The organism is Helcococcus kunzii ATCC 51366, from assembly GCF_000245755.1.
In the GTDB taxonomy this organism is placed as follows: Bacteria; Bacillota; Clostridia; order Tissierellales; family Peptoniphilaceae; genus Helcococcus; species Helcococcus kunzii.
On record NZ_JH601088.1, the window covers coordinates 610,198 to 651,198 of the forward strand.

The window sequence follows — 41,001 nt, forward strand, 5'->3', positions numbered from 1 at the left end:
TTATTAATTTAGCACTGTTTAAATTACAAAAAATCTATGGAGCAAAATAGCCTTTATTAATTTAGCACTGTTTAAATTACAAAAAATCTACGGAGCAAAATAGGATTAATTAAATCAGCACTGTTTAAATAGCAAAAAATCTACGGAGCAAAATAGATTTTATTAAATTAGCACCGTTTAAATTGTAAAAAATCTACGGAGCAAAATTTAATTATTGGAAAAAGCACTGTCTATAAAAAGTAATTTAAAAGTGACGCATAAATAAAGTATTAATACTCGAAAAATTGTCCGATTATTGAAAATAAAATTTCTTTATGCTAAAGAATAAGAGAAATTACTTTAATATTTTTTTAATCAATCGCCAAAAGTTAAAGTGATGTAGTGAATACTACTTTTGTTGTTTCCTTAGAATGTGATGTTTTAATTATGGGTGGATGTTTCTGTCAACTACTTGTATTGTTTCATTCGGGTGGGATGCGTCAGTTATGGTGTAAATGACAACCGAAAAATGGTCCACGATAATAATCGAAAAACGGTCCATTTAAATGTAAATAATAGTAATATAATCAATTCATTCTTTCTCCTCCTAGGGGGAGAAAATTTTTTATCCATTTTCTTTTGTTCATTTTATCGTATCTTCCATCCTATAACTTATTCTTGTAGATAATATTTTCTTTAATAAAAGTTTTGATACCCTAGCAAATCGAGATAAGGTAGAAACGCTAGGGTTGAAAATCGACAAATAACCCTTGCGGATCGGGAAAAGATATAAATGCTAGGGTCAAAAAGCAGCTCTTAACCCTAGTGATATGAAAAAAATAGAAAACGCTAGGGTCGAAAAGGATGGAAATGAATGAAAATGACCCTAGCGAAATAAGAAAAATAGAAAACGCTAGGGCAAAAAGAGAAAAAATGACCCTAGTAAAATCATAAAAAATAAAAACGCTAGGGTAAAAGCTGGTTTTTTAGCCCTAGTGAATTAAGAAAACACAAAAACACTAGGGTTAGAAATAGTTTCTTAAAATTATGTTAATAAAGTATGATATAAATAAATTATTGTACATTTTTGTTAAAATGTTATAAAATTATCATATAATATTATAGGGAGGTTACTAAATATTATCGTATTTAATAAAATAGTTATGTTTTCAAAATTCATTTAAATGATAACTCATAACTTAAGAGAAAATATAAAACAAATGACTGATGAAATAATTAAACTTTAGAGAGGTGATATTATTAATAAAATATTAGACTATGGTGTAAATGATTATATTGAATCAAAAAAATATACGGCAAATAATGAAGTATTTAGAATAGTAAAAAAAAACAGAAATGCTATTTTCGTTATCAACGGAGAAAGTGAAAATGTTTTAATTGAGGTAAATAATATTAATCAGGATCTTGTTGTTGGTGATTTTGTAGAAGTGATTTTATTTGAAAAACAATATTATGTTACAAAAATATTAGAGAGAACTACAGTTTTATCGAAAGCTTCTAATCGAACTAAAAAAAGTTATGCATATAATGTAAACGAACAGTTATTAGCGGCAAATTTGGACCAATTATTTGTTCTAATTGCTGCCGACCAGAGATTTACATTATCAAAATTGGAAAGATATTTGATGACTTTTGGTGGAATGGTTACAGATATAAATATTATTATTTCTAAAAGTGATTATATTGAATTAGCTAATAAGATAAAGGAAATCATTAAATCTACATATCCAGAGATCAATATTATTTTTAGCTCTATATATAATGATAAATCTATGGAAGAGTTGAAGTCATTCTTTATGCCTAAAAAACAGCTGTATTATTGGGTTCATCTGGTGCTGGTAAGTCAACTTTGTTGAATTATTTATTAGGAAATTATATAAATGACACGCAAAAAGTAAGGAGTGATGGTAAAGGTAAACATACGACTACTTCAAGTACTATGTTTTATATAGAATCGACAGATTCATACATTATAGATACTCCAGGTTTTAAAACTATAAATACAAATAGAGAACTTAATGAAGAAATTTTGTTTAGTAAGATATTAGAATTATCTAATAAATGTAAATTTACCGATTGTAAACATGAAAATGAACCGGGATGTGCTGTAAATAAAGCTATTGAAGATGGAGTTATATCTAAAGATTTGTATGAAAGATATTTATTAATTAAAGAAAAAAATGAAAGATATGAAAAATTCCTAAAGAAGAAAAATAAGAAAAAAAATTTAAAACATTAGAGGTGTAATAATGAAAAAATTAATAGTTTTATCATTAATAATAATATTTGAATTAAGCTTAATTGCGTGTTCAAAAAAACAAATAACTACTAAAGAAGATGTAATAAAATTTGTTGAAGAAAAAGGGAAAGATAATATAACTGTAGAAGATTTTAAGCATTTAGACAGACTAACTGAAGAAGAGAAGTTTTATAATTCTGAAAAATATATTTTTAAATTAGACAACAATTGTAAATTATACCTAAGTGTTATTGATGATTCCGGAAAGCCAACTTATATGGGGATAAATGATGGTAAAAATAAAACTATTTTAAAATGATGGAATGTAGCAAGTATAAAAAATGCATTGCTGGGATATTAAGTTATAGTTTAGAGGAGTATGGTTCGATTTCATGATAATAAAAAATTACCTTAAAAATAATAAAAATTTAATATTTCGAATTATTGCATTCACATTTTTGAGTACAATTTTTATTTCTTTAATTCCGATTTGTACAAAACTAGTGATAGACAATTATAGTAATTTAAATGTAAGTAATGCTATTTTTTATTCTTTATTTTATATATTATCAATACTACTCTTCCTTTTTTTTGAATATAAAAAGAAAGTAAGCATTGTCAAATTCGGATATAATTATTCGGTAAATATTAAATACGAGATTTTTAATTCTATAACAAGGATGAGTCAAAAAAATATTAATACTAAATCAAATTGAGATATAATAAATGCTATTACTAATGATGCTGAAATGGTTTATGAAAATTATATCTATAGTTATATCTCACTTATAATAAGTGGAATTTCACTTTTAGTTTATCTTACGTATATGTTTTATCTAAATTGGATTTTAAATATAGTAATAATTATTAGCGCAATAATATCTTTTTTCATACCAAAACTTGTTGGGAAAAATATGAGTGTTAAGAGAAAAGAATTTAGTGACAAAACGGCAACACTAATTCATAATCTTGAAAATCTACTAGAAGGTAGAGAACTATTCAATTATTGTACTTCTGATAGCTTTTCTAGAAAGTTTCAAAACTATAATGAGATTAATTATAGTATTTTTGAAAATATAAAGATATCAAATCCTACTAAAGTACCTGACAAAGAAATATTAGATATAGTTACAAATATTTATAACAAAGATGTAAACAGTCTAAGTATGGGAGAAAAGGCAAGAGTAAATATTGCTAGAGCATTAAATACTTATCACAATGTAATTATTTTAGATGAATTCTTTGCAAATATAGACACAAAAAGTGAATATGATTTAACTAAATTATTATTAAAAACTAACAAAACTATTATTTTAGTTACGCATAATACTGACGATGAGTATCTAAAATTGTTTGATGAGGTGATTGAAATTAATAATTATATGTGATTATTAAATAATGGTTGGTTATATAAAAAAAGACTTCTATAAAGTATTCTTTGTAAAGGAGGGTAATAAAAGATGTGTGATATGGAAATTGACTTAGTTGAAGTAAATAAAGATTTTAAAGAAAATGTATATACATTAATTAAAGATTTTTGGAAAGAACATAATAATATTCATATAACAGATGAAGAAGCGAAAAAGGATTTTGAAGAATGGACTAAGGAAGGGCATAAGTTATACATAATAAAACATGAAAATGAATATATTGGTTTTGCTCATTTAGGGAGTAGAGGGGCTGCAATAGATTGGCTGGAAGATCTATACATTTCTAAAGAGTTTCAAGGTAAAGGCTTTGGTATCGAGGTTATCAATCGATTAGAAAAAATAGTAAAGAGATATTCCGAATCTTTATATATTGAGGTTGCTGCAAGAAATTTAAATGCCATGATGCTATACAGAGATTTGGGGTATGATTGTCTTAACACTATTACTATTCGTAAAGATTTTAATGTGGAAGATTTTGAAGTAATTAAAAGAGAGCAAATTGCAGGATTAGATTTTGAAATAAAAAAATATAAAGATAATAAATAGTTTAATCTATAAGTATAAATATATACTTAATCCATTCATACAAAAACAATTTAACTTTTGCTGGAGGAAATAGTGAATAAGAAATCTATAATACTCATTTCTTTAATTCTAATAATTACAATAGCTTAATTGTTAATCCTAATAATTACAATAGCATTCATTTTTAAACCAAAAGAAGATGAAAAACCAATGCCAGAAGACTTTGAATTTGAATTCACTTATGGAGTTGAAGGATTCTTTTATTTTTCAAGTAAAGAGAATGTCATTTCGAATGGTTATTTTACAAGCGAAAATAAAAGACAGACTACTGAATTAGTCTTATCAGATGACCAAAAGAATGAAATTTGGTCAATAATTCAAAAATATAAACTTCTGAATTATAAATCGGTAAAATTTAATATTTGAATGAATTTATTTTTAAATATAATACTCATAATTACTTCCAAGGGTGCTTATAATCTAAGCATTTCCTTGGAATTTTAGTTTTTAAATATCTTAAACAAAGATATTGTCATCTTATATATCTAAAATTTGATTATATATATATTTATATATAAATTTTTATATCACTTCTAAAATAGTTATATTCGAAAGATTTTTTTATAAATGAAATCGAAATATAATTAAAATATTTCTAAAATTTTGTTGGATATTTTATTAATAGACAGTATAGAAGTATGTATATATCGCTATTATGCATGATTGTAAAAAGATACTATTTCATACATTAGATAAATTTAAAGTAAAGTATTGAAAACGAAAACAAATTATGTTAAAATTAAAACATGAAATATAGAGATGTATAGTTAAGCTTTATATACGAAGTTAGTGTAAATACAAAAAGTATATAAAAATTTTATTTTATAGAACCTAAAAATTCAATAATAGTGCAAAAGGAGGAAACATGAGTAATAAAATATTTAAAAAGGTTTTAGTAATTTTTCTTAGTTTATCAATAGTACTTTTTGGAGGAATATATAACGTAGAAGCTTCTGACTCTACTTCGATAGATGGGCAAGGATATGTGGTTAGAGGTAGTATCTCAGATAAATATTTGCAGGGTTCAGTTGGTGGTAAAGCAAGTAATACATGGCCATCGGTTACACTTATCGGTGAAGTATATATTATTGGAAAGGCTGGATCTCGTGTTAGAGTTAAAGATTCTTCATCAACAACCTATAATTCTTATGATATTGCTAATATTAAAACAGATATTAGAAATAATAAAATTATTCCAATAAAATGGTATAGAGGATATGTTAGAGCTGTTATTTCTAATGTTGGAGTTGTAGAAACAAGATGGATGCATAATTAATATATAAATTATTCTAAGCACTATTATTGTGTTTTTGGGGGAAATATGAATAAAAAAATATATTTTTCTATACTACTTTTTATTTCTATTTGCATGTTAGGTGCGTGTAACTATGGAAGAAAAATTAGTGGAAGAGAATTTTCTAATATTACTATAGATTATAATAATCAAGGTATACATAATCCTAAGAGTATTTTAAAAAGCAAAGACAAATTTTATATTGATAATGATGGGATTATTTTTAGTGTTAGTTTAAAAGACTTTAATTATAAATTAATTAGTACACTTACTTATATAGATGGAAAATATAAAAGTGATTTAGATATTTCTGAAATAGGAGAATTTAAGGAATTTGAAGAAAAAAGTTATCTTCCAGATGTACATTTGGTTGATGATAAAATTGTATATATATCTGAAGTTAAGAGAAATGGAGAAAATTATTATAAACTATCATCTATTGATTTAGATGGAAATAATAAAAAAGACTATATTACGTTTTATGAAGAGGTGACAGAGTTTAAAGTGTGTGATGGTTATTTTGTAATATCTACAATTAATAATGGACATAATCAAATTTATTTATATGATAAGAAACTTAATAGTAAGAAAATATTTATTAATGGTACATTAAGTGCAACTTATCAAAATTATCTAATCTCAGAAGTTGTTAATGGTGAAGTTGTAGATGTTTATCGATATGATGTTAATTCTGGAGAATCAAAATTAATCTTACATGATTATGGTTTTGTAAAATCAGTTAGCAATGGATTGATATCGACTACAAAGCTTAATAATTTTTATGATATCAACTCTAACTATAAAAGCTTTGTATTTGATTTTCTAAATATGAATAAAATAAAAGAATTTGATAATTTAATTCCTTTATTTTTTGATGAAAACTATATATACTTTTCGAAAGGATTTGGAAAACAAGTATTTATTAAGACTGATAGGGTAGGAAAAATGATATATAAATACGATTCAAATAAAATAAAAGAAGAAAATAATTATTCAAATATAATTGCAAATATTGATGATAATTTAATATGTATGGATAATAAAACTGAAAATAAATATTATATAATAAATTTAAAAGATAACTCAGTTAGGAAAATAGATTTTAATAAATATTATAATCAAATTAAGAGGTAAATTATCATGAAACAAAAAAAGACATTCTCATTATTATTTTTAAGCTTATTTCTAATTTTCACAGCTTGTAGTAGTTCCAAAATAAAAGGTGATATAGTATATGGAAAAACCTCTTTAATAGATCCTTTTCAAGCTATTTATACTAATGATGGAGCTTATATTCTTGGTAAAAATAGTGTGTTTTTTTATAAAGATGGAGAGAATCAACTGCTTTTTTCTAATTATATTGTAGATGATAAGTGGGTAAGGGTAGAAACATCACAAGGAGAGTCGATTTCTATTTCTCAAAATTTTAACAATTATATTTCAAAAAAGATATTAGATGATGCTTATATTATGGGAGATAGATTTTATTATATATCAGAGTATACTAATTCAAAAGGAGAACTTAAATACTATTTATCTTCCGTGAATCTTTTAGGTAAAGATAAGATTGATCATATTTTAATTAAGCAAGAGCCTAATGTATTTTTTATAGCAGATGATTATTTCATAATTGGATTTTATACAGATGATCAAAAAAACTATTTAGCTTATGATAAAAATTTAAAGGAACATGATTTACATCTTAACGGAAAACAAATAGAAACTATATATAAATCTCTTGTATTTCATAGCAAGATGAATGAAGACGATAATTATGATATATGGATTTATGATTTAAAGACGGGAAAAGATAAATTGTTTTTAAAAAATTCAAGAAATATTACTGCTTTGGGAGAAGGATATATTGCAATATATATAGAAGATTCTGCTAATTCTAATGAAAGTAGCTTTATTTCTAAGATATATAATATTGAAAGTGGAAAGGAAATTTTAACACTGAAAGATCGCGTGATTTTTGATTTTGACAATAATAAGTTTTATGCAAGGAGTGATGAAACACTAAATAAATATTACGAATATGATATTAACGGAAATGTTTTAAATGAAGTAGAAAATAAAAATTATCCTGATGCTTTTCAAATACTTGCAATTAATGATGGAAAGGCGCTAGTAAGTAGCAATAAAGCGTCAAATATTTTTTACCATATTGATTTTAAAAATCAAAAAATAGAACGCATAGAGGTAAAATAAAATGACTAATAGATTAGAATTGGTTGAGATATATAAGTCTTATGGTAAAAACGTTGCGCTCGATAGATTGAGTATGGATTTTGAAGATGGAATTTATGGGCTTTTAGGACATAATGGAGCCGGCAAGACTACTTTATTAAATATAATTTCGGGAATAATCGATTATGAAGGTAGAGTTTTATTTAATGGTGAGGATATTAAAACACTTAAAGAAGAATTTAAGGATGTGCTTGGTTACGTTCCTCAGCAACAAAATCTGGATCTACCTTTAAGCTTAGAGCATTTTCTTTACTATATATCAGGGCTCAAGGGAGTAGACGAAAAAGGTTTAGTGGAAAATATCTTAAAAGACTTAGATTTATATGAGCATAGAAAAAAGAGTTTATTTCAAATATCTGGAGGGATGAAACAAAGACTATTAATAGCGCAGGCTCTTTTAAATAATCCTAAAATTTTACTTTTGGATGAACCTACAGCAGGTCTTGATCCTGTTCAAAGAAGAAATTTAAGGGATATACTTGCTAAAATATCAAAAGACAAAATAGTCTTTATAGCGACACATGTGATAAGTGATATTGAGCTTATAGCGGATGAGATAATTTTTATGAAAAATGGGTTTGTTGTAAATAGGGATAAACAGGATAATCTTCTTTCCAAAATAAAAGTTTATGAAAGTTTTGAAGATATTGAAATGTTAAAAAAGGACGATGATAGTATTAAGCAGGTTAATATTATGAGAGTCGGTCCAGATTATAAAACCAGATTTATCTCAAAAAAAGATTATCCAAATAGAGTTAGTCCAAATATGGATGATGTATATTTAGAATGGTTGGGCTGATATGGTTTATAGAGAATTAAAAAAAATAATTAAATATAAATCTATCATCTTTTTTGTGATTTTCTTTCTACTTATTATATCTGTTATGAATTTATTTATAACGCTTGAACCTAATGTTGTTTCTAGTAAGAAAAGTTTTGATAACTTTAAATCTTTGCCGGTAGAAGATATTGGTAAAGATACAATACCGATGGATTTTCCATCTTTAGTTTTATGGGAAGCAGATTCTTTGATAGGAAGAGAAAAGTATATTAAAGATGAGATAAAAAATTTGGATAAAAAAATTAAACTACCTATGCTAGATTCAGATGAGAAGAAACTATTGACTCTTGAGAAAAATAGTTTGTCAAACATCATAGGAATGGATATTAAATTTTCTCATACTGCTTATTTTTATAGCTATATAAATAATTTAATCTATTCAGGATTTTTATTTCTATGTCTTTTAATATTCATCTTTTATTATGTATTTTATCAGGATATAGAAAATTCTTTGATTACGCTATACAAAACCTACAGGATAAACCTAAAGAAACTATATATTTATAAGTTTTTGGCGTTTTTGATTTTCTCGTTCGTAATTTTATTAATGTGGGCGACTATTGATTATATTTTTCTTATAATTAGTGGAACTGATAAGAGTCTTTTTATACAAAATATAAAAAACTTTTATTTCGCACCATTAAAGCTTAGATTATATCAATATATGTTTTTAAATATAGGATTGATTTATTTAACACTTATATTCCTAATATTTTTATTTAGCTTTCTTTTATTTATATTTAAGAGAGTAGGTTTGGCGATTTCTGGACTATTTGCTTTTATACTGCTTGAGTTTAGTATGTATAATAATATTGCATTGGGATCTTCTAAGGAATTTTTTAAATTGTTTAACATTTTTAGTATCTTTGATAGACCGTTTAAAAGGACACTACCGGTAAAAATGATTACTATAGGTCAGGTTGAATATATAGTAATAATAGGCATATCTATTTTACTAATAGGTTGTTTAATATTATCATGCATTTTGTATGGTAAAGGGATGTCTTTAAAGACAGAATTAAACGGCATTTTTAAGGGACTTAGAACTAAAAATATATTAATAAACGAAATATATAATATTTTTATTGGATCTAAAGGGATGGTAATATTGGTTTTGTTGGCTATTTTCTCATATATTTCGTATGAAGATTTCTATTATGTAAGAGCGGATAATTATGAAGCTTTAAGCAGAGATAAACGAGAATATTATGGTGAAATAGATGATAAGCTTCTTTCAAAACTTGAAGCTAAATATAATGAAGCAAAAAAATATAGTCAAAGGGGACATGAACTATTAGAAAAAATGATAAAAACTGATGAAGAAGAAGCAGAATTGAGAGCCTTAGCTCCATTTTTTGGAAAATATCAAAATCTTAGGATAATACGCGATGAGATTAATTTTGCGAAAGAAAATGGAGCGAGTTATTATGTGGATACTCAATCTACGGATTTCTTACATTCAGTTAACAGTAAATATAACTTTTATAAAGATACTTTTATTGGACTTGGTTTAATAAGTGTAATGACAGCCCTATATATTTCATCAAACTATAATTCCAAAATAGAAAGATTGTATGAAACAATGCTAAGGGTAAAGAGAAGAAATTTATTTAGGCTAATACTGCTTTATGTAGTTTCTTTATCTATATTTGCTATTCTTATCGGGACTCATATAGGTAAATTATATAAAGGATTCTTTTATAGGATTTTGGACATATCTATAAATAATATATTTCCCGTATCTTCTACTATGAATTATAGATTATTTTTAGCATTAACCTTATTTTCCTATATTTTGTTTATATTCACATTTGTGAATATTAGTTATTATATTTCTTGTAGAAATTCAGTCATTAATTCTTTTATAATAAGTTTATTTATCAGTATACTTCTCATGTTAGGATTTTTAATCTTACCAGGATATAGTCCTATTTCTATATTAAGATATGAGATTTTTGATAAGATTTATTTGTATATTATTTATATATTTATTTATATAGGATTGGATATTTGGATATTGAAAAAGATATTTAAGTAAAAAATTTAACTGAAAAGACTTAACTTTAGTCTTTTCAGTTAAATAGCCTATCTATAATCATCTTCATAACCATCTAAGTTTTTTTAAATCCATGGTATAGCATAACTTGCTTATATCTATCTAGTTTTTTTAAATCTTTAACTGCTTTTTATGAAATACAATTGTATTACATTATTTTCTATCTGTTAATTTATATTTCAAAATATTCCCAATTAGTGATAAAATATACTATGCGTTCAATTATTGAAACAATAAAGTACATAAGAGGTAATTATGATAAAAATAATAACAACGGTTGAGTCCATTGAACAAGCTGAGCAATTGCTTGAAGCAGGCGTTGATGAACTTTACTTTGGACAGGATGAGTTTGGTTTAAGGTTGCCAAATTCATTTAATAGAGAAGACCAAGAAAAACTTACAAAGATGGCACATGATGCCGGAAAAACAGTATCTATAGCTGTTAATGCAATATTACATAATGAAGATATAGAAAAGCTACCAGAGTATTTAGAATTTCTGAAGAGTATAAAAGTTGATTCTATAACTGTAGGAGACCCTGGTGCAATACATATAATGAGAAAAAATGACTTGTTTATACCATTTAGATATGATGCACAAGTGATGGTGACAAATAGTAGACAAATTAATTTTTGGAAGGAAAGAGGAGCAATCGAGGCGGTAATTGCAAGAGAGCTTCCTAAAGAAGAGTTAGAAAAATTAGCTAAGAATTCTAAATTGCCAGTTGAAATGCTAGTTTATGGGGCTACATGTATACAACAGTCGAGAAGACCATTACTACAAAATTATTTTAATTATATAAAAAAATATGACAGTTATGGAAAAGAAAGAGGATTTTTCATTTCCGATCCTAATGATAGCAGCACACATTATTCTGTGTATCAAGATATAAATGGTACACATACTTTTGCTAATAATGATATTAATATGTCCCTACATCTTTTAGATTTAGTTAAGATGGGAATTTTTACATGGAAATTTGATGGAATATTTACACCAGGTAAGAATTTCGTAGAAATAGTTAAGCTGTTTATAAAGGCAAAAAATGAAATATTAAATAGAGAATGGAACAGTGATAAAGCGAAAGTATTAAATGAAAGTGTAAAAATGCTACATCCTAAAAATAGAGGAATGGATACCGGATTTTATATGATAGATCCAAGTATGATAAGGTAGGTAAATATGACTACAAAGAGAACATTAAAAAAACCAGAGGTATTAGCACCCGCTGGTACATTAGAAAAATTAAAAGTTGCTATTAATTATGGTGCAGATGCTGTATTTATTGGTGGAGAGGCATATGGACTTAGATCAAGAGCTGGAAATTTCGGTTTTGATGAAATAAGAGAAGGTGTAAATTTTGCTCATGAAAGAGGGGCGAAAGTATATGTTGCTGCAAATATGGTAACTCACGAAGGCGATGAAAAAGGTTCAGGTGAATTTTTTAGGACTTTACGTGATTTAGGAGTAGATGCGGTAATTGTTTCAGATATTGCTCTAATTTCAATTTGTTTAGAAGAAGCTCCAGGTCTTCCTGTGCATTTATCTACACAAGCGTCAGCGGCAAACTATGAAACATTAAATTTCTGGGAATCAGAACGATTGGAAAGAGTAGTCCTTGCTAGAGAAGTTTCCATGGAAGAAATTGTAGAAATGAAAAAACATGTAAATGTTGAAATCGAAGCATTCATACATGGTGCGATGTGTATCGCATATTCTGGAAGATGTGTATTGTCAAATCACATGGCAAGAAGAGATGCCAATAGAGGTGGATGTACACAATCTTGTCGATGGAAATATGGATTGTTTGATATAGACAAAGAAGGAGAAAAAAATAGCATAACTACAGGTGCGGATGATCCTAAAACAGAAGCATATTCAATGAGTTCAGTGGATATGAGCATGATACATCACATACCTGATTTGTGTGAAGCTGGTGTTGAAAGCTTAAAAATAGAAGGAAGAATGAAATCCATTCACTATGTTTCAACTGTAGCAAGTGTATATCGTGCTGCGATTGACAGTTATTGCGAAGATCCAGATAATTATGAATTAAAGCAAGAATGGATAGATGAGCTTTGGAAAGTTGCGCAAAGAGAGTTATGTTCCGGATTTTATTATTTCGTGCCATCTGAAAATGAACAATTATTTGGAAAAAGAAGAAAAGAGTCAGAATGGGACTTTGTGGGAGAAGTGTTGTCTTATGATGAAGAAACTAAGATTGCAACAATTCAACAAAGAAACTATTTTAATGTTGGTGACGAATTAGAAATTTATGGACCTGGTATGAAACATTTCAGACAAAAATTGAAACAACTTTGGAATGAAGATGGTGAGGAAGTAGAGGAAGGTAATCAAGCTATGTTTATTTACAAAATGAAAGTTGAACAAGCTGTAAATTCTCATGATTTAATTAGAAGGTATATAGGTGAAAATGAAACAAAATAAAAATAATTCTAAAATAGTTTTTTCAGTTATAGCGTTATTGATTTATCTAATAGCATGGGGGAATCTACTCTTTAATTGGAATGTGTTTAGCATTCCCTCTGATGCTTTTTCAACTATATGCATTTTTGTTACTTCTATACTTTTATGGATATTTGTCGCAACAGATTGGCCAAGTTTATTAGCGATATTATCCATTGGAATATTGCCGAAAATAGGATTTAACAGTGCTTTACAGGGTTCTTTTGGAAACACAACATTTGTATTTTTGCTTTTTACTTTCATAGTGACTTACGCACTAAATCAAACTATGTTTCTTAAAAGGGTGAGTTATGTGCTTTTAAATTCAAAACTTGCAAAATCAAGTGGATATGGGTTTATTGCAAGTTTTCTTTTAGTTGTATTATTTATAAGTAGTATAATGTCACCAACAGTTATATTTATGTTTCTATTCCCATTATATGAAGAACTAGTTCATCAGTTTGGATGGAAAAAAGGCGATAAATCTGCAAGTAGATTACTTTTTGCGTTATTTACAACTATTGCAATTGGTACGGCGATGACACCGATAAATCACGTGTTTTCTGTAACAGCGATGTCAATTTTCAAGGCAAGCACAAATACTGAAATCACAAATCTACAGTATATGATTTTAGGAATACCATCAGGTTTAATCTTGTTCGGGTTTTTACTCTTATTCATAAGAAAAATCGACTTTTCTAATATTAAAAATGTAAGTTTAGAATCTTTAAAAAATATAGGGAAAATGGAGAAAAGAGAAAAAATCATAGTAAGTATTTTCTTTACTATGATTGGTTTATGGATAGTGCCAGAAATGTTTATGTCAGTTTTTCCAAATTTTGCAAAAACAATTAAAGGAATGGGATTAGCATTTCCGCCTTTATTGGTTACTATAATCCTATTGATTATAAAAATAGATGACAAACCTTTATTAAATATTTCTGAAGCTATTACAAAAGGAGTTCATTGGCCAAGTTTATTATTGGTCGCAGCAACACTTTTATTAGGCTCAACTATCTCAAACAAAGAAATTGGAGTTGTTCAAATAATACAAGATAATGTAACACCACTTATAAAGAACTTATCACCAATGATAATTGTATTTATTTTTGCAACAATAGCTGGACTATCAACCAACTTTACATCAAATTTAGTAACAGTTTCATTTGTTTCGACAATATTGATGACACTAAAACCATTTGGAGTTAATTTGGCTTCAGTCATTTCAATAATTGGATTTGCATCATCACTTGCAATGATGACAGCTCCATCAATGCCATACGTAGCTGTTTCAATAGGAAGCGAATGGACAAACTCTAAAGACTGTATAAAATTTGGCGGTATATTTTTAGTGATATCTACGTTAATTTTGACATTTATTACATATCAGATTGGGGTAGTAGTGTTTTAATTTAAATAATTTTTAAGAGACTGTTTTGGATAACGGAAAAGTTATTCTAAAATAGTCTCTTTTATTTGATTATTCAAAATTGTCTAAGGTTAAATTTAAATAAAATTTACATTGAAGTAGATTAAATTGTATTGACATAATATTGCTTTTACTATACAATAAAAATACAGGAGGTGTATAATGTCAACAACAAATATAAACATAAGAACAGACAAGCACATAAAAGATGAAGCTGAAAAAATCTTTTCTGAACTTGGATTAAATATGTCTACAGCAATAAATATGTTTCTTAGAAGTACCATAAGAGAGAATGGTATTCCATTTAACTTAAGTTTAAATACACCAAATAAAAAAACAGCTCAAGCAATAGAAGAAGGGAAAAAGATTTTAGATGACGATAGTATAGAAAGCTATTCAAACATTGAAGATCTGAAAAAAGCCTTGGGTGTATGAAATATAAAATAAAATTAACATGAGGTAAATATGCTTGAAAAACAGAGAGAAAAAATAGATGAAATTGATAAAGAAATAGTCAGATTATTTGAAGAGAGAATGAAAGTTGTAGTAGAAGTTGCACAGATAAAAAAAGAAAACAACTTGGAAATTTTTGATTCAAGTAGAGAAAATCTGGTTATTGAAAAAGTACAAAAATATTTAGAAAATGAAAAACTTAAAAAATATTTGGAAGAGTTTTATAAAGATTTAATGAATCTTTCTAAAAAATATCAGAAAGATATTATTAATAAATAAATTAATAAAGGGCAACTGTAATTATAAGTTTTAATGCAGTTGCCCTTTTCTGTCTTTATTTATTTAGTTATTTAACACATTTTCTTCTAAAAATACTGCTACGCCATCTTCTACATTTTTTAATGTAATATAGTCAGCAACTTCTTTTACCACTGTTTGTCCATTTCCCATGGCTACGCCCGTACCAGCATCTCTAATCATTTCAAAGTCATTTTGAGAATCACCAAATGCCACTATTTCACTTAGCTTTATACCGTAATGATCAGCTAATTTTTTCATGCTTGTACCTTTAGTAACACCTACAGGCATTGCTTCAACTGAATTGTCACTTGTAAAAGTTAGATGGATTCTATCGCTAAATTTTTTATGAATCTCAGGAAAGACTTTTAAAAGTTCGTCTGTTTCACCACCAAATTGTATACTATATGGCTCAAAGTCAATTTTATCGCTTAATGTATCTTCAATATGATATTTAATTTTTGGAAATACAAAAAGTTCTTTATTTTCGTTATTTAAAATTTTTTCATAAGCAGGTCTTTCAGAAAAGAACATTTTAAGTTCGTTTTGTCTATCAACAGTAGAATATATGTATTCATCCTTCATGATAGAAATACTAAAATGATATTCTTCCATAAATTTTAAAAATTCTCTTGTAGTATCTATATCAATAGTATTTTCTGAAATTATTTCACCAGTATCACAAAGAGTTACTTTGGTACCATTAAAATTTGAAATAGCTCCACCGTACTTATTAAGTTTTAATGTTCTTAAATGATCAAATACCATAAAGTCAGGTCTACCAGTTGCTATTACAACTTTTATCCCCTTTTCTTGACATGCGATGAAGGCATTTCTTGTTCTTTCACTAATTCTATTTTCGTTATCAATTAGTGTACCATCTACATCAGTAAATATTAATTTATACATAATTCTCCTCTAATTTTCTACAATTTGAAATAAATATATCTTTAGTATATATGATATTTTTTAATGAATAAAGTATTTAACATAAATTTAACCTAAGAGTTAGATTTTTAATGGTTAATAAATTATAAATAGGGAATAATAATTATAGTTGTTAAATGTTATTAACCAAAAAAGAGTAAAATATGGTAACTGTTAAAACTTTAGAAGAATTAATTAAAGAAATAAGTAAAGAAAACAATACAATTGAAGTGGCTGGATCTATATTAATCCCACAATCTCTGAAACTAGCAAAAGGAGTGAAAATTTCTGGTAGTGAAGATTTGGGATTTTTAAGTTTCTCAGAAGGTGGTTTAGTATTAAATGCAGATAATGATGTAAAAAACTTAATGATTTCTGCAACACCTTCAGGAAGAGCAATATATTTGGAATCATCTAAAAAAGATTTAGGTACAATAAAACTTGAAAATTTAACTGTTACAGGACAAGTACAAATTTTAACTCGTAGATCAAATAATAAAGAAAATTAGAAATTGATAATATTGATATTGTAAGTGCCGATACTAGAAATCGTTCAGAAAAACCGTTGAAATATGGTGTGGTTGTACACCAAGGTGCGCTTACAGTATATAACTATTCTTCAGATCCTGAATCCATCATAAATGCAAATATTAAGAACATTACTCTTGGTAGAGAAAAAGCACCAGTTATTGGTTCAGGAGTATTTGTAGGTGGATTTAATGAAAAGGGTGGAAAAGTAAATCTTGAATATTTAAGTACAAATAAAATTTACACAAATGGCTATATTCCATTTGGTCAACCAAATATCATCACCGGTGCAATTTTCATTCTTAATGGAGCACGTGCGAAAACAATTGAAACAAAAGAACAAATTACTACTTATGGTGTAAATGATATGGCTCTTGATGTTTGGGGAGAAGTAGATAATTGGGAAGTGACTGCACCAGTTATAACTTATGGTACATCTGCTATTGGTTTTGTAAACTTTGGTACTGTTCATAAATTTGTTATGAACAAAAAAATATTAACAAAAGGTAGTGGTGCTAGAGGATTTAATCAATATGACGGTACAATTGACGATGCCACATTTGATAGTATTATCACAGAAGGCGATGGCTCAATTGGTATGCAATTCTCAATGCCAGTAGATAAAATTAAAGTTAAAGAAATCATCACGAATGGGTCTGAAGGGGAATCTTTAGTAAGTGGAGTAATCACAACTCTTAAAGCTATAGGCCTATCTATAAAAGATGGTGGTGAAATTAATGAATTAACTGTAGAAAAAAATATTGAAACACATGGTGAAGAAATAACAACATTTGTTGTAGAAGACGGTGGTAAATTAAACAAATTCACAATAGGTGGAAGCGTGAAAAACTTAGGTAGTGGAGAACAATACGAAATTGACAGTGAACTACCTGAAGATGTAGTAGAAGAAATTAGAAAATAAATTTTAATAATCACGTTGGATGTATTTATCTTAAGTTTTGAATTATTGTGCGGTTATAAATAAGAAAATCACGAGAGTAAATTAGAAAAGCGAGGATGTTTGAAGATTGCGAAGCAATCAAGTTCCGCAGCTTTTCGTCAATTTACCGAAGTGATTTTTTTATTTATGCACACAAATTCAAAACTTAAGTAAATTAACTTGCAATTATTTTTATCCTATGCTAATATATATCAGATAAAAAAATATCAGATAAAAAACAAATAGGAGAAAATAAAAATGCTAAAGAAGTCTATTTTAACAATGAACGATTTAACAATTGATGATGTAAACTTGATTTTAAATGATGCACTTTTATTTTCTAATTCTTTTAAAGATTGGCAATTATCTCGTAAGAGATTAATAGCCAATCTTTTTTTTGAGTCAAGCACAAGAACTCATTATTCATTTAATTCTGCTGAGCTTCAATTAGGCGCTAATATCGTTGATTTTAACGCTGAAAGAAGCTCTTTAAATAAGGGTGAAAGTTTATATGACACAGTCAAAACATTTAAATCACTTGGATATGATGCTGTAGTTATAAGACATGAACAAGATGAATACTTTAAGGAATTAGAAAATATTGATATACATATTATCAATGCAGGCGACGGTAAAGGAAACCATCCAAGCCAATCCTTATTAGATCTTTACACTGTTTACGATGAATTTAATAAATTTGAAGATATTAATTTACTTATTGTTGGAGATATTAGACATTCGAGAGTAGCACATTCTAATATGTACATTTTTGAGAAATTAGGAGCGAATGTTAAATTAAGTGGTCCAGAAGAGCTCATAGAAGATGAAAACAGATTTATAGATTTGGACGAAGGTGTTAAATGGGCTGATGTAGTAATGCTTTTAAGGATTCAATTTGAAAGACATAAAGATCAAATTGGAATTAATAGAGATGAATATCTTGAAAAATATGGACTAACAAAAGATAGATATAAAATGATGAAAGAAAATGCAATTATCATGCATCCAGCACCAGTAAATAGAGGTTTAGAAATAGATACGGATTTAGTTGAGGCGCCAAAGTCGAGAATATTTAAGCAAATGGAAAATGGTGTACTTGTAAGAAAAGCCATGCTTAAATATATCTTTGATGAAAAATTCTAGGAGAAAAGAATGTTAATTAAGAATGCAAAATTGATAGTAAAAAATAACGAGACAAAAATTTCAGACATTTTAATTGAAGATGGGAAAATTACAAAGATTGAAGAAAATATTTCTAATTATTATGGAAAAATTATTGATGCGAAAGAGAATTTGACCATTCCTGGTGGGGTAGAAGTTCATATACATTTGAGAGAACCTGGATTTGAAAAGAAAGAAACTATAAAAACGGGGACAATGGCTGCTGCAAAAGGTGGATATACCTCTGTTATGCCAATGCCTAATCTTAATCCTCATCCAGACAATGAAGAAGTTTTAAATAAATACTTTGAAATGATAGAAAAAGATGCGGCGATAAATGTATATCCATATGCTTGTATTACAAAAAAGTCTAAAGGTGAAGATTTAGTGGATATGGAGATGATTAATAAAAAATTTAATATTAATCATTTTTCTGATGATGGTGTAGGTGTTGCAAATGATGAAATGATGAAAACTGCAATGGAAAAAGCTAAATCTATCGATTCATTGATTGTTGCACATACAGAAGATATGTCATATATAAAACCCGGTGCTTCAGTACATGCTGGTAAAATGGCAGAACAAAATGATTGGGTAGGGATACCTTCTGAAGCGGAGTATAAGCAGATTGAGAGAGATCTTAATTTAGCTAAACAAACTGGTGCAAAATATCATATTTGTCATATTTCTGCAGAAGAATCTGTTGAAGCACTGAGAAAAGCTAAATATGAAGGGGTTGATGCTTCCGGAGAGGTTACCATTCATCATTTACTATTTACAGAAAATGATGTGAAAAATACAAATTTCAAGATGAATCCTCCTCTAAGAACTAAAAGGGATAGAGAAGTTTTGATAGATGCTTTAATCGATGGAACTATTGATTTCCTTGCAAATGATCATGCACCACATACAGAGGATGAAAAAAATCGTGAGATGGCAAAAGCACCATTTGGTATATCAAATATTGAATGTGCAATTCCTCTTTTCTATACAAATTTTGTAGAAACAGGAAAAATAAATTTAGAGCAATTTGTTGATTTGATTTCAAGAAAACCTGCAGAAAGATTTGGTTTGAAAAATAAAGGTAAAATCCAAGTTGGTTATGATGCAGATATCACAATATTAAGTGAGGATAAAAAAATAATAAATAAACAAGAATTTATTACAAAAGGTAAAAATACTCCATTCGATGGAATGGAAGTTGAAGGTTGTCCTATATATACAATATGTAAAGGAGAGTTAGTGTGGAAAAATTAAGATATTTAGTGCTTGAAGATGGTAAAGTTTTCGAAGGAAAAGCATTCGGAAGCGATAATTTTACAATAGGTGAGCTTGTTTCCAATTCATCAATGACAGGATATCAAGAAATTTTATCTGATAATAGTTATGTTGGGAAAATAATTAACTTGACATATCCAATGATCGGATCATATGGGATTACAAGAGAAGGATTTGAAAATACTAACCCTTATATATTCGGTTTAATTGTTGGAGAATATACACAAGTTCCAAGCAATTGGAAAAGTGAAATGACATTTGATGAATATTTGAAATTAAAAAACATTCCAGCTATAGAAGGTATAGATACAAGAATGCTTTCAAAGATAATAAATAAGAATCATTGTATTAAAGCGACTTTTACTGATTCTATAGAAAATGTAGAAGAAATAGTTAAGGAATTAAAAGAATATAAATCGGATGAAAACTATACTGATCTAGTTTCAATTAAAAAGCCATTTAGAATTCCAAATAATGGCGAAAAGATTGTTGTAATTGATTTAGGAGCATCAGATTTAGTTGTAAGAGAGCTTAACTTCAGAGGAAAAGATATCACCATAGTTCCATATAATTTTACATCAGAAGAGATTATGAGAATACATCCTAAAGGCATTGTGATATCAAATGGACCTGGTAATCTTAAACAGTTATATCAACTTATTGAAAGTGTTAAGCGTATGATTGGTAAATTACCTATATTTGGTATTGGGCTTGGACATCAAGTTATCGCACTTGCGAGTGGAGCTGATATTAAATTGCTTGATAAAGCACAGAGAGGATCAAATTATCCTGTAAAAAATATTGAAAATAATCATATTGAAAATGTGGTGAAAAATAATCACTTAACAGTTGATGAGAAAAGTTTAGAAAATACTGGACTTGAAATAACTCATATTGATGTAAATGTTGGGAATATTGAAGGACTTAAAGATGACAGTAAAATGATTAATTCTATTCAATATCAACCATATTATATTGCAAGCGAAAAAGTTGATTCAGCTTTTGAAAAATTTTATAACAATATTAATGAAGTGATGAAGGAAGAATGTTTAGAAAATAGCGAAGGAGAAATAAATGCCTAAGAGAACTGATATAAAGAAGATTTTAGTTATTGGATCTGGTCCAATTATTATAGGACAAGCAGCGGAATTTGACTATTCAGGTTCTCAGGCGTGTCAATCTCTTAAAGAAGAAGGTTATGAAGTAATTTTAATTAACTCAAATCCTGCTACAATTATGACGGATATAGAGATAGCAGATAAGACATATATCGAGCCTTTAACTGTTGAATTTGTTTCAAGAATAATAAATACTGAGAGACCTGATGCAATACTTGGTACTTTTGGTGGACAAACAGGACTTAATCTGGTTATTGATCTGCATAAAACAGGTATACTTGAAGCAAATAATGTTGAAATTCTTGGTACAAATCTTAATGCTATAGAAAAAGCTGAGGATAGAGAGTTATTTAAAAACTTAATGATTGAACTTGGAGAGCCTATCCCTGATTCAACAATAGTGCATACAGTGAAGGAAGCAGAAGTTTTTGCGGAAGAAATTGGTTATCCAGTAGTAGTTAGACCAGCATTTACTCTTGGAGGTACAGGTGGTGGTTTTGCAAGAGATATAGATGAGCTTAGAGATATTGTTGACAATGGTATAAAATTATCTCCCGCAAGCCAGTGTCTAATTGAAAAGAGTATTGCAGGATTTAAGGAAATTGAATATGAGATGATGAGGGATCAAAATGACAATGCTATAGTTGTTTGTAGTATGGAAAATGTGGATCCTGTAGGTATACATACTGGTGACTCAATTGTAGTAGCTCCAACCCAAACATTAACAAATGCTCAATATCTAATGTTAAAAGAAGCCTCATTAAAAATCATAAGAGCATTAGGTATTAGTGGAGGATGTAACGTGCAATTAGCTCTAGATCCTGATTCAGATAAATATTATGTTATTGAAGTTAATCCAAGAGTTTCAAGATCTTCTGCTTTAGCATCAAAGGCGACAGGGTATCCTATTGCGAAGATTGCAGCAAAAACAGCAGTTGGATTAACTCTTGATGAAATAGTAAATCCAGTTACAAAGATAAACTATGCTGCAACTGAACCTGCAATAGATTATATTGTAACAAAATTACCAAGATTTGCATTTGACAAATTTACAACTGCAGACATGAGAATGGGTACTCAAATGAAGGCTACAGGTGAAGTGGTGTCCATGGGTAGGACTTTTGAAGAGTCACTATTAAAATCAATTAGATCAAATGAAATAAAGGCAGATCATATTGAACTGGAAAATATGCCAAAAACTGAGGAAGAGCTTTATGCCAAGATAAAATTTAGAGATAGCGAAAGGCTATTTGCAATTATGCAATACATTCGTCAAGGTTATGATTTAGAAAAAATCTATAGATTAACAAAAATTGATAGATTCTTCTTAAATAAATTAGTTCATATTTTTGAACTTGAAAAAGAAGTTGAAAATAAAAATATGTCTATGCTTCATGAATTTAAGAAATATGGTTTTTCTGATAAATATCTTGCAAGAAAATGGGAAATTTCAGAAGAAGAAGTGTATAAGTTAAGACTTGAAAAAGATGTAGTACCTGTATTTAAGAGAATAGATACATGCGCTGCGGAATTTGATTCAAACACACCGTATTTCTACTCTACTTATGCAAAAGAAAATGAAAGCATAAAATCCGACAATAAAAAAGTTATAGTATTAGGATCAGGTCCTATAAGAATAGGACAAGGGGTAGAATTTGACTATGCTACAGTTAATAGTGTAAAGACGCTAAAGAAACTTGGCTATGAATCAATAGTTATCAATAATAATCCTGAAACGGTATCAACAGATTTTTCTATCTCCGACAAACTATATTTTGAGCCATTAACAGTAGAAGATGTTATGAATATCATAAACTTAGAGCAACCAGAAGGTGTAATAGTACAATTTGGTGGACAAACAGCAATTAATTTAGCAGAAGCTTTAGAAAAACATGGTGTTAAAATTTTAGGTTCTTCACTTGAAGCTATTGATAAAGCTGAGGATAGAAAAGAATTTGAAGAGATGTTAACAAAACTTCATATACCTCAACCAAAAGGGCAAACAGCATTTACGGTAGATGAAGCATTGGTAATTGCTAATAATATTGGATATCCAGTCCTTGTAAGACCATCCTATGTTTTAGGTGGTAGAGCGATGGAAATTGTTAAAAATGATAATGATTTAAGGCTATATATGAAAGAAGCGATTAGAGAAATTACACATGATTCACCAATTTTAGTAGATAAATATATTATAGGTAAGGAAATTGAAATAGATGCCATTACAGATGGTGAAACAGTCTTAATACCTGGAATTATGGAACATATCGAAAGAGCAGGGATACATTCCGGTGACTCAATTTCAGTTTATCCAACTCAAACAATATCTCAATCAGTTAAAGATAAAATTGAGGAATACACTATAAAAATTGGAAAAGAATTTGGCTTTATAGGATTATTTAATATTCAATTTATTGTAGATGAACAAAATGAAGTGTATGTACTTGAGGTAAATCCAAGAGCAAGTAGAACGGTACCATTCTTATCAAAGATTACAGGCATTCAAATGTCTGAAATTGCAACAAAATTGATAATGGGAGAAAAACTTTCAGATTTAGGATATGAAGAAGGTGTTCAAAAAGAAAAAAATAGAATCTTTGTAAAAGCACCAGTATTCTCATTTGCAAAATTAAGATCTGTAGATACTAATCTTGGACCTGAAATGAAGTCAACAGGAGAAGTTATGGGTTCCGACATTACTTTAGAAAAAGCTCTATACAAAGCTTTAGTCGCATCAGGAATCAAAATTCCACTTTATGGTTCAGTGCTATTAACTGTATCAGACGATAGAAAAGAAGATATACTAGATTTAGCACGAAGATTTAACTTTGCTGGATATAGGATATTTGCAACAACGGGTACGCATAAATTCTTAAAAGATAAGGGAATATATAGTAAGGAAGTTCTTAAAATTAAAGAAGAAGAAAAGGATGAAACTGTATTAGATATTATTATTAAAGGTGAAGTAAATTTTGTAATAAATACAATAACAGATTCAAAAGAATCAGCAAAAGATGGTTTCTTAATCAGAAGAGTGTCATCTGAAAACTCTATACCTTGCTTTACATCAATAGATACAGCAAATGCAATTTTAAGAGTTATAGAGTCTCAAACATTTAATATTGTATCTATGAATGAATTGGAGAAATAGTAATGATAAATAATTGTAAAATAATTTCAAATATTTTAATTGCCAAAGATACTTTTGAAATGGAAATTTCATTCCCGAATACTAAGCGAATAAAACCAGGTCAATTTATTAATATAAAAGTTCCAGGATTTTCTTTAAGAAGACCTATATCAATTTCTTCAGTGGAAGAAAGTAGTATAAAAATTATTTATAAAATACTTGGAAAAGGTACATTAGAGATGTCTAAATTTGAAGCAGGAATGATGATTGATATTCTTGGTCCTTTAGGTAATCCTTTCACGATACATGAAGATGAGGATGAAATTTTAATAATTGGCGGTGGCGTGGGCGTGCCACCTCTATATGAAGTAGCGAAACTTTATAGAGATTTGAATAAAAAAGTTACTGTAGCTTTAGGTTTTAATAATAGTAGCTCAATATTTTTAGAAAAAGCTTTTGAAGAGCTTGGTTGTATAGTGTTTGTTTCAACTATGGACGGTAGTAATGGCTATAAAGGACATGTTATGCAGTTAGTTGAGGAATACAACCTTCATGGATTTGTGTACGCTTGTGGACCTGAAATTATGCTTAAGGAGGTTGAAGGTAAATTCGATAATGGTTATGTATCATATGAATCAAGAATGGCTTGTGGCATAGGAACTTGTATGGGTTGTGTATGCAAGGATAAAAAAGATCCTCAAAAATATTATAGAATCTGCAAAGAAGGTCCTGTGTTTGAGATAGGGGTAGTGGAATGATTGATTTAAGTGTAAAGATAAATGATTTAACATTTAAAAATCCAATTATGCCGGCAAGTGGATGTTTTGGATTTGGTGAAGATTTTTCTGAAATATATGACTTAAATATTTTGGGTGGTATTGCAATAAAAAGTATTACATTAGAACCTAGACTTGGAAATCCTAGACCAAGAGTGGCAGAAACACCAAGTGGTATGCTTAATTCTATAGGACTTCAAAATCCAGGAGTTGAAAAAATCATAGAAGAAAAACTTCCATTCTTGAAACAACTGGATACAAATATCATAGCAAATGTTGCTGGAGCAACAGAAGAAGACTATATTGAAGTAATAAAAAGATTAAATGATTTTGATGTAATTAAAGCATTTGAATTAAATATTTCATGTCCTAATGTAAAACATGGTGGTATTGGTTTAGGGACTAATCCAGAATTAGCATATAATATTACAAAATTAGCTAAGGAAGTTTCAAAAAAACCCGTTTATGTAAAACTTTCTCCAAATGTGACAAATATTGTTGAAATAGCAAAAGCGGTTGAAGAAGCTGGTGCTGATGCAATTGTTATGATAAATACATTATTAGGAATGAAAATCGACGTAAAAAAAGGAAAACCATTAATAGCTAGAAAGCATGCCGGGTTGAGTGGCCCTGCAATTATGCCAATTTCGGTAAGCATGGTATATAAAGTTTATGAAGCAGTTAACATCCCAATCATTGGAGTGGGTGGTATAAGTTGTGTTGATGATGTAATAGAATTTCTGATGGCAGGTGCATCTGCCGTTCAGATTGGAATGCATAATTTTATCAATCCATATATTTGTAAAGAAATTATTGAACAATTACCAAATAGGATTAAAGAACTCGGATACAAATCAATTGAAGAAATAATAGGAGTGGCACATGAATAAAACTATAGTAGCATTAGACTTTACAAATGAAGAAGAAGCGTTATATTTTTTAGATCAATTTGATAAACCTATAAATGTAAAAGTGGGAATGGAACTATTTTATAGTGCCGGACCGCAAATTATTGAAAAAATTAAAGAAAAAGGACATAGTATTTTTCTTGATTTAAAATTACATGACATTCCAAATACTGTAAAATCTGCAATGAGAAATCTAGCTAAATTAGATGTAGATATTGTAAATTTACATTGTGCAGGTGGCAAAGAAATGATGAAAGCTGCAATAGAAGGTTTAGAAGAAGGTAAAATAGGAGATAAAAGACCTCTTTGTATAGGTGTGACCCAATTAACATCAACTTCTAAAGAAATTATGAACAATGATTTATTAATTGAAGGTGAAGTAATTGATGCAGTATTGCACTATGCAAAAAATGCAAAGGACTCAGGTCTAGACGGTGTTGTATGTTCAGTTTTAGAATCAAAAAGAATACATGAAATTTGCGGTGATGAATTTTTAACTGTAACACCAGGCATTAGGTTTTCATCTGATAGTAAAGATGATCAAAAGAGAGTGGCCACACCTTCAATTGCAAAAGAAGAGGGTAGTAGCTACATTGTAGTAGGCAGAAGTATTACTAAGAGTCAAGATCCATATAATACATATTATGAAATTGAAAAGACTATGAGGGGGTAAAATGCGAGACTATAAAAAAGAATATATTAATTTTATGCTTGAAAGTGAAGTATTAAGATTTGGAGATTTCACATTAAAAAGTGGTAGAAAATCACCATTCTTTATGAATGCCGGACTATATAAATCAGGATATCAACTAAAGAAAATTGGAGAATTTTATGCTAAATCAATAAAAGAAAACTTTGGTTTAGATTTTGATGTGATTTTTGGTCCTGCTTATAAAGGTATACCATTATCAGTAGCTACAACCATTGCGCTAAATGAACTTTATGGTAAGGAAGTACAATTTTCTTCGAATAGAAAAGAAATCAAAGATCATGGTGATGTAGGAATTTTTTTAGGGGATAAATTAGATAGAAAACTTAAAGTTTTAATAATTGAAGATGTTACAACCTCAGGGAAATCAATTGAAGAAACATATCCAATCATAACAAGAAACAAAGATGTAGAAGTTATTGGATTAATAGTTTCATTAGATAGAATGGAATATGGTAAAGATAAGTCAAAAACTGCACTACAAGAAGTCTCAGAATTATATAATTTTAAGACTGCATCAATTGTAAATATGAAAGAAGTGGTGGAGTATTTAAAGGAAAATACAGAAGTTTTGACTGAAGATAATCTTAAAAATATTGAAAAATATTATCAAGAGTATGGTGTTAGATAATAAATATATTAATAAAAAACTGTTGCAAAATTTCGGTAATGTAGTTTGCAACAGTTTTTTGTTTCAGATAATTATAACTGTATTGTATTACTTTGATTTTTTAAATCTAAAATAACTATCAATTTCAATAATATAACCGTTATTTGAAGTAACATCATATAGAATTATAGTATCTATTCCCCTTTTGTCATTATTAATATACTTATAAAGATTATTTTTATTATTTAGTATGCTTGAAATATCTTCCGCTAATTTATCTCTATCTATTTTTGTTTCTAATGCGTTACTTTCATCTTCAATTATTTTAACAAATGAAATAATTGGAGTATTCATATATTGTTTGAAATCATCATCTATATTAGTTAAAGTCAAATCGCCATAATCTTTAATTTCGTATATATAAAGTGGGTCGCCTGCAATGCTTGCTTTCTCTAAATATATAGGTTTAGCATCTATTCCTAAGATTTCATATTTATCTTTTATTTTTTCATTACAGGAAACTAATATGAAACTAGTAATTAGTATTGTAATTAATGTTATTAGATATTTTTTAGACTTATTATTTAACAATGTCGTCCTCCTGTATATTAAAAAAAAACGAGAGTTACTTTTCAGCAACTCTCATTTTTTATATTGATTCTAGAATAATTCTGTTATTCTTGTCATTTGAAGTTGTCTGTCTCTTAATGTTTTTTGCGCTGCAGACAATCTTGAGATTGGTACTCTAAATGGAGAACATGAAACGTAGTCTAAACCAATTTCATCACAGAATGCAACTGAAGATGGTTCACCACCGTGTTCACCACAAATACCAAGTTTAATATTTGGTCTTGTACGTTTACCTAGTTTAACGGCATTCTTCATTAATTTACCCACACCTTTTTGGTCAATAACTTGGAATGGATCTTTTTCGAAAATACCATCATCTAAGTATTGTGCAAGGAATTTACCAGCATCGTCTCTTGAGAATCCATAAGTCATTTGTGTTAAGTCGTTTGTACCAAATGAGAAGAATTCAGCAACTTCTGCGATTTCATCAGCTAATAATGTTGCTCTTGGGATTTCAATCATGGTACCAATGTGGTAATCTAACTCTTGTCCATTTTCTTCGCATAATTTATCAATTTCTGCTCTAATTGAAGATGCTACTACTTCTAATTCTTTTGCATCACCTGCAAGAGGAATCATAATTTCTGGTTTAACATCAACACCTTCTTCTTTCATTCTTAAAGCAGCTTTAGTAATAGCTCTAGCTTGCATTTGATAAATTTCTGGGAATGTTATAGCTAATCTTAAACCTCTATGTCCTAACATTGGGTTAACTTCATGAAGATCGTCGATAGCTTTCTTTTGTTCTAAAATTGTTACACCTAATTCTTTAGCCACAATTGCGATATCTTCATCTGTATGTGGTAAGAATTCATGTAGTGGTGGATCTAAAAGACGAATTGTCACGGCTTTTCCATTCATAACTTTGTAAATGTCATAGAAGTCTTCTTCTTGAATTGGTTCAATCTTAGCTAAAGCTTTTTCTCTTTGAGCTAATGTATTTGAAAGAATCATCTCTCTTACTGCGTTAATTCTATCTTCTGCAAAGAACATATGCTCTGTTCTACATAAACCAACACCTTCAGCTCCTAAATCTAATGCTTGTTGTGCATCGTGTGGAGTATCCGCATTTGCTCTAATTTGTAATCTTCTTACTTCGTCAGCCCATGACATTAATGTTGCAAAATTACCTGATAATTCAGGATCATTTGTTGCTACTTCACCTTTATAAACGATACCTGTTGAACCGTCTAATGAAATCATATCATTTTCGCCAAGTACAACATCACCAATTGTAACAGTTTTTTCTTTTTCGTTTACTAAAACTTCATGTGCACCAGCAACACAACATTTACCCATACCACGAGCAACTACGGCAGCGTGAGATGTCATACCACCACGTGATGTTAAGATACCTTTTGCGGAATCCATACCTTGTAAATCTTCTGGTGATGTTTCTGTTCTAACTAAAATTACTGGTTCATTTTTAGCATTTCTCAATGTAGCATCGCCTGCTGAGAATGAAATATATCCTGTTGCAGCCCCTGGAGATGCAGCTAAACCTTTTGTAAGTTTTTCAGCTTTTTCCAGTGCTTTTTCATCAAAAGTAGGGTGTAATAATTGATCTAATTGTGTAGGTTCAATCATTAATAATGCTTCATCTTTTGTTCTTAAACCTTCGTTTACTAATTCTACAGCGATATTTACAGCTGCTTGAGCTGTTCTCTTACCATTTCTTGTTTGTAAGATATAAAGTTTACCATTATCAATTGTAAACTCTAAGTCTTGCATATCTCTGTAGTGATTTTCTAATTTTTGAGCAGTGTCATAGAATTCCTTATAAACTTCAGGCATTTGTTTTTCTAATTCTGAGATATGGCTTGGTGTTCTTATACCAGCAACAACGTCTTCACCTTGTGCGTTAATTAAGTATTCACCATATAATACATTTTCACCTGTTGATGGGTCTCTTGAGAATGCAACCCCTGTACCAGATGTTTCACCATTGTTACCAAATACCATAGATTGAACGTTAACTGCTGTACCTAAGTCATGAGGTATACTGTTTAATCTTCTATATAAAATAGCTCTTTCGTTATTCCAAGAAGCGAATACAGCTGCAACAGCTGCTAATAATTGTTCAATTGGATCTTGTGGGAATTCTTCACCTAATTCTTTTTTATATAATTCTTTATATCTTCTAACAACTTCTTTTAAGTTTTCAGCAGGAATATCTTTATCTAATTCTACTCCAGCTTTTTGTCTTTCATCTGCTAATATTTCTTCGAAATGTTCTGAATCTAATCCTTTTGAAACATCTGAGAACATTTGAATAAATCTTCTATATGAGTCATAAGCAAATCTTGGGTTATTTGTTGATTTAGCTAATCCTTCTACAGATACGTCTGTTAAACCTAAGTTTAACACAGTGTCCATCATACCAGGCATTGATACAACGGCACCAGATCTAACTGAGAATAGTAGCGGATTTTCATTATCCCCAAATTTTTTGCCAAGAACTTCTTCAGTTTTTTTGATATGTTTTTTTATTTCATCAACTAATTCATCCCATAGTTGTTTATCTTCAGCATAGTATCTTATACATGCTTCTGTACTAACTGTAAATCCAAAAGGCACATTGATGCCTAATTTGGTCATTTCAGCAAGGTTTGCACCTTTACCACCAAGAAGGCTTCTCATGTCTTTGTTACCTTCATCAAAACCATAAACATATTTTTTATTATCCATGTTTATTTACCCCTTTCTAGAATCAATAATGTTTTTTATCTTTTCTGATGCTTCTTCAATAGATAAATGAGTAACATCAATTTGTGTACAATTTAATTTCTGAATGACTTTGTGTGAATATTCAAGTTCTACAAGTACTCTTTCTTTAGTAGCATAACCGGAATCAGAGGGGATACCCAATGATTTGATTCTTTCTTTTCGAATTTCTATTAATCTAGCTGGGTCCATTGTAAGAGCAATTATCTTTTCTGGTTCAACATGCAATAGTTCTTTAGGAAGTTCTATTTCAGGAACCAGAGGGACATTTGTCACTTTATATCCCAGATTAGACATATAAATAGATAGAGGAGTTTTCGATGTTCTTGAAACTCCGATTATTATGATGTCAGATTCAAAAATTGACTGTGGATTGGATCCATCATCGTTATTTAGCGTAAATTCAATTGGATTATTCTCTAGAGTTTGCGCCAAAATGTTTGGAATACTACCACCTTTTGATATTTTAGAAAAAATGCTACTTAAGAAGTTGTACACAGAAGCATAAACATCAAAGTATTTGATCTTTAATTTTCTACATTTTTCCTTAGTATATTCAGACATTATCTTATCTTCGAATGCATAATAAATAACTTGATCTGTAGAATAAAAATCAAAATTATATAAATCTTCAATTGTATTAATTGAGTCATAAATTTTTATTTCTTCTTGCATTTCTTGCATGAAATAATTCTTTATTAAAATGTGACCTAATGATTTTGAATTTCTATCTAACAGAATCCAAACTTTTTCATTTTGCATATCGTTCTCCGAAATTAAATTACTATGTTATTATTATACCAAAAAATTTGGAAATGTCTAGAAAATCGGTATTTATTAATGAAAAAATAAAAGGAGAATTTGAAAACAAATTCCCCTAATTTAAACTATACCAAAATGTGAAATAGTTTACAAGTTTAAATCATATTTTTTTAACTATTCTATAAAAATTTTTAAATATTTCAATATTGATTAAATATAAATGTTTAAAAAGCCCCATATAATGATGAGCACTTGACTAGAATCAAGATAATGACTATAATAAAGTAATATAATTTGAAAAAATATGTTTGGAGGAAAGATGAAAAATTTAGAAAAAAATTATAATCCTAAATCATTCGAAGATAGGATTTATAAGGAATGGGAAGACGGCGAATATTTTAAAGCCATAAGAGATAAAAGTAAAGAACCATTCACAATAGTGATGCCTCCACCAAATGTAACTGGTAATTTACATATGGGACACGCGTTAGTTTCAACATTGCAAGATATAGTTATAAGATGGAAGAGAATGTCAGGATATTCTACATTATGGCTTCCAGGTACAGATCATGCAAGTATTGCCACAGAAGCAAAAGTTGTACAAAAAATCAGAAGTGAAGGACATACTAAGGAAGAGTTAGGAAGAGAAAAGTTTTTAGAAGAAGCTTGGGATTGGACAAGAAAATATGGCGGAAATATAAAGAAACAATTGAGAAAGATTGGCGTTTCTGCTGATTGGTCAAGAGAAGCATTCACTTTAGATGAAAATTTATCTGAAGCAGTTGAAGAAGTTTTTGTAAAAATGTACAATGATGGATTGATTTATAAAGGCGAAAAAATTGTAAACTATTGTACAGATTGCAACACTTCAATATCAGACGCTGAAGTAGATCATATAGATGAAAAAGGACATTTATGGTATTTCGACTATCCTTTAAAGGATGGAAGTGGAAAGATGACAATTGCTACATCAAGACCGGAAACTATGCTTGGTGACTTGGCAGTTGCAGTAGATCCTACAGATGAAAGATATACTTCATATGTAGGAAAAACTCTGATTCTACCAATAGTAGGTAGAGAAATACCAATAATTGCGGACGAATATGTAGATAAAGAATTTGGTACAGGTTGTGTAAAAATTACTCCATCGCATGACCCAAACGACTTTGAAGTTGGTGAGAGACATAATTTAGGTCAATGTATAGTAATAGAAAATGATGCAACCATTTCAGAAGGTTATGGAGAATACTCCGGACTAAATAGATTTGAAGCTAGAGAAAAAATTGTAAAAGAAATGGATGATTTAGGTCTTTTAGTTAAGATAGAAGACATCGAACACGCTGTTGGTCACTGTTCAAGATGTGGTACAGTAATAGAACCTCTTGTTTCAAAACAATGGTTTGTTGCTATGGAAACTCTAAAGAAACCTGCTTTAGAAGCATACAAAAATGGTGAATTAAAAATCATTCCAGAAAGATTTGGAAAAATTTATGTAAACTGGTTAGAAAATTTAAGAGATTGGAACATATCTAGACAACTTTGGTGGGGACACAGAATCCCTGTTTACTACACTGAAGACGGAGAGATAATAGTTTCAAAAACTAAACCAGATGAATCAGTTTACGGTCCTGTAACAAGGGATGAAGCTACTTTAGATACTTGGTTCTCATCTGCATTGTGGCCATTTTCAACATTAGGTTGGCCAAATGAAGCTGCTGAAGACTATAAATACTTCTTCCCAACAAATACTTTAATTACAGGATATGACATAATAATGTTCTGGGTTATAAGGATGATATTCTCATCTTTATATAATACAGGAAAATTACCATTCAAGACTGTTTACCTAAATGGTATTGTAAGAGATGCCCAAGGTAGAAAGATGTCTAAATCTTTAGATAATGGTATAGATCCACTTGATGAAATAGAAAAATATGGTGCAGATGCTTTAAGATTTAACTTAGTTTCTGGAAATAGCCCAGGAAATGATATGAGATATATCGATACAGAAGTTAAAGATAAAAGAAACTTTGCAAATAAATTATGGAATGCATCAAGATATATCTTTATGAATCTAGAAGATGACAAAGAATATATACTTGATAGAAATAGCTTAACAATTGAAGATAAATGGATTATTTCAAGAATTAATACGTTATCAAAGGATGTTGACAGATTACTTAATCAATATGAAATAGGAATAGTTGCTAAAAACTTATATGAATTCATTTGGTTCGAATTTTGTGACTGGTACATCGAATTTACTAAAACAAGATTACAAAATGAAGGTAAGGAAAAAGACAATGTTTTAGCAGTATTGCTATATTCTTTAGATAAGATATTAAGATTATTGCATCCATATATGCCATTTATTACTGAAGAAATATATTCATTTTTACCAAACATAAAAACAGAAGAAAAAATAATAAATGCGAAATATCCAATATATGAAGAAGAAAATAATTATGAATGGGAAGAAAAAGCAATCAGCAAATTAATTGATGCTATTACTTCTATTAGAGCTCAAAAATCTGAGCTTAATGTGCCACACAAAAACAAGTCAAAATTATTTGTATTTACTGAATCAGATATGACCTCAGATATTTTCACTAGATTATCAGAAAATCTTGTTTCATTAGCTTCATTAAGTGAAGTGGAAGTAATCAGAGAAGATAGAGATTTAGAAAATGTAGCTACAATTATTAAAGATGACTACAAACTTTACCTATCTTTAGAAGGTTTAATTGATAACGAAAAAGAATTGAAGAGACTAAATGGTGAAAAGAAAAAAATAATATCTGAAATTGAAAGAGCAAAAGGAAAACTTTCAAATGAAAAATTCACTTCAAAAGCTCCTGAAAAATTAGTAAATGAAGAAAAAGCGAAAGTTGAGAAATATTCAAAAATGCTAGCAGAAGTTGAAAAGAGCATTTCTGAAATAGAAAGTAAGATTTAATATGGATATTTGGACAATTACACTATTTATAATTTTGTTAATAGTACTGACAACTATGCAAATTACATTAAATAAAATACTAGATACACTTGACAAAATTAATAGTAAACTAAATTTTACCAATAGAGGAGACCGAGACAATGGATAGAAAAAAGGTTGTATTATTTGAAGCAGAGAAGATTAAAGAAGTAGTAAAAAGAATGGGTGAAGAAATCACAGCAGCATATGGCAATGAGCCAATTGTTGCGATTTCTTTACTAAGAGGAAGTTTTGTTTTTGCCGCAGACCTAGTGAGAGAAATCAAAGTACCAACAGTTATTGACTTTATGACAACAACAAGTTATGGTGACAACTTTGAAACTTCAGGTAGAGTGGATATTGTGCATGATGTAAGATATAATCTTGAAGATAAAAATGTGCTTATCATTGATGATATTTGTGATTCAGGTATTACATTAAACGCGATAGTTAATCATGTTAAAACATTCAATCCTAAATCAGTTAAAACTGCAGTTTTCTTAGATAAGCCAGAAAGAAGACGTGTAGATATTTATCCTGATTTTGTTGGAGAACCAATTGATGATTTATTTGTAGTGGGATATGGATTAAACTATGGTGACTATTATAGAAATTGTCCATACATCTTTGCATTCGTAGAAAACGACTCAAAAGAATAAAATGTACAATAGATTTTCAGATTTTTACGATCAATTAGTTTTTGATATCAATTATAAAAAATATTCAAAAAATATAATTGATTTATTAAAAAAACATAAAATTACAGACGGTCAACTCCTTGAAATTGGGTGTGGCACTGGTAACCTAACACAGCAATTGGCAAAAAATGAAAACTTCAGCATTTTAGCCTTTGATAATTCTATAGACATGTTAAATCATGCATTCACCAAGTTGATAGATTTCGACAATGTTAATCTAATAATGCAAGATATGTATAAATTTAACTATAAAGATTATCAATTTGATGCTGTCATCACATTACTAGATGTGATAAATTACATTACAGATAAAGACAAATTAATAACTTTATTTTCAAACATTTATACCTCACTAAAAGACGGTGGAATATTTATCTTCGACCTAAATTCCCGATATAAATTAATAGATGTCTTAGGTAACAACCACTTCATTTACGAAAAAAACGACATCTTCTATACGTGGGAAAATCAATTAGAAGACAATCTAGTATATTTTAACTTAAACTTTTTCATTAAAAATGAAAACAGTAACTCCTATGAGAGATTTACAGAAGAACAAGTAGAAAGATATTATTCAATAGAAGAAATAATCGAAATTTTACAATCAATAGGATTCTCGGAAATAGATTATTTTGATGAAGATGGCGGAAAATTTACAGAAAACAAAACTCAAAGGATATTGTTTTCAGCAAAAAAATAATTTGAATATAAATATTCCTTGTGCTATTATTAAAACATAGCAAAAATAAATTGCTATAGAATTATGGAGGACAAAATGGTAAAAGGAACAGTTAAATGGTTCAACGCAACAAAAGGTTATGGATTCCTTTCTACTGAAGATGGTCAAGATGTATTTGTACACTTTTCTGCTTTAGAAGATAATGGCGAATTTAGAACTTTAGACGAAGGTCAAGCAGTTGAGTTCGAAATCGTTGAAGGCGAAAAAGGCCCTCAAGCTTCTAATGTAGTAAAATTATAATATAGTTGTATTAATTGGAAGTAAACCCCCTCATTTTCGAGGGGGTATTTTTTATGACCTAACTTTGTCGCTCAGGCGATGCTTTGCATCGTCTGAAGACAAAAGTAGGTCAAACGCAAAGTTACACTGCGATTAAGCGACCGAATAGGGAGCTTAGAGCAGATGTAGCACGTGAAATGACCTAGCCAGGCGATGCTTTGCATCGTCTGAAGACAAAAGTACTTGCCGACGAGTCTATCTAATTGAAGCTCCTAAAGTCGCTTCTCTTAGAGATTCTTGGCATGAGACCTACTTTATACTTCAATTACTGCTTGGTATTTTATACCATGCAGCAATTGAGCGCATAAGTTAGGGCTTCAAAACGCAAGGCTACACTGCAATCATGACTGGACTTTATCGCTCATTGATTATTCTAATCGATGAAGATAAAAGTCAGTCAGATACAGCGATACTTGATGAGAAGCGACCGAATAGGAAGCTTCGAATCAAAGTTGAGTTGTGAAAAGCGACCGAATAAGGGAGCTTAGATTTCCATTACCATAATATATACACATTTTCGACATTTATTAAATATATGTATAAAGTCAAAAATAATTTATACATATTTGTAAAAAAATAAAATTTATGTATAAAATTTTCTCTAAATATATACACATTCAGCACGTTTTAATTAAGATGTGTATAAATTTAAAAAAAGTATTATACACATTTCGATAAAACAATATGATATATGTATAAAATCCTGAAATAATATATACATTAATTTCTAAAAAAAGGGGAATATGTATAAGCGTTTTAAAATTTTATACATATATTATAAAAGCATTAATTTTATGTATAAGGAATAGCTTAAATTGGTGAAATTATGATTATACTTCAACACATTTCAACAAATAAACTCGAGGTATGTTGTCTCACAAAAAAAACTTCAACACATTCTGCTATATAACAAGAAGTGTGTTGTCTTTTTTATAATGAAATAATGAATCCCAATTAATACCCACATACATACGAGCAACTATAATCTGACTAGAAACACATTCTCACATACTAAACTAACAAACATATAAAGCATAAACATTCCAATGAAAGTTGGAAATCATGAAAGATAAATGGATAGATTTTGCGATTAAGATTCAAAGTATTGCACAGGCGGGATTAGCTTATGGCAAAGATAAATATGATATTGAACGATATCAGGAATTAAGAGAAATTGCAGCAGAAATGATGTCTTTAAAGTCTGACATTTCTGTGGAAAAAGTGAAAGATTTATTTTGTAATGAATCGGGATATCAGACTCCTAAATTAGATACAAGAGAGGCGGTATTTATAGATGGAAAGATTCTTTTGGTTCATGAAAATAATGGTACATGGGCTCTACCTGGGGGTTGGTGTGATGTTGATCAATCTGTTAGTTCAAATATTGAGAAGGAAGTATTTGAAGAGTCAGGATTAAATGTCAAATCTAAAAGGGTTATTGCAGTACAGGATTGGAGAAAGCATAATGTTCAAAATCATGCTTATGGAATAATAAAGATTTTTATGCTTTGTGAGTTTATAGGTGGAGATTTTAAGGAAAATATTGAGACTACTGAGATAGGGTTATTTACTAGACATGATATACCTGATAATCTTGCATTAGAAAAGACAACTAAAGATCAAATTTTAATGTGTTTCGACTTTATTCAAAATGATATTCGAGAGGCTCTTTTTGATTAGATAGATTTGTATTTGTTGTAATATGGTGTACGGCTTCTATTAGCATTTTTACATTATCTGTTTTACTATTTTACATAGATTCGGTATAATTATCATAGTTATTAATAAGGGGTAAATTATGGAAAATTATGTTATTAGATCGATTGATAAGAAACAAAATGTAAGAATTTTTATTGCGGATACGACACAACTTGTACAAGAAATTAGAGAGATACATGAGAGTTCTGCTACTGGAACTGCTGCGTTAGGAAGATTGGCGACTATTGCTGCTATTATGGGCATTACGTCTAAAAACGATGATGAGAAGTTAACTATTAAATTTGATGGGAATGGAATCGGTGGTAAACTTACCTCTGTTTCAAATGCTAAAGGGGAAGTGAAGATTGCTGCATCTAATCCTCAAGCGGATGCACCATCAAAATTTCCAGGAAAGTTGGATGTAGGTGCTTTTGTAGGTAGAAGCGGAAACATTGCGATTATTAGAGATTATGGACTTAAGACTCCTTATACAGGAATGTCTGATATTGTGACAGGGGAGATTGCTGAAGATATCGCAAATTACTTTTTCTACTCTGAACAAACTCCTACAATTGTATCTTTAGGAGTTTTAGTAGATACTGACTTGTCTGTCAGAGCTGCGGGTGGGATATTTGTACAAGTATTACCAGGAATAAGCGAAGAAGACTTAACTAAATTGGGAAATATTGCCAAAAATTTAGAGCCTTGTTCAAAAATGATAGATGAAGGACTTACTCCAGAAGATATATTAAATAAATATTTTGGTGAGCTTGAACCAGAAATATTAGAAAAGCAAGAGTTAAAATATAAATGTGATTGCTCAAGAGAGAGGATAGAAGCAGCATTAATATCTATTGGAAAAAAAGATTTGCAAACAATTATTGATGAAGATGGACAAGCGGAAGTTGTTTGTGAGTTTTGTAATACTAGATATTTATTTGATAAAGATGATTTAACTAAGTTAATTCAAGAAAGCAGATAATATATGAGTAATTATATTTTATATATTGAAGTGTTGGGGACGGTGGCATTTGCACTTTCCGGTGCTATGGAAGGAATGAAGAAGAATCTCGACATATTAGGAGTTTTAATTTTAGGTGTTGTTACAGCCACAGGTGGTGGGGTTATAAGAGATTTAACAATTGGAATAAATCCTCCCTTAACCTTTAGATCTGGAACAAATATTTATATATCTTTAATTACTTCAGCAACAATTTTTATATTGAGCTTTTTTAATGAGAATGTTAATAAGAGGACTGTAAATAAAATATTTGAAAGAGCATTGATTTATTCAGATGCAATTGGGCTAGGAGTGTTTACCATTACCGGAATGCAAATTGCATATCATATAAACAATAATCATAGCCTGATATTATATATATTTGTGGGCTTAATAAGTGGAGTAGGAGGAGGGATTATTAGAGATTTGCTAATCGATAGCGTGCCCTATATTTTAAACAAACATGTTTATGCTTCTGCTTCAATTGTGGGTGGATTATTTTTCCATTTATTTAAAAAGGTAAATATTATTCCCGAACAAATCAGCATTCCATTGTGCATAGTCATTATTATCGCGATTAGAATAGTGGCATATCACAAAAAATGGAATCTTCCAAAAGCTACAGTTATTATAGAATAAAAAAATCCCAGAAGTTACCAAACTAACTTTCTGGGATTTGTTTTTAAACGAATATCTCTAATCGTGTAAGATACCTATTTTATTTAATAAAGCCATAAATCCACTTAAAACTACTGCGACTACAGATGCTAAAACCATTCCGCTTAATTGTATTGAACCAAATTGCATTTTTAATCCTGATAAACCTGTAATAAAGATTACAGAAGTTAAAATTAAGTTTACATTTTTACTATAGTCTACTTGTTTATCAACTAATAGTCTTATACCAGATGTACCAATCATTCCATATAGAAGGAATGTTACACCACCAATTACGTTTCCTGGTATGGTTTGAATGAATGCTGCAAGTGGTCCGAAAAATGCCATTATAATGGAAAATACTGCCGCTCCAGCAATAACTTGTACTGAATACACTCCAGTAATTGCCATAACTCCAATATTTTCTCCATAAGTTGTAGTTGGCACACCACCCACTAAACCAGAAAGTGCAGAAGAAAAGTTATCTGCAAAAATAGATCTGTGTAGACCAGGTTCTTTAATTAAATCCTTACCAACAATATTTGATGTTACAACTTGGTGAGAAATGTGTTCAGATGTAATTACCAAAATAACTGGCAACATTGCAATCATTGCTTCCCAAGAAAACTTAGGTGCTTGGAATAAAGGCATTGTAAATAATTTTGCATTTGTAACCGGTGTAAAATCAACCATATTAAACATTATTGAAACAATATATCCAACAACAATTGCGATCAGGATTGGAATGGTTGACAAGAATCCCTTAAACGAAACTGAACCAATAACTGCGGTTAATAAAGTAATTAAAAATACAATCCAGTCTGCAGTTTGAGAAGTTTCAGTCATCAAATTAGCTCCAATGCTTCCTCCAGTAACCGTATTTGTTGCAAGCTCAAAACCAATTAAAGCAACTACAGCTCCCATTGCAGCAGGTGGAAGTACAACATCTATCCACTTTGTACCAAACTTATAAATAATAAATGCTAATAAACACCCAAGCAGACCGACAAAAATAAAAGCACCTTGAGCATATTGAAATCCTTGATTTGCTATAATAGCAGTACCTGGTGCTAAAAATGCAAAACTAGAACCCAAATAAGCGGGTGCTTTTCCTTTAGTAATAAAAATAAAAAGTAATGTACCAATACCATTCATAAATAAAACAATACCTGGATTAATTCCAAAAATAATAGGAACTAAAATAGAGGCACCAAACATAGCAAAAGTATGTTGTAAAGATAATGGTAATAATAAATTAACTGGCAATTTATCCTCAATTTGGTAAATACGTTTTTGTTCTTTCATAATTCCTCCTAAAAAAATTTATCTTATTTAATATAAGGCTTTTAGAAAAAAAAGTCAAGAAAATGGAGGAGAAATTTTTGGATTTAAAGTTAAATTATTTTAATATATTC

Annotated in this window: 38 protein-coding genes; 33 read left to right on the plus strand and 5 right to left on the minus strand. The window is 29.2% G+C overall.

What is annotated here, in order from left to right; genetic code table 11:
- Window positions 1–1,316 precede the first annotated feature (1,316 nt).
- The 16 genes from rsgA (HMPREF9709_RS10295) to HMPREF9709_RS02780 all read left to right on the plus strand — a co-directional run bounded on the left by rsgA (HMPREF9709_RS10295) (window position 1,317) and on the right by HMPREF9709_RS02780 (window position 15,322).
- On the plus strand, window positions 1,317–1,856 hold the full coding sequence (gene rsgA / locus HMPREF9709_RS10295; protein WP_259932687.1) for a GTPase RsgA: 540 nt from the start codon (window positions 1,317–1,319) through the stop codon (window positions 1,854–1,856).
- Entirely contained in the window at window positions 1,850–2,239 is a 390-nt protein-coding gene (gene rsgA / locus HMPREF9709_RS10300; protein ID WP_169311904.1) for a GTPase RsgA, read from the plus strand. The genes rsgA (HMPREF9709_RS10295) and rsgA (HMPREF9709_RS10300) overlap by 7 nt, the downstream gene beginning before the upstream one ends.
- A gap of 10 nt (window positions 2,240–2,249) precedes the next feature.
- Window positions 2,250–2,558, plus strand: a complete 309-nt coding sequence (locus tag HMPREF9709_RS02715; RefSeq protein WP_005397702.1) for a hypothetical protein — start codon at window positions 2,250–2,252, stop codon at window positions 2,556–2,558.
- A gap of 403 nt (window positions 2,559–2,961) precedes the next feature.
- Window positions 2,962–3,627: an ATP-binding cassette domain-containing protein gene (locus HMPREF9709_RS02720; RefSeq protein ID WP_315853696.1), complete on the plus strand. Its 666-nt coding sequence runs from the start codon at window positions 2,962–2,964 to the stop codon at window positions 3,625–3,627.
- A gap of 72 nt (window positions 3,628–3,699) precedes the next feature.
- On the plus strand, window positions 3,700–4,215 hold the full coding sequence (locus HMPREF9709_RS02725; RefSeq protein ID WP_005397704.1) for a GNAT family N-acetyltransferase: 516 nt from the start codon (window positions 3,700–3,702) through the stop codon (window positions 4,213–4,215).
- Between the two features lie 129 nt (window positions 4,216–4,344).
- A complete protein-coding gene (locus HMPREF9709_RS02730) occupies window positions 4,345–4,620 on the plus strand; it encodes a hypothetical protein (RefSeq protein ID WP_005397705.1) in 276 nt (91 codons plus the stop codon).
- Between the two features lie 499 nt (window positions 4,621–5,119).
- The gene (locus HMPREF9709_RS02735) at window positions 5,120–5,530 is read left to right on the plus strand and encodes a hypothetical protein (protein WP_005397706.1); all 411 of its coding nucleotides are present in this window, start codon (window positions 5,120–5,122) and stop codon (window positions 5,528–5,530) included.
- A 45-nt stretch (window positions 5,531–5,575) separates the two neighbouring features.
- Entirely contained in the window at window positions 5,576–6,682 is a 1,107-nt protein-coding gene (locus HMPREF9709_RS02740) for a hypothetical protein (RefSeq protein WP_005397707.1), read from the plus strand.
- A 6-nt stretch (window positions 6,683–6,688) separates the two neighbouring features.
- The gene (locus tag HMPREF9709_RS02745) at window positions 6,689–7,759 is read left to right on the plus strand and encodes a hypothetical protein (RefSeq protein WP_005397708.1); all 1,071 of its coding nucleotides are present in this window, start codon (window positions 6,689–6,691) and stop codon (window positions 7,757–7,759) included.
- A gap of 1 nt (window position 7,760) precedes the next feature.
- The gene (locus HMPREF9709_RS02750) at window positions 7,761–8,597 is read left to right on the plus strand and encodes an ATP-binding cassette domain-containing protein (protein ID WP_005397721.1); all 837 of its coding nucleotides are present in this window, start codon (window positions 7,761–7,763) and stop codon (window positions 8,595–8,597) included.
- A gap of 1 nt (window position 8,598) precedes the next feature.
- Entirely contained in the window at window positions 8,599–10,677 is a 2,079-nt protein-coding gene (locus HMPREF9709_RS02755; protein ID WP_005397722.1) for a hypothetical protein, read from the plus strand.
- Between the two features lie 273 nt (window positions 10,678–10,950).
- Window positions 10,951–11,871, plus strand: a complete 921-nt coding sequence (locus tag HMPREF9709_RS02760; protein ID WP_005397724.1) for a peptidase U32 family protein — start codon at window positions 10,951–10,953, stop codon at window positions 11,869–11,871.
- Between the two features lie 6 nt (window positions 11,872–11,877).
- The gene (locus HMPREF9709_RS02765) at window positions 11,878–13,143 is read left to right on the plus strand and encodes a peptidase U32 family protein (protein WP_005397725.1); all 1,266 of its coding nucleotides are present in this window, start codon (window positions 11,878–11,880) and stop codon (window positions 13,141–13,143) included.
- On the plus strand, window positions 13,130–14,572 hold the full coding sequence (locus HMPREF9709_RS02770) for an SLC13 family permease (protein ID WP_005397726.1): 1,443 nt from the start codon (window positions 13,130–13,132) through the stop codon (window positions 14,570–14,572). The genes HMPREF9709_RS02765 and HMPREF9709_RS02770 overlap by 14 nt, the downstream gene beginning before the upstream one ends.
- A gap of 180 nt (window positions 14,573–14,752) precedes the next feature.
- Entirely contained in the window at window positions 14,753–15,025 is a 273-nt protein-coding gene (locus HMPREF9709_RS02775; RefSeq protein ID WP_005397728.1) for a type II toxin-antitoxin system RelB/DinJ family antitoxin, read from the plus strand.
- A 30-nt stretch (window positions 15,026–15,055) separates the two neighbouring features.
- Window positions 15,056–15,322 carry a chorismate mutase gene (locus HMPREF9709_RS02780; RefSeq protein WP_005397730.1) on the plus strand — a complete coding sequence of 89 codons (267 nt, stop codon included), beginning with the start codon at window positions 15,056–15,058 and terminating at the stop codon, window positions 15,320–15,322.
- A 63-nt stretch (window positions 15,323–15,385) separates the two neighbouring features.
- Here HMPREF9709_RS02780 and HMPREF9709_RS02785 read toward each other — a convergent pair whose 3' ends face one another.
- The gene (locus HMPREF9709_RS02785) at window positions 15,386–16,249 is read right to left on the minus strand and encodes a Cof-type HAD-IIB family hydrolase (RefSeq protein WP_005397732.1); all 864 of its coding nucleotides are present in this window, start codon (window positions 16,247–16,249) and stop codon (window positions 15,386–15,388) included.
- Window positions 16,250–16,431: 182 nt separating this feature from the next.
- On the opposite strand from HMPREF9709_RS02785, the gene HMPREF9709_RS09920 reads away from it, so the two are divergent.
- From HMPREF9709_RS09920 to pyrE, 10 genes are all read left to right on the plus strand, one after another.
- Window positions 16,432–16,776, plus strand: a complete 345-nt coding sequence (locus HMPREF9709_RS09920) for a hypothetical protein (protein ID WP_005397735.1) — start codon at window positions 16,432–16,434, stop codon at window positions 16,774–16,776.
- Between the two features lie 56 nt (window positions 16,777–16,832).
- The gene (locus HMPREF9709_RS02790) at window positions 16,833–17,717 is read left to right on the plus strand and encodes a hypothetical protein (RefSeq protein ID WP_157573224.1); all 885 of its coding nucleotides are present in this window, start codon (window positions 16,833–16,835) and stop codon (window positions 17,715–17,717) included.
- 276 nt (window positions 17,718–17,993) lie between these two features.
- Window positions 17,994–18,878, plus strand: coding sequence for an aspartate carbamoyltransferase catalytic subunit (locus HMPREF9709_RS02795; protein WP_005397738.1), 885 nt, complete (start codon window positions 17,994–17,996; stop codon window positions 18,876–18,878).
- A gap of 9 nt (window positions 18,879–18,887) precedes the next feature.
- Window positions 18,888–20,153: a dihydroorotase gene (locus tag HMPREF9709_RS02800; protein ID WP_005397739.1), complete on the plus strand. Its 1,266-nt coding sequence runs from the start codon at window positions 18,888–18,890 to the stop codon at window positions 20,151–20,153.
- The gene (locus tag HMPREF9709_RS02805; protein WP_005397741.1) at window positions 20,141–21,256 is read left to right on the plus strand and encodes a carbamoyl phosphate synthase small subunit; all 1,116 of its coding nucleotides are present in this window, start codon (window positions 20,141–20,143) and stop codon (window positions 21,254–21,256) included. The genes HMPREF9709_RS02800 and HMPREF9709_RS02805 overlap by 13 nt, the downstream gene beginning before the upstream one ends.
- On the plus strand, window positions 21,249–24,443 hold the full coding sequence (gene carB, locus HMPREF9709_RS02810; protein ID WP_005397749.1) for a carbamoyl-phosphate synthase large subunit: 3,195 nt from the start codon (window positions 21,249–21,251) through the stop codon (window positions 24,441–24,443). Before HMPREF9709_RS02805 ends, carB begins: the two co-directional genes overlap by 8 nt.
- Before the next feature lie 2 nt (window positions 24,444–24,445).
- Entirely contained in the window at window positions 24,446–25,180 is a 735-nt protein-coding gene (locus HMPREF9709_RS02815) for a dihydroorotate dehydrogenase electron transfer subunit (protein WP_005397750.1), read from the plus strand.
- Entirely contained in the window at window positions 25,177–26,088 is a 912-nt protein-coding gene (locus HMPREF9709_RS02820) for a dihydroorotate dehydrogenase (protein WP_005397751.1), read from the plus strand. The genes HMPREF9709_RS02815 and HMPREF9709_RS02820 overlap by 4 nt, the downstream gene beginning before the upstream one ends.
- Window positions 26,081–26,779, plus strand: coding sequence for an orotidine-5'-phosphate decarboxylase (gene pyrF / locus HMPREF9709_RS02825; protein ID WP_005397752.1), 699 nt, complete (start codon window positions 26,081–26,083; stop codon window positions 26,777–26,779). Before HMPREF9709_RS02820 ends, pyrF begins: the two co-directional genes overlap by 8 nt.
- Window position 26,780: 1 nt before the next feature.
- A complete protein-coding gene (gene pyrE / locus HMPREF9709_RS02830) occupies window positions 26,781–27,446 on the plus strand; it encodes an orotate phosphoribosyltransferase (RefSeq protein ID WP_005397754.1) in 666 nt (221 codons plus the stop codon).
- A gap of 87 nt (window positions 27,447–27,533) precedes the next feature.
- Here the strand turns inward: pyrE and HMPREF9709_RS02835 are convergent, their stop codons facing one another.
- The 3 genes from HMPREF9709_RS02835 to HMPREF9709_RS09510 form a co-directional block, all read right to left on the minus strand.
- Entirely contained in the window at window positions 27,534–28,016 is a 483-nt protein-coding gene (locus HMPREF9709_RS02835; protein WP_005397756.1) for a hypothetical protein, read from the minus strand.
- A gap of 69 nt (window positions 28,017–28,085) precedes the next feature.
- A complete protein-coding gene (gene ppdK, locus HMPREF9709_RS02840) occupies window positions 28,086–30,743 on the minus strand; it encodes a pyruvate, phosphate dikinase (RefSeq protein ID WP_005397758.1) in 2,658 nt (885 codons plus the stop codon).
- A gap of 6 nt (window positions 30,744–30,749) precedes the next feature.
- On the minus strand, window positions 30,750–31,541 hold the full coding sequence (locus HMPREF9709_RS09510; protein WP_005397759.1) for a kinase/pyrophosphorylase: 792 nt from the start codon (window positions 31,539–31,541) through the stop codon (window positions 30,750–30,752).
- A 319-nt stretch (window positions 31,542–31,860) separates the two neighbouring features.
- On the opposite strand from HMPREF9709_RS09510, the gene HMPREF9709_RS02850 reads away from it, so the two are divergent.
- The 7 genes from HMPREF9709_RS02850 (at window position 31,861) to HMPREF9709_RS02880 (ending at window position 39,568) form a co-directional block, all read left to right on the plus strand.
- Window positions 31,861–34,497, plus strand: coding sequence for a valine--tRNA ligase (locus HMPREF9709_RS02850; RefSeq protein WP_005397761.1), 2,637 nt, complete (start codon window positions 31,861–31,863; stop codon window positions 34,495–34,497).
- A gap of 140 nt (window positions 34,498–34,637) precedes the next feature.
- Window positions 34,638–35,174: a hypoxanthine phosphoribosyltransferase gene (gene hpt, locus HMPREF9709_RS02855; RefSeq protein WP_005397763.1), complete on the plus strand. Its 537-nt coding sequence runs from the start codon at window positions 34,638–34,640 to the stop codon at window positions 35,172–35,174.
- 1 nt (window position 35,175) lies between these two features.
- On the plus strand, window positions 35,176–35,913 hold the full coding sequence (locus HMPREF9709_RS02860; RefSeq protein ID WP_005397764.1) for a class I SAM-dependent DNA methyltransferase: 738 nt from the start codon (window positions 35,176–35,178) through the stop codon (window positions 35,911–35,913).
- Window positions 35,914–35,988: 75 nt separating this feature from the next.
- Window positions 35,989–36,192, plus strand: coding sequence for a cold-shock protein (locus tag HMPREF9709_RS02865; RefSeq protein ID WP_005397766.1), 204 nt, complete (start codon window positions 35,989–35,991; stop codon window positions 36,190–36,192).
- A gap of 1,101 nt (window positions 36,193–37,293) precedes the next feature.
- On the plus strand, window positions 37,294–37,911 hold the full coding sequence (locus tag HMPREF9709_RS02870; RefSeq protein ID WP_005397768.1) for an NUDIX hydrolase: 618 nt from the start codon (window positions 37,294–37,296) through the stop codon (window positions 37,909–37,911).
- A 118-nt stretch (window positions 37,912–38,029) separates the two neighbouring features.
- Window positions 38,030–38,911 carry an Hsp33 family molecular chaperone HslO gene (gene hslO, locus HMPREF9709_RS02875; RefSeq protein WP_005397770.1) on the plus strand — a complete coding sequence of 294 codons (882 nt, stop codon included), beginning with the start codon at window positions 38,030–38,032 and terminating at the stop codon, window positions 38,909–38,911.
- Between the two features lie 3 nt (window positions 38,912–38,914).
- Window positions 38,915–39,568 (plus strand): trimeric intracellular cation channel family protein, encoded by a 654-nt coding sequence (locus HMPREF9709_RS02880; RefSeq protein WP_005397772.1) that lies wholly within the window; start codon window positions 38,915–38,917, stop codon window positions 39,566–39,568.
- 57 nt (window positions 39,569–39,625) lie between these two features.
- On the opposite strand, the gene uraA is transcribed toward HMPREF9709_RS02880, so the two are convergent.
- Window positions 39,626–40,891: a uracil permease gene (uraA, locus tag HMPREF9709_RS02885; protein WP_005397774.1), complete on the minus strand. Its 1,266-nt coding sequence runs from the start codon at window positions 40,889–40,891 to the stop codon at window positions 39,626–39,628.
- Window positions 40,892–41,001 lie beyond the last annotated feature (110 nt).

What these genes read in the sequence shown, in the direction of transcription:
- HMPREF9709_RS02715 (WP_005397702.1), top strand. Translation starts at nt 2,250, where the DNA reads ATGAAAAAATTAATAGTTTTATCATTAATAATAATATTTGAATTAAGC.
- HMPREF9709_RS02725 (WP_005397704.1), top strand. Translation starts at nt 3,700, where the DNA reads ATGTGTGATATGGAAATTGACTTAGTTGAAGTAAATAAAGATTTTAAA.
- HMPREF9709_RS02735 (WP_005397706.1), top strand. Translation starts at nt 5,120, where the DNA reads ATGAGTAATAAAATATTTAAAAAGGTTTTAGTAATTTTTCTTAGTTTA.
- HMPREF9709_RS02740 (WP_005397707.1), top strand. Translation starts at nt 5,576, where the DNA reads ATGAATAAAAAAATATATTTTTCTATACTACTTTTTATTTCTATTTGC.
- HMPREF9709_RS02745 (WP_005397708.1), top strand. Translation starts at nt 6,689, where the DNA reads ATGAAACAAAAAAAGACATTCTCATTATTATTTTTAAGCTTATTTCTA.
- HMPREF9709_RS02750 (WP_005397721.1), top strand. Translation starts at nt 7,761, where the DNA reads ATGACTAATAGATTAGAATTGGTTGAGATATATAAGTCTTATGGTAAA.
- HMPREF9709_RS02755 (WP_005397722.1), top strand. Translation starts at nt 8,599, where the DNA reads ATGGTTTATAGAGAATTAAAAAAAATAATTAAATATAAATCTATCATC.
- HMPREF9709_RS02760 (WP_005397724.1), top strand. Translation starts at nt 10,951, where the DNA reads ATGATAAAAATAATAACAACGGTTGAGTCCATTGAACAAGCTGAGCAA.
- HMPREF9709_RS02765 (WP_005397725.1), top strand. Translation starts at nt 11,878, where the DNA reads ATGACTACAAAGAGAACATTAAAAAAACCAGAGGTATTAGCACCCGCT.
- HMPREF9709_RS02770 (WP_005397726.1), top strand. Translation starts at nt 13,130, where the DNA reads ATGAAACAAAATAAAAATAATTCTAAAATAGTTTTTTCAGTTATAGCG.
- HMPREF9709_RS02775 (WP_005397728.1), top strand. Translation starts at nt 14,753, where the DNA reads ATGTCAACAACAAATATAAACATAAGAACAGACAAGCACATAAAAGAT.
- HMPREF9709_RS02780 (WP_005397730.1), top strand. Translation starts at nt 15,056, where the DNA reads ATGCTTGAAAAACAGAGAGAAAAAATAGATGAAATTGATAAAGAAATA.
- HMPREF9709_RS02785 (WP_005397732.1), bottom strand. Translation starts at nt 16,249, where the DNA reads ATGTATAAATTAATATTTACTGATGTAGATGGTACACTAATTGATAAC.
- HMPREF9709_RS09920 (WP_005397735.1), top strand. Translation starts at nt 16,432, where the DNA reads ATGGTAACTGTTAAAACTTTAGAAGAATTAATTAAAGAAATAAGTAAA.
- HMPREF9709_RS02795 (WP_005397738.1), top strand. Translation starts at nt 17,994, where the DNA reads ATGCTAAAGAAGTCTATTTTAACAATGAACGATTTAACAATTGATGAT.
- HMPREF9709_RS02800 (WP_005397739.1), top strand. Translation starts at nt 18,888, where the DNA reads ATGTTAATTAAGAATGCAAAATTGATAGTAAAAAATAACGAGACAAAA.
- carB (WP_005397749.1), top strand. Translation starts at nt 21,249, where the DNA reads ATGCCTAAGAGAACTGATATAAAGAAGATTTTAGTTATTGGATCTGGT.
- HMPREF9709_RS02815 (WP_005397750.1), top strand. Translation starts at nt 24,446, where the DNA reads ATGATAAATAATTGTAAAATAATTTCAAATATTTTAATTGCCAAAGAT.
- HMPREF9709_RS02820 (WP_005397751.1), top strand. Translation starts at nt 25,177, where the DNA reads ATGATTGATTTAAGTGTAAAGATAAATGATTTAACATTTAAAAATCCA.
- pyrF (WP_005397752.1), top strand. Translation starts at nt 26,081, where the DNA reads ATGAATAAAACTATAGTAGCATTAGACTTTACAAATGAAGAAGAAGCG.
- pyrE (WP_005397754.1), top strand. Translation starts at nt 26,781, where the DNA reads ATGCGAGACTATAAAAAAGAATATATTAATTTTATGCTTGAAAGTGAA.
- ppdK (WP_005397758.1), bottom strand. Translation starts at nt 30,743, where the DNA reads ATGGATAATAAAAAATATGTTTATGGTTTTGATGAAGGTAACAAAGAC.
- HMPREF9709_RS09510 (WP_005397759.1), bottom strand. Translation starts at nt 31,541, where the DNA reads ATGCAAAATGAAAAAGTTTGGATTCTGTTAGATAGAAATTCAAAATCA.
- HMPREF9709_RS02850 (WP_005397761.1), top strand. Translation starts at nt 31,861, where the DNA reads ATGAAAAATTTAGAAAAAAATTATAATCCTAAATCATTCGAAGATAGG.
- hpt (WP_005397763.1), top strand. Translation starts at nt 34,638, where the DNA reads ATGGATAGAAAAAAGGTTGTATTATTTGAAGCAGAGAAGATTAAAGAA.
- HMPREF9709_RS02860 (WP_005397764.1), top strand. Translation starts at nt 35,176, where the DNA reads ATGTACAATAGATTTTCAGATTTTTACGATCAATTAGTTTTTGATATC.
- HMPREF9709_RS02865 (WP_005397766.1), top strand. Translation starts at nt 35,989, where the DNA reads ATGGTAAAAGGAACAGTTAAATGGTTCAACGCAACAAAAGGTTATGGA.
- HMPREF9709_RS02870 (WP_005397768.1), top strand. Translation starts at nt 37,294, where the DNA reads ATGAAAGATAAATGGATAGATTTTGCGATTAAGATTCAAAGTATTGCA.
- hslO (WP_005397770.1), top strand. Translation starts at nt 38,030, where the DNA reads ATGGAAAATTATGTTATTAGATCGATTGATAAGAAACAAAATGTAAGA.
- HMPREF9709_RS02880 (WP_005397772.1), top strand. Translation starts at nt 38,915, where the DNA reads ATGAGTAATTATATTTTATATATTGAAGTGTTGGGGACGGTGGCATTT.
- uraA (WP_005397774.1), bottom strand. Translation starts at nt 40,891, where the DNA reads ATGAAAGAACAAAAACGTATTTACCAAATTGAGGATAAATTGCCAGTT.